We start from the raw sequence: 42,776 nt of genomic DNA on the forward strand, positions 1-42,776 counted from the left end.
CCGCAATCGCGGAAATAGCTCAGTTGGTAGAGCATAACCTTGCCAAGGTTAGGGTCGCGAGTTCGAGTCTCGTTTTCCGCTCAGAGTTAAAGAGAGTATTTCGGATAAAACCGGGATACTCTCTTTTTTTTGTTTATTTTTCTTTACCCCCCCCGAATCGGCATGTACCTTCTTTGTTAATTGAGTAATTGTTCTGTGTATATAAGCCTAAACTTTAATAAAACTTAAAAATAACACTTCTGTTTTAACCTTGTTATCTTTATAAACTCTAATCTGTAAACGGCGGAACTATTTAACAATAACATCTAATACAAGTCCATTGAATATAAGTAGGTATATAGGTTGCTTTCAGGTTCTTTCAATTTTTTGTGTATTACAACTGGCATGCACAACAATGAAGATTAAGGCACAGTCCGGTAAAGTGGTGTTTACCGGACGTGTTCTTGACGAAGAGACCCGCGAACCGGTACCTTATGCTGCTGTTCAGATCTATGTATTGCCCGATAGTACGTTTATTACCGGAGGAGCTACTGGAGCTGACGGTCGTTTCTCTCTTTCTGCTACTGCCCGGAAAGCAGTAAAAATATCCATTCATGTATCTTATGTAGGTTATACGGCAATAGACCGTACACTGAATTATAATGACAGGAAGATCGGTGACATATGTCTGGCTCCCGATGGGTTTATGCTCGAAGAAACTGTTATTACGGGCAAGGCTCCGATGGCAGTTACAGAGAATGATACGACAGTATATAACTCTTCTGCTTTTCGTACACCTGAAGGTTCTATGCTCGAGGAACTTGTGAAGCAGTTGCCGGGAGGAGAGATTACTGCCGATGGTAAGCTGATGATCCAGGGAAAGGAAGTGAAAAAGATATTGGTGGATGGTAAGGAATTCTTTTCGGATGATCCACAAGCAGCATTGAAGAATCTTCCGGTGGAAATGGTGGAGAAGTTGAAAGCATACGAGCGGAAGTCTGATCTGGCACGTCTTACAGGAATTGATGACGGTGAAGAAGAGATGATTCTCGATCTCTCTGTGAAGAAGGATATGAAGAAGGGCTGGATGGATAATTTTCTTGGTGGCATGGGAAGCAAAAAACGTTATGAAGTGGCGAACACAATGAACCGTATTCGTGAGAACTCCCAGCTCACAGTGATTGCTAATTGGAACAATACAAATAATCAGGGCTTTTCGGAACTTCAGCAACAGTCATCCAATGCTACAGGAAATACCCGTGGCAGGGCAGGAATGGGGACTTCCCGTTCATTGGGATTTAACTTCAGTAAAGATTGGGGGAATGTTAAATTCAGATCAAATGTACAGTATTCCGGAATGGATCGTGAGGAGGAGAGTAAGACGCTGACCGATAATTTTATGAAAGCGGAAAAGTCTATAACCAACAGTACGAGCAGTAGCCGAAACAGAAATGACGGAGTAACGGGAAATGCTTATCTGGAATGGAAGATAGATACGGTAACCAATCTTATATTCCGTCCTACGTTTCGCTATTCAACGGCCGACCGTAGAGGAGCCAGTTATCAGAAGAGTTGGTCGGGAGAGGAAGAACTGAACGAAAAAGAGTCCTCCAACTGGTCGGAGAGTTCGCAATACAGTCTGGCATTGATGTTGCAGGTGAACCGTAAACTGAATACCAGAGGGCGTAATGTTGCTTTGAAACTGGATTATGGTACAAATGCTTCTACATCAGACCGCTTGAATTATGCCACCACCCGTTATTTTAAAACCGGTACGGAGAAAATATTGAATCAGAAGATTGATAATAAGACGGATGGGGATAATTATCGTATTCAATTGGTATATGTAGAACCGTTACCTTGGGCACACTTCCTGCAACTTCGTTATAGTTATCAGCATCGTACATCGAACTCTGATCGTAAGGCTTATAACTGGAATAAGGAGTTGGAGGATTTTACAGAAGATCCGGATACGCTGAATAGTAACTGTTTTGAGAATCAATATTCCAATCATCTCGTTAATCTTTCGGTCCGCACTACACAGAAAATGTATAATTATAACGTAGGGGTTGATCTTGAACCACAAAAGTCCGTTAGTGATAGTTATGTATTGGATGTATTGAAATACAGCCTTCCCCGAAGTGTACTCAATTTCTCACCGACCGTTAGTTTCCGGTATAAGTTTTCCAAACGTACGCGTTTGCAAATAACGTATCGTGGAAAGAGTCGCCAACCCTCTGTCCGTGATTTGCAACCTATTTCTGACCAAACCAATCCGTTGAATATCCGCATGGGTAATCCTTCGTTGAAACCTTCGTATACCAATACCTTCAATCTTAATTATAATTCTTATAATGTGAAGTATCAACGCAATATGGTGTTGCAACTTACCGCTGAGAATACGCTGAACAGCGTCACTAATCAGGTTACTTATGATAGTGAAACCGGTGGACGTACTACTATACCAGTCAACATGAACGGCAATTGGGAAGCACAGGGCTCTTTTTCACTGAGTACTCCTTTCAAGAACAAGAATTGGTTGGTACGTACGTATTCCCAACTTCGGTTTAGTAATAAAAACGGATATACTACACTTAATAAAGAAGAGCCGCAAAAGAGTTCTGTCCGCCATCTGACAGCACGGGAGAGACTCAATCTCACTTATCGAACCAAACAGATTGAAATTGGTGCCCGGGGTTCTGTTGTCTACAATAACTCATACAATAATGTGAAAAGTATTCGTACAGAAACCTTCAACTATCAGGCGGGAATGAATGTACAATGCTATCTTCCCTGGGGTTTTGAAGTGTATAGTGATGCTGTGTGGAATCTGCGTTCGGGATACGGGCAAAACGAGGGCAATGATTATCTGATGTGGAACGCACAACTCTCCAAATCTTTTTTCAAACGGAAACAATTGTTGCTGCGATTCAAGATTTATGATATTCTGCAACAAGAGAACGCACTGACACGTACTATCACAGCAACTTCCATACGGGACACTGAGTCCAACGTATTGGGGAGTTACTTTATATTCCATGTTATCGTGAGAATAAATAAGATGGGCGGTAAAGTGAAGCGTAAGTAACTCAGTCCTTTATTTTTCCGTTTCAGTCTCCAATATTCCGTTTCGGTAAATCTTTTCCTTTCTTTCAGAAAACTAACTCGTACGTTTACTCCCAAAATGTGTAATCAATGAATATGAAGGAGTTAATGTATCTCTTCCTCACTGTCACCTTTCTGGCTTCGTGTAGCACAGAGCAGAAAAGTAAAAAAGAGGAAGCTATGCCAGTGAGAGTATTTTGTGCCGAACGGGCAGTTAGTGAACCGGACAGAGAATTTACTTTCCTGTCTCAACCGTTTAAGTCTACCGAGCTTTCTTTTCGTGTAGGTGGTCCTGTATTGAATTTTGATGTCAGGTCTGGTCAGCTTTTCCGTAAAGGAGAGGTGATAGCTTCTATTGACGACCGCGATTTTAAAGTACGTAAAGAGAAAGCGGAAGCTGTGTATCAACAGGCAGAAGCAGAATATAAGCGAATCGCTGCATTGTATGAGAAGGAAAATATCTCAGCCAGTACTTATGAGAAAGCAAAAGCAGATTGTGTCATAGCCCGTGCCGTATACCAAACGGCAGCTAATGAATGGGAGGACACCCGTCTGTATGCCCCTTTTGACGGATATATCCAGACGGTGAATATAGAGCGATATCAGGAGGTACGTGCTTCGCAACCTGTGGTTAGTTTCATAGATCTTTCACGTCTGAAAATAGAGGCTTATATCCCTGAAAATATGGCTGTTATTCTGCAAAAACAACTTGCTGTCTCCTCGGGTAGCGGGTTAAAGTTCCGCTTTGATGCATTGAAAGATAAAGTTTATACTACTACGGATGTAGAAGTGTCTAAAAGTACTACCTCCAATAATCTTTCTTTTCTGTTAACAGCTGTTCTCGATAATCGGAATAATGAATTATTGGGTGGTATGAGTGGTACGCTAACAATCACACTTCCTGGTGATTCAACAGTAGAAAAGGAATCCGTTTTTATTCCTCAATTGGCAGTGTGTCATCGCCCTACGACAGGAACTTTTGTATGGAAACTGACAGAAGATAACCGGGTACAGACTGTTCCTGTGAATATAGGGGATTTAAAGAACGATAACAAAATAGAGGTTGTATCAGGGCTTTCTGCGGGTGATGTAGTTGTACTAAGCGGGCTTGGATTTCTTTCGGAAGGCCGGGAAGTAAACGTTATCAAATAAACAAAGAGGTATGAAAAAAATTGTTGCATTCTTTTTGAAGAATCGTGCTTTTGCAATGCTGATTTTGTTTCTGGTATTAGCGGGAGGACTCTATTCGTATTTTAAAATGGGTAAACTGGAGGATGCGCCTTTTACCATTAAGCAGGCACTTGTGACTACTGCTTATCCGGGTGCATCACCTCATGAGGTACAGATACAGGTCACTGATGTGCTTGAAGAGGCTATTCAGTCGTTGGGCGAATTATACTATCTGAAAACGGATAACCGTGCCGGATTATCAAAAATTACTGTATATGTCAAGAAAGAAATTCGTGCAGATGAAATGCAACAGTTGTGGGATAAACTTCGTCGTAAAGTGAATGATGCACAATCCAAGCTTCCTGCGGGTGCTGCCACCTCGGTAGTGAACGATGACTTTGGGGATGTCCTTGGAGTATTCTATGGCTTATATGGTGAAAAGTATTCGTATCGAGAATTGGAAGATCAGGCCAAAAGCATAAAAAATGAACTGCTTAAAATTAAAAATGTAGCTAAAGTAGAAGTTTTTGGTATTCAAAATCCTGTAATCGAGGTGTTGGTACAACCTTCATTAATGGCTCAGACGGGCATAACGACAGCGGATATAGTCCGTGCATTCGATAAACAAAACAAGGTTGTGGATGCAGGAGCTGTTGAGAATGGGAATAATCGCCTTCGTATTGAAGCACGTGGTAGTTTCACTAATCTGGAAGAGATTGAAAATATGACAATTATCTCCGGAACCGGAGAATACTTTCGGCTGAAGGAGGTGGCAAACCTCAGTGAGGAGTATATGCGTCCGGCGCGTAATCTGATGAAGATTAATAATACGCCTGCCCTGGGTATTGCTATTTCTACCGTGGCGGATGGAAATGTAGTCGATATGGCTGCTCTTGTAAAGGAGACAGTGGAACGTATCAGCACAGAGATGCCTGACGGATATAAACTGACCCCAATCTATGATCAGGGATATGAATCAGCGGTTGCTAATGATGGTTTTATTCTGAATCTGATTATTTCTGTTATTACGGTGGTGGCAGTGTTGCTTTTCTTTATTGGTTTCAAGAATGGTGTACTGATAGGGAGCGGACTGGTGTTTTCTATTTTGGCAACTCTTATTTATATGCATGCCAACGGTATCGCTCTGCAACGTATGTCTTTGGCAGCTATTATCATTGCTATGGGGATGCTTGTAGACAATGCCATTGTAGTATTTGATTCGGCATTGATGAATATGGAACGGGGAATGCGGAAACGTAATGCTATCATGAAAGCAATATCCGATACAGCCATACCTTTGCTTGCTGCTACGGTGATTGCCATTCTGACATTTATGCCGGTTTATCTTTCTCCTGATATTACGGGAGAACTGCTTTCGTCTCTTTTCATTGTAATAGCAGTATCATTGTTGTTTAGTTGGGTATTTGCCATTACGCAAAACGCTCTTTTTATCGAACTGTTTGTGAGACGTCCTCGTCCCGAAGAATTGAAAAGCGAACTTTATCAGGGGAAAGTATACAATTGGTTCCGGAAGATGTTGGAATATACCATTCGGCGGAAGTATCTTCTGTTGGGAGTAATGGTCGGTTTGTTATTCTTTTCGGGATGGGGATTTCATTTTATTCCGAAACGATTTACACCACAACTTAATAAGCAATATTTCACGATTGATATGTGGATGCCCGAAGGGACGAAAATAGAGCAGATGGAAGCTGCTACTAAAGATATATCCGACTTCTTGGAAAGCTTTGAAACAACCCGGCAGGTATCTACATTTATCGGTCAAACTCCTCCGCGTTTTTATTTGGCTAATACGTCTTTTGGTCCTCAGCCCAATTATGCACAGTGTATTGTTGAAGCACGTTCGCCGGAAGAAGCACGTGAGTTACAGGCAGTACTTCGTGATACGGTAGGCAGACAATTCCCGGATGTCTTTATGAGAGTAAACCGTTTTGAGTTGAGTACAGTGCCACAGGCATTGATAGAAGCCCGTTTCTGTGGTCCGGACGAAGCAATACTGGATTCATTGACAGAGTTGGCGCTTGGTGTGATGCGTCGCAATCCGAAAGTTGCGAATGCCCGTAATGAATGGGGAAATATGGCCATGATAGTGCAGACGGATTATGAATCGGTACAAGCGGGGCAGTTGAATATCGGTAAAGATAATATGATGGAAGCGACAAAAGCGATTGGGGATGGAGTGTCGGTTGGTATTTATCGTGACAATGAGAAAAAAGTACCGGTTTTGCTGAAGTCGGACATGTCCCGTGAAATGAACCTTGATCAATTGGGAGATCTTGCTGTATGGAACGGAATCCACTCGGCTCCATTGGCACAGGTAACCAAAGACATCCGTATCGGCTGGGAATATCCTTTGATACGTACCTACAACCGGCAACTATCTATGGCGGCCATGTGTGACGTGCAACCGGGACATACCATGGCGGAAGTGCATGCTGAAATAAAAGACGAGATAGAGAAGATACAGCTTCCGGAAGGGTACACTTTCTTTTGGGATGCACAATACAAAACGCAGAAAGAAGGAATGGCTGCATTAACGAAGTTCTTTCCACTGGCATTATTGTTATTGATTCTTATTTTGGTAGCCCTGTTCCGCAACTATCGTCAGCCATTGATCACTTTCCTGATTTTGCCACTTTCAGTAATAGGAGTTGTATTTGGTCAGCTGGTGACAGGGACGGAATTTGGCTTTTTCAGCATAGCAGGATGGTTGGGATTGTTGGGTATGATTATTAAAAATGTGATTGTATTGCTGGATGAGGTAAATATTCAGCTTCGTACCGGAGTAAAACCATATACAGCTATTATTGAGTCTACCGTGTCACGTGTACGCCCGGTATTGATGGCAGCGGTAACGACCATACTGGGTATGGTACCACTTCTTTTTGATGTAGTATTTGCAGGTATGGCTGCAGCTATTGTGTTCGGACTGACATTTGCTACATTACTTACTTTGTTTATTACTCCAGCGTTGTATGCTGTATTTTATAATGTAAAAAAGGAATTATGAATATAGAAAAGAAAGTGTTTCAGTTAATAATATCGGCAATGTTTTTTGTTGTTCCCGTTTATGGGCAGCATAGCGAGTTACTGAGTCAATATCGTAACCGTGCTTTGCAATATAATCAGGACATGAAAGCTGCCGAAAAGAATATTGCTTTAAGTAAAGAGTTGGAGAAATCTGCCAAAACAGAATATAAGCCAAAGCTTTCTGCCGGAGCAAATTTCAATTATACGGGTAATCCGATAGAACTTTCATTAGATTTACCTTCTTTGGATAATCCACTCCAATTTGAAGGGCGACACATGAAATATGGAGCTTCCGTTTCACTGACTCAGCCGTTGTACACCGGAGGACGTATCCGCGAAGGAGTGAAAAAAGCAGAGGCAGAAAGTCGTCTGGCTCTTAATCAATCGGAGATGATAAAGTCTGATATCTGTTACGAAGCAGATTTACGCTATTGGAGTACGGTGGCACGTAATGAGATGGTAAAGGTTACCCGCCGGTTTACCGGATCGGTAGAAGAATTAACCAAGGTGGTACGTGAGCGGGTAGAAGTACAACTGATAGACCGTAATGATCTGCTGATGGCAGAAGTCAAATTGAATGATGCCCGTTATCAGTTGATGCAGGCAGAGAATAACTACGAGGTGGCACGTATGTCACTTAACTCTTTTATAGGAGTTGATTATAATTTAATGATACCGATTGACACATTGGTATCTCCGATCCATGAGGTTGGTAGTCTGCCTGCCTATATGAATCAGGCAGGTAATAATCGGCCGGAATTGCGTATGGCACAAGATAAGATTTCAATACAGGAATCGGCACATAAGCTCAATCAGTCGCAGTTCCTGCCACAGTTCTATGTGGGGGTAGATGGTAGTTATAGTTCTCCGGGATATAATTTTAAAGCAGATCTTGATCCTAATTACGCTGTATATGCTAAAGTCAGTATTCCTTTATTTGAATGGGGAAAACGTCGTAATGAGAAACGAGCGGGAGAGTATCGGGTAGCTATCGCAAGAGAAAATTTCAGTAAGGTCAAAGATGTGGTGAGCCTTGAAGTGCAATCGGCTTACTACAATTATGTGCAGGCTGTGGAGCGAGTGACACTAACAGAGAACTCTCTGATGAAAGCTCGGGAGAACGAAGATATGGCTCTGGAACGTTATCGTGAAGGCAAGATGTCCGTTGATGGTGTATTGGATGCACAAATGTTTCATCTGACGGCACAAATGAATTTTGTACAGTCGCGTCTGACGGCTCAGATCAGTTATTCGGCATTTGTACGGGCATTGGGACTGTTATCAATATAAATGTTTATCTTTGTACTTATATAATTATTCCTGTGTTTTATGAGAACTTTTCATCCCCGATATGTCCGGTTATTGAATGTCCTGCTTTTCTCCGGGTTAGGATGTTTCTCGTATTTGCTGCTGGCACTTTATTCGGATTTACCTAAACGTGACGATCTGGATTTTACTTCATTGGGCTTTATCATTGGCGTAATGCTGGCTTTCAATGCAATGGGCTTCTGTATTATTCTGGTAGACTCATGGTTAAAGCGCGGATTTCTTTTCTTTGTTGAAAAGCGTAGAAGAGTATTACTGTATTATGTCGGATTGGGGATATTATTATTTCTTTTGAACTATCTGTTGTTCGTAGGTCTGAAGTGGATGGCGGATGTCGATCGCCTGTTTTATATTCGCTGGTCCGGTATACGGTTACTTTTACTTGTTTGGTTGGTAGAGATGGTGATTATCGGATTGACGGCAACTAATAATTTCTATCGGCATACCATTGTACTTTATAAGCGGAACAGAAGTTTGGAAGAAAGTTCTATCGAAGCACAGTATCAGGCTTTGCAAAGCCAGCTCAATCCACATTTTCTATTTAATAGCCTCAACACATTGATTTCTGAAATAGAGTATAATCCTCAAAATGCCGTACAGTTTACACAACACCTGTCCGATGTGTATCGTTATATTCTTCAATGCCAGCAGCAGCGCCTCACAACGTTGAGTGATGAGTTGGAGTTTCTTAATTCGTATATTTTTCTGCATCGTGTCCGTTTGGGCGATTGTATCTGTGTAGATTGTCGGTTGGATGAATCATTGTTGGAAAGTAAATTGCCTCCACTGACACTTCAACTACTTGCCGAGAATGTAATAAAGCATAATATGATTTCTATTCGTAATCCTATGGTTATTTCTATTACTTATTCAGAGGCAGAAGACCGGTTGGTGGTGAGCAATAGCCTTCGTCCTAAAAAGTCTGTACAGTCCTCGGGCATAGGATTGAGAAATTTATCTTCTCGTTATCGTCTTATATGTGGAAGAGAGATAACTATTGAACATACATCCGATTTATTTTTTGTTAAAATACCATTGTTGCATGAATAACCCTATTGTCCGGGCAGCTATAATTGAAGATGAAATACCTGCTGCCCGTTTACTGAACAGAATGCTGGCAGAACTTCGTCCGGAATGGGAGATACTCTTGTTGCCTGGCAATATTGAAGAGGCTGTGGAGTGGTTTGGTGAGAATCCACATCCCGATATTCTTTTTTTGGACATTCAGTTGATGGATGGTAACTCTTTTCTCTTTATTGAGAGGGCTTCTCCTCAAAGTATGATTGTGTTTACAACGGCTTTTGATACTTATGCCGTTCGTGCTTTCACTGTCAATAGCATCGATTATTTATTAAAGCCGATTCACCGGGAACGTTTAGCCGATACTTTGGATAAATTTGATACTTTACACAGCCGGTATCCTGAGAATGAATTTAGTCATCAGAATGAAATGCTGGAAGTGTTACGTACTCTTTCAAGTCCGGTGAAACGCTATCGTACCCGTTTTCTTATTTCAGTGGGCGAAAGACTGATAACACTTCCGGTGAGTGATGTGGCCTATTTCTATTCGGAGAACCGGGTGACATTTGCCGTTACCCGGCAAGGGAGGGAATATATTGTAGATTTCTCATTGGATAAATTGGGAGAACAATTGGATCCGGATAACTTTTTTCGTACTAACCGGCAGACGCTTGTAGAAATAAATGCTATCCGTAAAATAGAGCCTTATTTTCAAAACAAAGTAGTGGTAGAGGTCGTTCCCCCATTCAAAGACAAAATATTGGTAAGTAAGGAGAAGATAGCTTCATTTAAGGTTTGGCTCAATTATTGACTCTTGTTTCTACATTTATGATATAAAATTGAAAGCCTTTGCGACAACACTGCAAAGGCTTTTTTCTTTTTTCCGTTAGCTTTGCCGCTGTGATAAAGTTAATTGAGAATTAAAACTATTTTAGAGGATTGAATGATGAATTCTATTACACGAAAAACACCTGTGCTTTGGTTTGCTTTATGTTGTCTGGGAATGAGTGCACAGGCAGCTTCCGGGCTTACTCCCTGGGTCTTGAAAGCAGATTCTTTATTATTATCTTCCGGAACGACGTACCGATATACAGTAGATACTCCCGAGGGGGAGGGACTGGTTTCTACTTTACCTTCCGTTACTGAATTAGTAGAACTTTTTTCCGAATCGGAAAAAGCTGTTTGCCGGGTGACGGATATGCATGGTAATATCAAGGTAGATAGAATGCCCCAGGAAGGTGATCGTATGGAATTAGTTTCTCCACAGGGAAAAGTCACTAGACGATGGATGATTGGAATAAGAAATGCTGCTCTTCCGGCACAGTTGTTATTGCACCGGGAACAGGCTACAGTAAATGCGCCGGGTAACATTGTTCTTGATTTCCGGGCCGGACAGCGCAGTCCGATGGTGAAGGTAGAGATACGTGTCCCGGCAGGTATCGTTGTGACACTTGATAATACAACCGTGAACGTGATAGGACGTGGTGAAGTGTTATTGCGTGATCTGCCTAAACAATCGATAGGGCGTACCGGAACTCACTATTCATATAATAAAGTGGGGAATGTGATCCTGCGGGATGAAGGTGACCGGGGAACGGTGATTGTGTTTAGTGGCCTTGATTTTCGGCCTTCAAACGGTCCGGATCTGCGGATCTGCTTTCGTGGAGTAGCTCCGGTGCATAAAGGAATAAATCGCTTTGAAGCTATCTATACAACTTCGAAGCCGGAAGCGTTACAGAGTCCTGTTGCTGTAGCAGACCTGGAAGGCATAACCACTGTTGCTGATCTTGTACGTACTCCGTTACGTGATTTTGCGTATCGTCCCGGACAGGAATATACGTATGCCTCTTTTTCTTGGACTCCGCCTCACAATGCTTCTTCTGTAGAACTGCTTCAATCGGCAGATGGTGGGAATACATGGACAACAGCCCGGGCAGAAGTAACTCCTGATAGTCGTGAAACAGCTGCGAATGGATTGGAACCGAATCGCCTGTATGCTTTCAAACTTCGTGTAACAGGAGGACAGAATAAAGGAGAATCCAACATTGTATGGTTTTATACCGGACGAAAAGATATCAGAGATTATCGTGTAAAAGGAGATGGAGTAACCGATGATACGGAAGCTATCAATGAGGCAATTATCAATATGAACCGTCTGGGAGGTGGCATACTTCGGTTTACTAAAGGAACCTATAATGTACGTACTATCCATTTGCAAAGTAATGTGTGGCTGCATCTGGATAGTGATGCTACGATACAAGCATTACCTGGTGCCGATGCTCCCGAGACTACCTGGTTTAGTGATCGTGCTTATCGTTCAGGGCTCTCGCCCACAGATCCGCGTCCTTATGCCGACCCGGAAAATTATCTTACGAAACAAGATGTAGGACATACTTTCTTTCGCAATTGTATGTTCTTTGGAGAACGAATTGACAATGTAAAAATTGTAGGTACGGGGCGTATTACCGGTAATGGTAATATTGTAACTTCAGATAAGGTGATGAATAATTCTCCGGAGAAACGTAGTGATAAAATGTTTTCTTTAAAGTTATGTACGAATGTAGAGATTGGCGGATGGGATATAAAGAAGGATATGTGGTATGATCCGGAAAAAGATAGACCTTATTATATAGAGGGAGATAACAGGCTATATAGTGACAGTACAATGCTGCATATTGATCAGGGAGGGCATTTTGTGTTGTTGGCTACAGGTACAGATGGTATTCATGTACATGATACTTACTTTGCAAAACATAGCACAAAGAATGCTCGCGATATTTATGATTTTATGGCATGCAATGATGTGACAGTAACGAATATCTACTCTAAAGTAAGTTCGGATGATATTGTAAAACCCGGTTCGGATTGTTCATTGGGCTTTACCCGTCCGGCACGCCATTACATGGTGAGGAATATTGTAGGAGATACTAACTGTAATCTCTTTCAGATAGGATCAGAAACGGCAGATGATATTCAGGATCTGTATGTAGATAATATATATGTGTTGGGTGCTAATAAGGCGGGTTTTTCTATTTCTACCAATGATGGTGGCCATGTGAAGAATGTTTATCTGAATAGCGGTAAAACAGGTTCTATACATTCCCGTTCGGTAATGCGTCGTACAAGAGCACCCTTCTTTATCTCTATTTCCAATCGTGGGCGCGTACTGGGAGCTGATGTTGCTCCGTTTACTTTCACTGAAAATGGGGTGGTGCGTAAGGAGTTGCTTGTAACCAATTCTAACATTGGTCAGGTAGAGAATATTGTTATCTGTGGGGTGGATATTGAAGAGGTCTATGGTGGTAGTTCATTTCGTGGTGACCGTTGGAAAGCTTATGACGGCTCACAAAGTAAAGCGACTCCTATCATTGCAGGGTTTAAACTGCCTGATTCGGACGTAGTGGAAGGTGGGTTGACATTCCGTCTGCCGGATGGGAACCATACAGGATATATCAATAATGTGCAATTTCACGATGTAAGTTTAAAAGTAAAGGGAGGACACCCTTCGGAAGATGCAAAAGCATATCCACCGGAGATAGGAGTAGGTCGCTATAATGTAGGGGACCTGAAGATACAGCCGGCGTTTGGGTTCTGGGCACGCCACGTCAAAGGTTTCTTATTGAAAAATTGTCATATTACTTCCGAACAACCGGATGGACGCTATGCTGTAGTGATGGATGATGTGATAGGAGGTGAGATAGAAAACTTGCAGGTGGATAAAGGAATATCGGATAAAGATGAAGTGAAATTGATAAATTGTGAAGACATAAGACAGTGATTTTCTTCTCATCAGAGCGGACCCTTCCTAACAGTATATGTAACGAGGTATAACGATATATGTAATGGAGCATAACAATATATGTAACGAAGCACTAAGTATTATTACTTAAGTAATACTTCAAATTTAATTCATACTATGATAGCGTTTTATTAAAACGCAAATGATCGCAGATTATCGTAAATGAGATAGCTTGCTGTACTTGAGAGACGATATTCTTTGCGTGAATTTGTGATAATCTGCGTTTCAATGATACGATCATTTAATTAGGATACAGTACTTATTATAATTAATAGTTAAAGAAATGATAAAGAAGATATATCTCTATTTCAGGCAGAAAGCTGAGAGTTGTAGCAGAGCCAGGTGGTATCACATTTTCCTCTTTTGGGGGTTGGGTATCTCTTCTACAGTTTGGTTTCTGGTTCGTGTGGTTCCTAAGCCTTCGCGGGCTACCTATCCTTGTATGCAGGCAGCTGCTCCTGTGATGTCTGCTTTTGTTGTCTATCTGTTGTCTTTTACAGGTGCATGGTTCAGTTACCGGAAGATGAAGCAGGCATTGCATGCACGTCATTATCTTTATACAACGTTGTTTTTCTTTTTATTGATATTCTTCGGAGGTATGATGGCGATAGAGAACAGTGGAGAGATGCTGGCACAAATCGTTCTTCCTGTTAGTGAACCGAAGATGGCATGGGGAAAGAATAACCCGGTGGGTACGGCAAAAGGAATTTATCCCGGTCGTGTTGTCTGGTCACATGCTCCCGGGGCTGCAACATGGGAGAAAGGTACTGGTTTCTGGTATGAAGACCATTACACTAACCAGTCGGATGCAAATTGGTTAGTGGTACAGTCTCTTCTTTCTTTGACAGGTGAGAAAAGTGAGGAGAAAGCATGGAATGCTCTGTTTTCCTACTTTAATCGTGAACATGGCAAAGGTAGTAAGGGATATCGGAAAGGAGAAAAGATTGCCATTAAGATCAATCAGAACAATACGTTTTCGCATGATGACTCCGAAGAACTGAATGCTTCTCCGCATCTTGTACTTTCCTTATTGCGTAGCCTGATATACGAAGGGGGGATTCCTCAACAACAGATAACGGTGTTTGATGCGAGTCGCTTTATCACTCATACTTTATTTAAAAAATGTCATGCAGAGTTTCCTGATGTAGCTTATCTGGATAATGAAGGGGGTAACGGACGGGTGAAATCAACCTATATCTCCGATGCTATACCTTACTCGGTTGATAATGGAAAACTGGCTCGCGGTTTGGCTCGTTGTGCTGTTGAGGCCGATTATCTTATCAATATGGCTTTATTGAAAGGACATGGAGGACAAGGTGTTACGCTTTGTGCAAAAAACTGGTATGGCGTTACTGATATTGATCGTAATTTCCGTAAGAATCAGCATAATAACTTTAATCAGGATCGTGGCGGACGTCCGCGATATATGACGTTTACTGATTATATCGCTCACAAAGATTTGGGGCAGAAGACCATGCTTTATCTTATTGACGGGCTTTATGGATCAGAAAAGGTGAATGGTGCTCCTTCCGGGAAATGGAAGATGGAACCCTTTGGTGGCAATTGGCCCTGTTCTTTGTTTGCTTCGCAAGACCCTGTAGCAATTGATGCTGTAGGTATTGATTTTCTTTGTGCGGAATTTCCACGGATGGCAGATGTGAATTACTGTGATATGTATCTTGTGGAAGCAGCATTGGCAGATAATCCGCTATCCGGCACTTTCTATGATCCCGAACAGGACGGAACAGGTGTACGAAGCCTTGGTGTATTGGAACATTGGAATAATCCTGTGGATAAACAGTACAGTCGCAATTTAGGACAAGTGGGCGGAATAGAACTGGTATATAAGAAGAAATAAGTGTTTTTATTGATGTATGAGACGATTTCTATAGTATTTGAATGAATACTTAAAATCGTCTCTTTTTTATATAACTACTTTTGTGACGTAATAAAGTGAGAACTTAATGTATCTGATAATATGAAAAAGATAAAGAATTGGTTTTTCAAAACCTGTCCCCGAAGTGGACGAATTGTGGGTATTAATAAAAAGAATGTGGTTCTTAAAATCTGCTTCCCATTAATGGGGTTAACGGCACTAATCTGGTTTCTCATTCGAGTAGTACCTAAACCTTCACGCATTGCTTATCCCTGTCAGCAAGTGGCAGCGCCACTGGCTTTTTCTTTTCTGGCTTTTTTCAGTAGTACATTATTAGGGTGGGGGGCCTGGAAGAAATTTCTTCAACTCCGGAATTCACGACATTTCTATAAGGGGCTTGCTGTACTTTTTGCCGGTGTTTTACTTTCGGGTACATTATATATAATGTCGGTAGATAATTCTTTGTTCGGACAGGCGATTGGTAAGCAGATAGATAATGGTTCGGATATGGGTACTTTTACTCCGACAGATAAACCCAATACACCGATGGGAGTGGCGCGGGGGATTCATCCGGGACGTGTAGCTTGGGCACACGATCCGCAGGCAGCGGTCTGGGATGGTGAACACGGACTTTATTCTGATGCGGATAATAACAGTCAGACCCGTGTATGTGACATGATGGAGGGAGTCATCATTTCGCTGACCCACCAAAAAACAATAGACCGTGCCTGGGATGAACTGTTCCGTACCTTTAATAAGAAAAAAGGTAAAGGGGCTACAGGATATAAAGAAGGAGAAAAAATAGCTATAAAAGTAAATTTGAATGATAATGGCGGAAGCAATATAATAGATGCTACTCCACAATCTGTTTATGCACTTCTGCATCAGTTGGTCGATATAATGAACGTACCTCAGCACTGCATTACGGTATATGATGCACAGCGCCGTGGTATCTCTGCCATCTATACTTACCTGCAACCGGTTTATCCCGATGTGGTTTATCAGAATTGGGGAGGTTTTGTACCCGATATCATTCACTATTCAAGTGAAATAACCGATCCGGGTGCAATGAGTTTGGCGCGTGCTGCCTATGAGGCGGATTATATGATTAATATGGCATTGATGAAGCGGCATTCCCGTCCTACTGACAATTGGAAGGACAGTGCAGGGCAGACCGGAATAACGGCTACCGGTAAAAATCAATTCGGCTCCATTGGCAATGTTTCTCCTTTGCATCTGTCCATCCGCGACTGGTCTAAGTTTCGGGGGATGGGAACATATAATAGCATTGTTGATTTGATGGCACATGAACGTTTGGGAGGAAACACGCTTGTATACATTGTAGATGCTATGTATGTGAATCCTATTCATAATGGGCGTGCTGTTCGTTTCAAACGCGCTCCCTTTAATGACGGATGGACATCAAGTTTTTTGGCTTCCAATGACCAGGTAGCTATAGAGTCGGTGGTACTGGATTTTATACGTTCGGAGATGCCTGTTGCTGCCAATGCAGACAACTTTATGCATGAAGCGGCGAATATAGGAAATCCTCCTTCAGGAATCAGATATGAAGGACGGGCACAGAAGAGCCTGGGGGTACATGAACACTGGAACAACCCGGATGACCGTATGTACTCGCGTAATCTGAAGACAGGTAAGGGGATTGAACTTTATCGTGTTCCTCTGGATGCAGGGCGTCCCGCTATTGAATATTTTTATTCCGACTGTATTTCCCAAATAGAAGATCAACCCGTCACTTTGTATTGGAAAACATCAAATGGAGAAGAGGTCTTATTGAACGGAGAGACTGTGGCTGCCAACGGTTCTTGTGTAGTGAAACCGGAGACATCATTAATGTATGAACTGGTTGTGAAGAAAGGTGGAATGGTGCAAGCTGCACAGAAACTGGTTGTCAGGAGTTTTACAGATACACGTTGTTATGATGTAAAAGAAGCACAAACCGAAGGTTCTGCCGTTGTTGAAGCCGGAGGCTTTGCAGAGTTTCGGGGTGAAAAAGGGAGTTCTAAAGGAGCGCTGACATGGCAGATTGACGTACCTGTAACAGGAGAATATTATTTGTTGTTTTCTTATTCGGGTGGTAGTCCGGTACCTTCTTACCTATACCTTAACGATCAGTTGGTAAGTGAGAATATTGGTTATTTGGCTACGTCGGGTAGTAAAAAAGGAGAGTTTGCTTTTCCGGTGACATTGACTGCCGGAAAGAATTCTATGAAGTTGGAACATTTGGGAAAACGTAGCAATCGCATTTATTCGGTAACGGTAGCGAGAGAGAAGAAACTAAAAAACTTATAAACTAAAAACTCACAACTTATGACGACAAAAAGACTCTGTATTTTTCTATTCACGATGCTGTTCCTGATTACAGGTGCATCTGCAGAAACTTTTAATGTGAAGAAATACGGTGCCCGTGGTAATGGGAAGAAGCTGGATTCTCCTGCTATTCAAAAGGCAATCGATGCCTGCCATAAGGCTGGAGGTGGCACGGTACTCGTTCCGGCTGGTACCTATCTTTCGGCTACGATTGTACTGAAAGATAATGTGACCTTGCATTTAGAAAAGGATGCTTTGATTTTGGGTACTACGGATTATAAAGCCTATGATAATCTCGATCCTTTTATGGAAGGCTTGGGCATTGATGTCGGTTGGGCATTGTTGGTGGCTGTTGACGCAAAGAATGTCACTCTTGAAGGAGAAGGCAGTATCGACGGTCAGGGCTCTGCACTAAAAGAAAGACACATCAAAGTGGATACACGCCCCGAGGGTGAGCGTTGGGGACTTCGTCCCTTTTTGCTTCGCCTGGTACGTTGCGAAGGGGTAACTGTACGTGATGTTACCTTGAAGTATGCCGGTGCTTGGACTTCCCACTACTTTCAGTGTCACAATGTGAAGATAGACAATGTAACGATTCGTAGTTTCGGGGTTGCACACAATGACGGAATTAATATCGACGGTTGTCAGCATGTGCGTATCAGCAATTGTGATATAATCAGTGGTGATGATGCACTTTGCTTCAAGACAACTTCCAGTAAAATGGGATGTGATGATATCGTTGTAGAGAATATGAAGCTCAAAAGTAATCAGGCTGGTATTAAGATGGGTACGGAATCCATGGCTGGTTTCGAGAATATTCGTATCAGTAACTGTCACATTTATGATACAAAGAATGGAGGGATCAAGCTTTTCTCGGTAGACGGAGCTCACCTGCGTAATGTAGAAATCTCAGATATCACGATGGAAGAAGTACGCACTCCGATGCTTTTCCGTCTCGGTGCCCGTTTGAGTGTATTTCGTAAAGGACAGGATACACAACAACCGGTGGGGGTATTTGAAAATGTCATGATCCGGAATGTAAAAGCTGTAGCTGCTGATAAAGCACAGCTCACTCCTCCCTCCGGTATTCTTATTACTGGTATTCCAGGACATTACATCACTAATCTGACACTTGAAAATATACAGATTCGTCTGCTCGGTACGGGAACTTCCGAAGATGCTCTCTCTAAAGTGCCGGAGGCAATAGATCAGTATCCGGAAGTAAAAACCTTTGGCCCGAAGATTCCGGCTTATGGTGTTTGGGCACGTCACGTACGCGGATTGAAACTAAAGAACGTAACCTTTGAACTAAAGAATCCCGATGCACGTCCTGAGATTATTTGTGAGGATGGTGATATGGAAATATACAAATAAAGACAAAATATTATGAAAGCAATCTTTTATTCGTTAATTCTCTTTTGTTGTCTGGGATGCCGGGCTGAGAAAGAGTGGACGTTGGCTTCACCCGATGGTGCAGTACGCTTTGTTGCAACACAGGTACCGGAAGGTGAAGGGACAACTATACTTCAATATTCCGTTTATTGTGGTGACTCATTAGTAATCAATCCTTCCCGTCTCGGGCTTGTGATGGATGGGATAGAATATGGGAAAGATGCGTGCCCCGTTGGAAAAGCAGTAGTGAAAACAATTAATGAACCTTATGAGCTGAAGGCAGGCAAACAACTCCGGACTGTTAATGCTTGTCGGGAGATGACGATTCCTTTTGACAATTTTCAGTTGATTGTACGGGCATACGATGATGGTATTGCCTTCCGTTACGCCTTTACACAAGAGGATGATGGGAAACAACATACGATAACAGATGAGTTAACAGAATTTTCAGTACCTGCCAACGGCAAAGCATGGATTCATCCGTATGACTGGAATGAACGTCACAAACCAAGTTACGAGCAGTATTCAAAGAACGGAATTGCTATCAACACCGAAGCTTCCCACGGTCGTGGCTGGGCTTTTCCGATGCTTTTTAATACCAATGACTGCTGGATGATGATTACTGAGGCTTATTTGGACGGTTCTTATCCAGCTACACATATTGATAACTCGGGGAAAAACAAAGCATATAAGATACGTTTTCCTGAGATAGAAGAACCTGTTGTTCCAGATGCGGTAGAGCCTGTTTCTACATTCCCTTGGTATACGCCTTGGCGTGCTATTATCGTGGGTAAGGAACTGAATACGGTTTTCCGTACACAGATGGTTGCTCATTTGAATCCGCCGTCAGTGATAGGTGATGATTCCTGGGTACTTCCGGGACGTGCTTCCTGGAGTTGGTGGTATGCCGGTGGAACAACCCGTGATTATAAGACGCAGATAAAGTATGTGGACTTTAATCATGCGATGGGCTGGGAGTATGTATTGATTGATGCCGGATGGCAGCGAATGGGTAATGGAGGTACGATGGAAGATGTGGTGAAGTATGCCGGAGAAAAAGGAGTAGGCGTTTGGCTATGGTATCATTCCGGTGCAGGAAGGGAGACAGATAGCATTCCAACACATCGTCTGATGTCCGATCCTGTATTGCGTCGGGCAGAAATGGAACGTATCAGCAGGTTGGGAGTAAGAGGTATAAAGGTAGATTTCTTCGATACGGATAAACAACGTATCATTCAGCTTTATCCGGCTATATTAAAAGATGCTGCTGAATTCTATTTGCTTGTTGATTTACATGGAGCAACTTTGCCCCGTGGATTTGAACGGACCTATCCTAATCTGATGACTACAGAAGCCATACGCGGAGCAGAGACATTAGGACGTCAGGAGCGTTGTGACCGGGCAGCAGAACACAATGCTACTGTACCTTTCACGCGGAATGTAGTGGGTTCAATGGATTATACACCCGTTACTTTTTCCGATAAGGTACGGCAGGGGATACCGGCTATCCGCCAGACAACGGTAGCACATCAACTGGCACTTGCCGTGGTCTTTGAATCCGGTTTTCAGTGTTATGCAGATAGAATAGAGGCATATGAAGAATTGCCGCGTATGCCCAAACTCTTCTTGAAAGATGTGCCTGCTGTTTGGGACGAAAGCCAATTGTTGGCAGGTTATCCGTCAGATTTTGCAGTGGTAGCACGTCGTAAAGGAAAAGTTTGGTATGTGGGTGGTATCAACGGAAAAAATGAAGATCGCGAGTTAGAATTCTCTTTACCGGAGGCTTGCAAGGAGTTGTCTTCTACGTGGATTACTGATGGGAAAGATAAAGATTCTTTCGGAAACGAAGTAATCTCTGTAGTAGATGGAAAAGTAAAAGTGAAGTTATTGGCAAACGGTGGGTTTGCGGGAACGATTAGATAATAGTTGACAGTTGATAATTGACAGTTGACAGTTGGCTGCGCTGTCACGCTGCACAGTAACTGTCAACTGTCAATTGTTCACTGTCAATTGAATTAAATAATTATAAAAATGAAAAGATACATTGTAACCTTTGTCCTGTCCATATGGACAGTCGCGCAGCTTGCTGCACAAATAAGCTGGGAACAGGTGGCTCCCGGTGTCTGGAAAGGAGTTGTAGGAACTCCCGAGAGTTATTCATTGTTGCAAGTGGCAGGTACTACTCCTAAAATGGAAGGTTTCAGCCGTTTACCGGAGGTGACGTTACCTGCTTTTGCTTCTGAAATAAAAGGTGATATTCAAGATGGTCAGACAGCTTTGCGTATTCCCTTACAGAGAAAAGAGCAACTGTATGGTTTTGGACTTAACTTCCAAACTGTACATCAACGTGGTAAAATCCTGAATCTGCATGTAGACCATTACGGTGGTAAGGACAATGGACGTACGCATGCTCCGGTTCCTTTTTATGTTTCCAGCCAGGGCTATGGTGTATTTATTAATTCGGCACGTTATATTACCGTATATGCCGGAAGTGGTGCACTGAAAGACAGTCCCAATGCTCCGGTAGCGAAAGATCGTAATACGGATAAATCCTGGTCGTCACGCCCTTATTCGGATGCGGTTTCTATTCTTGTACCTGCACCGGGGACAGAGATATATCTTTTTGCCGGTCCTACTCCAATGGATGTAGTACGTCGTTACAACCTTTTCTGTGGTGGCGGTACGTTACCTCCACGTTGGGGACTCGGTTTTACACAACGTACGCAAAAGCTATACACTGCCGAACAAGTAAAACAAGAGGCTGATGAATTTGAACGTCAGGGATATCCATTGGACTTTATTGGTCTGGAGCCGGGATGGCAAAGCAAAGCATACCCTTGCACCTTTGAATGGGATGCTACGCGTTATCCCGATCCTTCGGGTTTTGTAAAGGACATGCTCGACAAAGGCGTGCGTATCAATCTGTGGACAAACCCGTATGTGTCTCCTGATTCAAAGCTATATAAGGATATGTATCCTGTAAGTGGTTCACATACGGTGTGGTGCGGTATTGTTCCCGATTTGGCTGGTGAGAAAGCACGCTCTTTATGGAAAAATAAACTGAATAAAGAGCATGTAGGTATAGGTGTAAGTGGTTATAAGGTAGACGAAGTAGACGGATATGATTACTATCTCTGGCCGGATGTGGCTACTTTTCCTTCGGGAGTATCTGCCGAACAGATGAGGCAGACTTATGGGCTTTGGGTACAGCGCACAACAGCTGAGCTTTACAAGGCACGCAATCAACGTACATTCGGTTTGGTGCGTGCATCAAATGCCGGAGCATCTTCTATGCCTTATGTTATTTATAATGATTATTATAGTCACCCGGACTTTATTACAGCATTGATCAACTCCGGATATTGTGGGGTATTGTGGACTCCGGAGGTACGTAGCTCCAAGTCTGCGGAAGATTGGTTACGCCGTTTCCAGTCAGTTGTTTTTTCTCCGATGGCAATGATTAATGCGTGGAGTAGTGGTACGAAACCCTGGACATTTCCGGAGGTTGCCGAACAAGTGAAAGAGTATGCGTTGCTTCGTATGCAGATGATGCCTTACTGGTATACGGAATTTGCGCGTTATCATTTTGATGGTATTCCTCCTTTCCGTGGTATGAGTTTGGAAGCCGGATTCAATCCGGATGCGGCGGTAACAACAGAACTGAAGGAGAAGAGTTTGGAAGATAATCCCTATCTGGAAGCCGTGACTAAAGAAATAAAAGACCAATATATGGCAGGTGAATATTTACTGGTAGCACCTATGTTTAAGGGGCAGACGGAGCGTAAAGTCGTACTGCCACAGGGTGATTGGTATGATTTTTATACCGGTGCATATGTTGGTAATGGAGAGACAATAACAGCAACTCCGGGACTGGATCGTATTCCTGTATATGTGAAAGACGGAGCTATCATTCCGATGATGGAGCCGATGCTTCATGCACCGAAACCGGGAGTAAAAGTGAACCTGGAAATTCGTCACTATGGGAAAGCAAATGGCTCTTATCGTCTGTATGATGATGATGGTGAAACATTTGATTATGAGAAGGGAGTATACGCATGGAGAGATATTAATGTGGTACGTGAAAAGAACGGTAAACTGAAGGGTACTATTTCGAAAGCTGAAAAAGGAAAACCGGACTCAGTAGGAAAGGTGACTTGGCGATTTATGACAATTGACAATTGATAGTTGACAATTGACAGTTGCTATGTAGATGATAGTGCAGCACATCCCCCTCTGAGAGGGGGGCCGAAGGGCGGAGGAGGTGTATCGGTACAGCGCAGCTCATTTTCAACTTTCAATTTTCAACTGAATAAACTTTTAATTTTCAACTAAAATGAAGAAATACATCTATCTCTTTTTCTTTTTATCTGTATGCCCTCTGTTAGTTTGGGCAGCAGATGACAATCCTGTAGCGAAACAATTATTTAATGTTACTTCTGGTGACCTGAAACTATCTTTTATGGTTGGTACTGACGGTCGCCTTTATCAGCTTGCTTTTGGTGATGTAACTAAAGAGGTAACAGTTCCCGTTAAAATGCCTTCGCGTGAGTGGGAGTTTCTTCCGCCTTACGGTAATGGTGTACTAACTGAACCAGCTTTGCAGGCTACTCATGTAGACGGTAATACCTCTACGGAATTGCTCTATACGAATCATAAGACGGAGCAATTGGGTGACGGCATTACGCAAACCGTTATTTCTCTGAAAGATCCTGCTTATCCTTTCTCTGTAGATATTTACATCAAGTGTTATGAATCTACCAGTATGATGGAGATATGGAACACAATCACACACAACGAAAAAGGCAAGGTGATACTTTATCGCTATGCTTCTGCATCTCCTGTACTGAAAGCAAAGAATTACCGGCTTACTCAATTCATAGGTAATTATAAACGTGAAGCGACTCTTGCCGAGGAAGAGCTTACTACGGGTATTAAAGTTCTTGATTCCAAGCTTGGCATACGTGCCAATCAGATGCGTATTCCTTCTTTCCTTCTTTCTCTTAATGGTGAAGCAGATGAGAATAAGGGCGAAGTGCTTGCCGGTTCTCTGAAATGGGCGGGTAGTTTTCAGCTTGCCTTTGAGGTTGACTGGAATAATAATCTTCGCGTGTTGACAGGTATCAATCCGGTCGGTTCGCAGTATCATCTGGAACGTGGTGATACCTTCATTACACCTGCTATTCTTTATGCTTACAGTAAACAGGGGAAAGGTGATATTAGTCGTAAATTTCATCGTTGGGCACGTGCTTACGGTATCCGTGATGCGGAAAAAGACCGTCCTGTATTACTCAATAACTGGGAAGCAACTCACTGTACATTTGATGAAGAACGTCTGAAAGGACTTTTTGATGGTGCACGCCAAATTGGTGCCGAACTCTTTTTATTGGATGATGGCTGGTTTGGTAACGGATCCTATTCTCGTGATGACGATAAACATGGCCTGGGTGATTGGGAAGTATCTACAAAAAAACTTCCACGCGGACTCTCTTATATAGCCAAAGAAGCTTTGAAACGTAAAGTTGGTTTTGGTATCTGGTTGGAGCCGGAGATGGTAAACCCGCAAAGTGAACTCTATAATAAACATCCTGAATGGATTATTACCCAGCAGAAGCGTGAACCGATTCTGGGGCGTCATCAGGAGATACTCGACCTGACACGTCCTGAAGTGCAACAGTATGAATGGGAGGTGATAGACAAAACACTACGTCCCAATCCGGATATTTCGTATGTGAAGTGGGATTGCAACCGCTATGTGACGCAGCCGGGTTCTACCTATTTGCAGCCGGACAAGCAAAGTCATCTGTTGATAGATTACAACTGGGCACTTTACCGGTTGATGGATCGCTTTGCAAAAGGTTTTCCGGATGTGATGGCAATGCTTTGTGCCGGAGGTTCGGGGCGTGTGGATTATGGTTCAATGCAATACTTTCATAGTTTCTGGCCGAGTGATAATACTGATCCGTTGGGACGTATCAAGATTCAGTGGGGCTTTTCTCACTTTTTTCCGGCAAGTACTATCTCGGCACATGTGACGCGTATGGGTAAACGTCATCTGAAGATGGCGATTGACGTGGCATTAAGTGGCTCTTTCGGTATCGATCTGGCACTGGATAAAGCTACTCCCGAAGAGCGTGAACAACTGGCTGCTGCTGTGAAACTTTATAAAGAAAGTATCCGTCCGTTGGTAATGCAGGGTGATCTGTACCGTTTGGTTTCTCCGTATGAACAGCCGGTAGCATCATTGAGTTATGTTTCTGAAAATAAAGAATGTGCGGTTGTTTATATTTATCAGACGGAAGATGGTAACGTTCCTGCCATTCTATTAAATGGGCTGGATGCCAATAAACGTTATCGTATTACAGAAGTGAGCCTTCCGAAAGGACAGACTTCCCGTTTTGCAGGCAATGGTAAGATTTTCACTGGAGCAGAGTTGATGACAGCTGGTATCGCAAATCCGCTCAGCAATCAGTTTGAGAGTGCAGTGATTCTGTTGACAGTGGACAATTGACAATTGACAGTGGGCCGCGCTGTGTTGTTACATCTTCCCCGGAAAGAGGAAGGCTCAAAAGGGCGGGGGAAGGTACGTCGGCACAAAGCAGTTTGATTGTTACATTATTTATCTTCGACGGAACGCAATTCTTACAAATTTATTTGCGTAATTTGCACAATTGATGTTCCGTTTACATCTTGTAAAGTCTGTTTGTAGTTAACCCCTTACCTGCATGAACCTACGCCTATATTGCATGCATGCAAGGCGTAGACTGTAAACAGGCAAAGTGGAGACTGGCAGATTGCCTGTTGAATGATATTTATAACCCATTAAATAATAATTATGATGAACAAAAAACTAATTTCTCTATCTCTTTTCTTTGTCCTTGCCGGATTAACCCTTTCGGCACAGAATAAAGACCGTTGGGATATCACTCCCGAAGGCTCTATTCGTTGGCAAATCAAAGAAGACATTCCCCATTATGATCATCTTGAAATGAGTGGACAGCGTCTTTCCGTTGTTCTTCGTTACGGAGTAGATGCCGACCGGGCTTTTCACCTCAATCGCAGCCTTGTGTTCCCAATGCTTCGTATGCAACCCAATAAAACACAAAACAATCTCAAGCAGCGTTTTGAAGTCAATATCCCAGCCATGGTCACTATTGACGATCAGACTTTGTTAAATGAACGCGTCAGCGATATTACCTTCAATGGTATCATGACCGTTCATAGTTCTTTTGGTTACATCCGTAGCCGGAAAGAAGTAGAGAATGCTATTCAACTGACCCGGACCCTGTATCCTTCACCCAATAATGACTATTATTGTGAGGAATATTCTTTTACCAATGCTGGAGAACACCCTGTCACAATGCGTGTTCCTGAGTGGAAAGTGACGTACAATACTCCCGAGGAAGCCGGAGTTTATGGTGCTTATACCATTGAGGCCTCTCTTTCGAAAAACGGAACTTTTAAGGTGGAACCAGGTGGTAAACTCGAGTTCTATGCCATCTTCTCCGGTCGTAAAGCAGGTGATGCAGCATTGGCCCGCATTAATATTGAATCAGAACGTGCCGGACGTCAGGCACTGATCAATCAATGGTGGAACAATCTTGTCCTTGATACTCCCGATCCTGTATTAAATCGTATGTTCGCTTTTGCCAAGCTGCGTGGAGCCGAAAGTATCTATCGTACAAAAGGAGGTCTGATGCATGGTCCCGGTGGTGAAGCATACTATGCAGCCATCTGGGCCAATGACCAGGCTGAGTATATCAATCCTTTCTTTCCTTATCTGGGATATGAAATAGGTAATGAGTCTGCTTTGAACTCTTTCCGGCATTTTGCCCGTTTTATGAATGACGAATACCGTCCTATTCCCAGTTCTATTATCTCCGAAGGAGTAGGAACCTGGCATGGAGCCAAAGACCGGGGAGATGGTGCTATGATTGCTTACGGTGCTGCCCGGTATGCTCTTGCCCGTGGTAATAAAGAAGAAGCCCGGGAGTTATGGCCTCTGATCGAATGGTGTCTGGAATACTGTCATCGTAAGTTGACACCGGCCGGTGTAGTAGCTTCTAACTCTGATGAACTTGAAAATCGTTTTCCTGCGGGAGATGCCAATCTTTGTACTTCCTCACTCTATTATGACGCGTTACGTTCTGCTGCTCTTTTGGGACGTGAACTGGGCATTTCTTCTGCACAAATCAAAACCTATACCCGTCAGGCTGATGATTTGGAACAGGCCATTGAATCACACTTTGGCTATGACATAGAAGGTTTTCCCAGTTATCGATACTATGAAGGAAATGATATTCTTCGTTCCTGGATCTGTATGCCGCTTACTGTGGGTATTTATACTCGTGCGGCAGGTACTATTGATGCTCTTTTCTCACCTCGCCTCTGGACAGACGACGGACTGTTAACTCAGGCTGGTACGGAAACTTTCTGGGATCGTTCTACTCTCTATGCACTTCGTGGTACAATTGCTGCAGGAGAAGTAGGTCGTGGTATGGCATTTCTCAAGAAGTATTCTCATCGCCGTTTGTTGGGTAATCATGTGCCGTATGCTATTGAGGCGTGGCCCGAAGGTAACCAGCGTCATCTCTCAGCTGAGAGTGGTCTTTATTGCCGCATCTATACAGAAGGGCTTTTTGGAATTCGCCCCACAGGTCTGCGTAGTTTTGAAATGACTCCGCGTCTTCCGCAAGAGTGGGAGTATGCCAATTTGAATCATGTGCGTGCCTTTGGTGCTGATTTTGATATACAGGTGAAACGTGCTGGTAGTAAATTGGCGGTTACAATTATCAATGGAAAGAAAACTATAAAGAAAACCATTAGTGAAGGACAAACTATGACGGTGAAACTATAAAACTTTGATCATTCACTTTTCCTTTATCCCGGTAAGATGTACTTTCTTTACCGGGATATTTTTGTTTTCCGGTACTTCTTTTAAATAGGAACGATGGTTTTGTCTCTTTTTTCGGAAACAGAGTTATAGTTTCTGTCTCTTTTTCTATAACTATCGTCTCATTTCATTTCTCTTTTTGAATATATGTAAAAGGAGAGTTTTGCTATTTATAGGTTTTTATTACATTTGCTATGTATTAATCTATCGAAACTATAACTATGCTAAGAAAAACACTATTGTTGATGTACCTGTTGTTGACAGGTGTGTCTTATACCCTGGCACAGGATATCCGGAACTCTTTTTATTATAGTCCGCATATAAATGAGGGACTTTCTCAACTCTCTGTCAGGGTCATTCATCAGGACTCTAGAGGTTATATATGGTTGGGGACTAAGAATGGATTAAATCGCTACAATGGAAAAGAGTATACTGTCTATCAGGAGAATCCGTCTGACTCATTGAGTCTTACTAATAGCGATATTCTCTCTTTGGCAGAAGAACCTGGTCGTGCACTTTGGATAGGAACCAGTTATGGACTGAATCGTCTTTGCCAGCACACGAATCGTATTCGTCGTTATTTGGACGATAAAGGTATGTTGAGAGATGCAATCCAATCTGTTCTCGTTGACCACTCCGGACGTGTGTGGGTGGGGAATCGTAAGGGGATTTTTCTATATCATCCGGATGAAGATCGTTTTTATCCGGTTGAAATTGCAGATAAAGATGGATTGATCAGTGTTTCTGTCATATTTGAAGACTCATCGGGTAAATTTTGGATAGGTACCCATGATGATGGGGTTTATGTCTGCGACCAACAAATGCAAGTCATCAGTCATTATTCGCAACAGACTAATCTGGCGTTGTCTGATAATGCCGTTTCAAGTATCTATGAAGATCATCTGAAGCAGATATGGGTAGGCTGTCACCTCTATGGCTTGAATTGCGTTGACTTGCGCAATAACCGTATAACTCATTATACAAGTAAAAACAGTGGTTTGAAAAATGATTTTGTCCGTTGTCTTGTGGAGTGGGACGGACAGTTGCTTATCGGTACTTATGATGGTGTTTTTGCACTTAACCTTACTACCCGCAATATAGAGAAGGTGGCTGATTACAGTAGAGACAGGCATTCATTGGGACATTTTTCAGTTTATGCCTTTTGTCTTTCGAGTGCTAAAATACTGTGGATTGGTACATATTCCGGGGGCATTACAATGCTTTCAAAGCTGATGAACCGTTTTGTACGTCATGATCCCGGATACAGGCTGAATATACAAACCGGTATTTATAGTACGGCTTGTGCCGACAAGGATGGTAGTTTGTGGCTTGCCACAGAAGGACATGGGTTGTTGAATTACAATCCGGAAACTCTGTATACAGAGTTTTATTTGCTTGATCGTACCGGTCCTTCCCTTCATAATTCGAATATAATAAAGACTGTATTGCCGGAAGATGATTACATTTGGTGCGGGACAGCCTTTGGCGAAATTTATCGCTTTGATCTTCGTTCTCGTAAATTTTCGTTATTCTATAAATATCCTGAATCGGCAGTGATTTACTCGTTGCTTCGTGATAGCAAGGGTAATCTCTGGGCATCTACTATCCGGCGTGAATCCGCATTGACTTGTTTTACACCAGATGGAAAGGTATTAGATACTTTTAAAGATGCACAGGGGCGGAAAATAAGTATGTCCGGTATTCGTTGCCTTTTTGAGGAGCGTGAAGGGGTCATGCTGATCGGTACCCGTTCTACCGGAATCTATCGTTATGATATGAATACCGGAGTGGTGGATAACTACCGGAAAGATACTTTACCCTCTGACAAAGGATTCATACCGGGCAATTATATTTCCAGTATAGATCGCACTAAGTCGGGGGATATCTGGATTTCTACTTATGGCAGTGGTATTTTCCGTTTTAATCCGGAACATGGTGCTGATCTTTGTGTGACGAAACATGAAGGTTTGCTGGATAATAATGTCTGTAAACTCATTATCGGGAGGGATGGTAATTTATGGATGAGTACGTCACTGGGAGTGGCTGTTTATAATCCTAAGACTGGTAAAGTGCACAATTACGAGAGAGGGAATGGTGTCGATGTTCGTGAATTTACGCTACACGGAGGAACATCTATGCCCGATGGCACAATCTGCTTTACGGCAAACAATGGTTTTATTACTTTTCAGCCTTTGAGGATGCAGGTCAACAGTTATATTCCGCCTATCGTACTGGAACAGTTAAGTGTTAACAATCAACCTGTTTCTCCGGGGGATGCTTCCGGTATACTCTCTGGTGTGTTGGATGATATGTCCGAAATACACCTTTCTTATAATGAGAATAATATATCTATTGATTATTGGGCACTGAACTTTGTATTTAACAATATGAATCGATACGCCTATCGTCTGGAAGGATATGATACAGACTGGAATGAAGCAGGAGGGCGTACTTCGGCTTATTATACTAATCTGCGTCCGGGTGAATATACGTTTCATGTTCGCGCGTCCAACAATGACGGACTGTGGAATAACGAAGGTCGATCGTTACACATCGTTGTTCATCCGCCTATATGGGCTACATGGTATGCATATGTATTTTACTTATTATTACTTTCTTGCGTGATATATATTATTTTGTTCTATATGAATGCCCGCCGTCGTTTGCGTGAGAACCTTCGTGTAGAGCAGTTTGAAAAACAGCAGCAGGAAGAATTGCATCAGGCCAAACTCCGCCTGTTTACTAATTTCTCACATGAACTTCGTACGCCATTGTTGCTTATTATCACTCCGTTTGAAGAGATGGTAAAACAAGTGGGGTTACCCAGTGAACTGCGTGAACGTCTGGGGATTATTTATAAGAATGCCCGGAAGTTATTATTACTCGTCAATCAGATGATGGATTTACAGAAGAATCAGACAGGTAATATGCAACTACGTGCCAGTAAAGGGAATGTCTGTGAGTTTATAAAGGAGATCTATTATGCTTTCAGTCAGGTAGCACAAACGAATGAGATAGATTTCCGTCTTGATTGCCAACCGGAGGAGATAGATGCCTGGTATGATAAATCTTTATTGGAAAAACTCGTATTCAACTTACTTTCCAATGCCTTTAAATATACTCCTGCCGGTAAGGAAATAAAGATGCTGGTACGTAGTTACTCTTATGAAGAGTTGAACGAGCGTTACCGGAGTGAGGTTTGTCATAAAGCTGATTGTAACGAAATGCGTTATTTAATGTTACGAATAGAGGACTCCGGTAAGGGAATTTCTAAAGAAGAGCGCGATAAAGTATTTATTCCTTTCTATCAGGTTCCGGAGTCTACAGTTGCTAATGTCCCCGGTACAGGTATCGGGCTGAGCCTGGTGTATTCGATTGTAAAGTTATGCCGTGGAGGTATTTTTATTGAAGATATGGATCATCCGGGAGCTTGTTTTGTCGTGGTATTACCCATCAGCCCTATGGCTTTTAAAGAAGAAGAAATAGATACTTCTACAGGTGAAGAGGGTATCATGGATTCTCAGTCTGACTCATTGGATATGACTAATGGTGGAACGGAAATGTCAGAATCAGTAACGGTGGCACCTGCTGCTCCTCCTGTATCTGCTCCCGGTGTTTCTGCTCCGGAAGATTTTGCACGGCAGAAGTATAAAATATTGTTGGTGGAAGATGATAAAGACGTTCGTGAGTACCTTCATAAGTCCCTTGAGAATGATTATGATATCATAGAAGCTTCCAATGGAGTAAGGGGATATGAGAAAGCAGTGAGTCATTTTCCCGATTTGGTATTGAGTGATATCATGATGCCTAAACGCAATGGGCTCGAACTGTGTGCTATGATAAAGAATGATGTGCGCATCGGTCATATTCCTGTGATCTTGATGACGGCGCGCTCTATGGTGATGCATATCAAAGAAGGTTTCTCTGCCGGAGCGGATGATTATATTATCAAGCCTTTCAATATGGATGTGTTGCGATTGCGTATTCGTAGCTTATTGGAGAGTAGGGCAAAGCTGAAGAAGTTGTATGGTAAGCGTTTCTCTCCTGATGAAATGGGGATAGAAGTTGTTTCTGCCGATGAACGCTTCTCACAGAAACTGTTTGAAGTGATTGAAAAGAATATCTCAGATCAGAATCTGGGAGTAGAAATGCTTTGCCAGGAAATTGGTATCAGCCGGGCCAATCTGTACCGTAAATTGAAGTCTATTACTGAACTCTCACCTACCGAACTGATTCGTAACAAACGTCTTGAAATAGCTGCGAAGATGTTGAAAGAATCGGATATGAGTGTGTCCGAAGTTGCAGCATTACTTGGATTCAACAGTCATTCGTATTTCTCTAACTCTTTCAAAAGCTTTTACGGATACACTCCAACGGAGTTTATTCAGAAGAAGCAGGCGGGAATTTGAATTGAAGGGAGAGTTGAAAAGAAGGGAGAGGGGAGAAGTGCTATGCAGCGGATAGCGTAGCCTATCTCCCTCTGAGAGGGGATACGCTTCGGGGCGGGGAAGAGGTATGCGCAGTCTACTGTTCACTGTTTTACATGTACATCTAACACTGCTTTACATGTACATGTAAAACAACTCTGTATATCGGCCGTGGATATCTTTCTCCCCGACTTAGCCAATGAATGCCACCGTGTAATAGTAAGGAGGTCACTATTAAGTTTTGCCTTCTCCCCTCTCAATTCTCCCTTCTTCTTTCTCCTGTCACTATTGTCTCATTTCGTTGTCACTATTGTCTCACTCCCGTATATGATATGTTTCTGATAGTATCTGAAATAATAGTTATCCTAAGTTCGCATTAAATCGGTTTTCTTTGTACACAAACCAATGTAATCCTGTTGTATGAAAAACAAGGTAATTATTCTTATATCCTTTTTATTAATAAACCTGCCAGCTGTACTGTATGCTGAAAATATAGATGTTCAACAGTCTGTATGGAATGGGCATGTCCGATATGATTTTACATTTGATGGAAGACATGCTACCATTGTGTGTCCCGATTCTGCAATAAACGGGAAACCATGGATATGGCGTCCTGCTTTTTTTGATGCTTTCCCGTCAGTAGACAAAGCTTTGTTGAAGAAAGGTTTTCATGTGGTATTTTATGATATGACTCACCGTTATGGTAGTCCTCAGGCAGTGGAGCAGGGAAGAAAGTTCTATGACTATCTGCTTGCTGCCTGGCATCTTTCTCCCAAAGTAACTCTTGAAGGCTTTAGTCGTGGCGGATATTATGCCTTGAACTGGGCAATAGCTAATCCGGACAAAGTAGCTTGTCTCTATCTTGACAATCCGGTTTGTGATATGTTCAGCTGGCCGGGTGAGAAGAGTAAACTCTGGAATGATTTTCTTAAAGAATGGGGAATGACTTCTGTGGACAGAGACACTTTCAAAGGAAATCCTCTTGATAATCTGGCTCCTTTGGCTGCTCAGCGGGTTCCTGTCATTGCCGTTTGCGGTGATAGTGATCGTGTGGTGCCTTTCAAGGATAATATGAAGTTGATACGTGACCGCTATCAACAGTTGGGTGCTCCTGTAGAGTTGATTATTAAACCGGGAGCAGATCATCATCCCCATAGTCTGGAAAATCCCGGACCTGTGGTTGATTTTATCTGCCGTAATCAACCCGATTATCAAGAAAAACAATATCTGAATGAGCGGGGAACATTGAAAAACTCCTTCATCCGCTTTGAGAAAGAACGCAAAGGGCGGGTTGCTTTTCTGGGTGGTTCTATTACTGAGATGCATGGTTGGCGAGAGTTGACCAAAGAGTATCTCCGGCAGCGTTTCCCTTTCACCGAGTTTGAGTTTATAGATGCCGGCATATCTTCTACAGGAACGACTCCGCATTCTTATAGATTCGAGCAAGATGTGCTCCGGCAGGGCGATATTGATCTTTTGTTTGTAGAAGCGGCTGTGAATGACCATACCAATTATTTTTGTGCCATTGATCAGGTGCGCGGTATGGAAGGGATAGTACGTCATGCTTTACTGGCAAATCCAGCTACGGATATTGTTATGCTCCACTTTATCCATACTCATTTTCTGGAAATGTACCCGCAAGGACGTACACCGGATGTAATTCTGAATCATGAACGCGTGGCTAATTATTATCTGATTCCTTCTGTTCATCTGGCACATGAAGTGTCCGATCGTATTGCTGCCGGTGAATTCGATTGGGAACAGTTTGGTGGCATCCATCCGGCAGAACCGGGACATAAGATTTACGCAGCCTCTCTGGCACATCTGTTAGATAAAATGTGGAGCCGTGTGTCTGCCTCTGATGTAGTGGAAGCACATTCTATACCCGAACCTCCATTGGATGTGAACAGCTATTATAATGCTTCATTTGCTGATATCAGTCAGGCACAACTTTCCAAAGGATGGAAATACGTTGCTTTATGGAAACCGGATAATGAGGCCCGTACCCGTAAGGGATTTGTCAATGTACCAATGCTTTACTCAAATACCATAAATTCTACTTTTAGTTTTTTATTTAAGGGCAGGGCCGTAGGTCTGTTTTGTGTCTGCGGTCCTTTTTCAGGAATATTGGAGTACAGTGTGGACAATGCTCCTTACAAGAAACTCGACACATATACCGAGTGGAGTAAGAACCTTTACCTTCCTTGGGCATATGTGTTGGAAGCGGAGTTAGATCCGGACCGGGAACATAAGCTGACGGTTCGTATCTCTAAAGAGAAGAATGAAAATAGTAAAGGACACGAATGTGTCATCCGGAATATACTAATTAATCAATAAACAATAAGAACTATGAAAACATTGAAGTTATTTGTTTGTGCTACCCTGCTACTGTTGTCCGCCTGTGTGGATTTTGAAGAGGAAGGCCCTGATGTGTCCGGTATAGATACCGGTGCTTATCTTACTGCTGTGAAAATGACTGATGCCAAAGGAAATGATGTGGTTGTCAGTACGAATATACCAACTCTTATAACCGATGCTAATAAGCAAGAGCAGCTTAAAGATCCTTCGAATACGGAGATCCTGATTACAGTAAAACCGGAAGCAGATGTGACCAATTTGAAATTAGTCGGTACGCTTTCCAACACCTCTTCGGCAGCAAGTATCAGTCCGAAGATGGGAGTATTGGCTGATTTCAGTAGTCCGCGTACCTACACAGTCACCTCTTATAATAAAAAGAATATAGTAGCTTATTCAGTTCGTGTTATTAAAGGACAGTAACCATGAAACGGAGTCTCTTTATCCTTATCATTGCACTAACAGCAATATGCGGAGATACGGCAGCACAGGATTTGAAGGAGAAGGTAAGCAATTACTTTCAGTTGCATACAGCCTATCCGCAGGAGAAGTTGTATTTACATCTTGATAAGCCTTATTATGCTGCCGGTGAGAGAATTTACTGGAAGGGTTATTTGGTAGATGCGGTATCTCATATTCCGTATACGAAGAGCAACTTTATATATGTAGAATTAATAGACCGGGATGACAAAGTTATCAGTAAGTATAAGGTAAGAAGAGAACAAGGAGGCTTTCATGGCAGTATTCTGCTACCGGCAGATATTCCGGCAGGAGAATACTACATGAGAGCATTTACGCAGTGGATGCTGAATGCCGGTGAGGAGTACTTTTATTACCGCCGTTTGCGTATTGGCAATGCGCTCGACAGAAGCATTCAGTCGTCCGTTCGTTATGAAGATTCTTCGAGAGAGGGGTATTGTACGGCAGTTATCCGTTTCACGGATGAGACGAACAAACCTTTGTCTGGCATTCAGGTACAAAGCTGGCTTACTGTGATGCGTAAAAAGTCCGAACGCTATTCGCGTCGCACCAATGCACAGGGCGAAATAAGTTTTGACATACCGCTTGCCGAAAAGCAGGACCGTGAACGGGCTATTGAGATTACTTTTAAGGATGATCTTTACAATTATGATAAGACATTTTATGTACCCTTGTTGGGAGACAGGAAGAAAGAATTTGCGCTGAGTTTCTTTCCCGAAGGAGGTGACCTGTTGGACGGAAGTCGCCAACGGGTAGCTTTTAAAGCTCAGCAAAAAGACGGTCATAGTTGTGAAATACACGGCTTCTTATTGGATGAAGCCGGAGATACGATTACCCGTATCCGGACGGAACATGACGGGATGGGTGTTTTTACCCTTCTTCCGGTTGCCGGACAGAAATATCGTGTAAAAGCTTCATTGGATAGCGTAATGTATCGTGAGTTTACGTTGCCGGAAGTGAAAACAAAAGGACGTCAGTTAAGTGTGATTCACCGGAAAGGGATTATACAGTATAATATTTTGAAGGCATCGCAGGAACAATGGAACGATACGCTTTATCTGGTAGGGCATACCCGCGGACATTTAACCATTTTTCTTCCTTTGACCTCTGATCGTGCTTCCGGTCGTTTCCGTGAAACGGAACTGTCCGAAGGCCTGACAGAGTTGCTGCTGACAAATAGCAGCGGTACTGTATTGAGTCGGCGTCTTGTTTTTGTGGTGCCCGAAGATCTGGTGAATCTTGATATGAATCCGTTCCCTGAACTCCCGGAACGACGTAAGTTAGTAGAGATTCCGCTTCGTTTCACAGATCTGCAAGGAACGCCGGTTCAAGGTGTTTTCTCTGTTAGCCTGACAGATAAAAGTCTGGTCATTCCGGATACATTATCCGGTAATATTCGTTCCGATATTTTGTTAACTTCTGATCTGAAAGGATATATAGAAAATCCTGGTTACTATTTTCTAAAGAGAGATGCCCGTACGGAATACAATACCGACTTATTAATGCTTACCCATGGTTGGACTCGTTTCCGTCATGATAATATAGCAGAGCTGCCTACTATTCAGATTGATTACTTTATGGAGGGAGGGCAAACCGTCACCGGAAAGGCGACTACCATGTTCGGTGGAAAGGCCAAGGGATGCCCTGTTGCACTGATGGCTCCTTCGCAGGGAATTTCTGCTACTACCTATACTGACGAGGAGGGAAACTTTGTATTTGACGGAATTGAATATCGTGACACGGTTACGTTCGTAGCACAAGCACGAAGCCAGGCCGGACTTTCTACTGTGTTTCTGCGCGTAGATTCGCTTCCTTATTTCTCACCTCATAACCCATTTCCGGTAATTGCTGAGGAGGACCATAAATTTCAGGAATACGATAATATGGTTCGTAATGCTTATCTGAGTGAAGGAGGCATGCAGGTAGTGCGCTTGAACGAGGTTACTATCACTGCTTCAAAGCGCGATGCAAATGCTTTTTCCAGCGTATATGGCGGATTGGCAGATTATCGGGCTACGGGTGAAGAACTAAGACGTTTTGGCGGTTCCACCGGATACGATATATTGATGCGTGTCCCCGGTGTAAGAGTATCAGGTGATCTTATTACGCTATCCGGACAAACCCGTGCACCCCTGTTCCTGATAGACGAAATGCGCTTTGAAGGGGAGGATGCAGTAGAATCACTTAGAGGACTGGATGCTAATGATATCAAATCTATTGAAATTGTAAAAAGTGTTTCTGCCGGTTTTTTAGGTCCTGAAGCTTCTGCCGGTGCTATTCTTATTATGTTGAACACGGGTGCTGAGGTAAAAGCAAAAGCTTCACCGGGTCTGACCGTGTTTACCACACAAGGATACAACAAAGCTGTTGAATTTTATCATCCGGTGTATGAAACCCTTGAACAGATAAGTAATCAAAAGTCGGATGTTCGAAGTACTATTTATTGGAATCCGGCACTAAATACAGATTCTGACGGGAAAGCGGTTATCCGTTTTTATACTCCTGATAATCTGGTAAAACCACACCTGATAATGGAAGGAATTACAGCCGGTGGGTATCTGATGAGATTTGAAAGATAGACTTAAAATAATATTGTTTCACTAAAAAAATAACATTATGAAAAAGATTACATTATTGGCAAGTATTTTATTTATGGGATTTGCGTCCGTTCAGGCACAAGATGAAGAACCGTTGACAAATTTGGCTTTGAATAAAACAGCTACGGCAAGTTCCCAGTACCGGGATAATTTAGGGGCAAGCTATGCTTTTGACGGAAATGCAACCAAAAGTTCGCGTTGGAGTGCAGCAAATCATACAGATGCTACTCCTACAGGTGAAAATTCCTGGTTGCAGGTTGATTTGGGAGAATCTCTTCAGTTTAATAAAATTATAATTACAGAATTTAGTAATAAAGTCACAAAATATCGCATTGAAGTTACTGATAATGCTGAAGACGAATTAAGTTGGGAACCTATTGTAGCAGATACAGAACAAACTTTTGAAGGAATTTCTAATAATGCTAGTAGATGGCCTGATATAACTTTCCCTAGTATAACAAAACGTTATGTACGTCTTTGGATAATTGAGTCTTGGGATAAAAGTAAAAAAGTGTTGGATGAACCGAGTATTTGTGAAATGGAGATTTATGATGATCCTAGCCTTGACACAGGTATTATGTCTACCGATGCCGATAAACTTCTTTCGTTGAATGTAGATGGCGAGCAACTTCAGATTAAAACTGCACAAGCTGTGAATTCTGTAAAAGTAATCGATTTGAGCGGACGTACCGTTATCGAGCAACCTTTCAATTCAACAATTTCTGTAGCTAATCTTTCATCAGGAGTTTATTTGGTTCAGTTAGAAACATCAGAAGGAACTCTTATTACCCGTAAAATCGTGAAAAAGTAATTTGATGGTCAGCTTACCGTCCGTATAATCGGGCTCTTTTGTCTATCGGGAGCATTTAACAGACGGTAAGCTGGCCTTTTCTTTTTTTAATTTAATATCTACTATCATGAGAAAACCTTTACTATTATCGTTGATATTCTTTGTATTATCGGTTACAACCTATGCTCAGAGCAATGTGATCAATCTGGCGCTCAATAAACCATCCGAAGCAAGTACAATATATGACAGCCGTTTTCCGGCATCCAAAGCTTTTGACGGAGACAACACAGACAACTCCCGTTGGTCCGCAGCAAAGAATGCTGTCACCGATCAATGGTTACAGGTAGATTTACAGGAAGCTACTTTGTTTGATCGTATTCTTGTGACGGAATATAAAAATGAAAAACGTATCAGTTCTTTTAAAGTACAGGTTTCTGATGATACAGTGCTATGGACGGATGTGGCTGTGGTGAATAGTTCAATTCCCGACGGTGGAATTATTTCTTTTGAACCGGTAACCAGTCGTTATGTCCGTCTTTTTATTGTTTTGGCCACAAGAGAACCTACTATTAATGAAATGGGAGTTTATTATCAAAAGACTCCCTTGCCAGACCTGGGCGTAACTATGAAATTTGAAGATATGAGAGGACCACTTACTGATGTGGAACTAACTTATTATAAAGCTTACCTGAAAGGGCTTTCACCTGCCACTAATAATATTGGAAATACGCTGGTGTATGGTCGTATCGGACTGGCTGCTGAAGGTATGGCATTTATGTATGCTGCTACAAGAGACCGGGAAATTCTTGATATTCTGATTCGCCATTGTGATTATATGTTGTATTGCCGCAATGACCAACCTGGTGGAGATAAGCGTACTATTTGGACCGGAATCGTTGAGAAATGCTGGCCTAATAAGGCTATGGGGGAACTTGATCAACCCTATTCCGGATCGGAAAACGGAGATATTCTAGGGCATATCTACTTCTGTGCATACCTTATTTTATTAAGTCCCGAACTGCACGCTCTTGAAGCTCCGGCAAGTGATAAACTGTCAGATTGGGGTACTACTTATCTGGACAGAGCAAAGAAGTTTATTGCCATGTGCGATGAAGGAATGGAGTTTGTTGAAAAACTTATTGCAAAAGATGGTAGAATGTACTATCCCAATACTCCTGCGTGGAGAGCTATGGGAACTTTCTATGCAGATCGCAATGGACGTGGTATTCCGGTGAATCAGCAGATGATGCTTTTAAATGGATTCCAGAAAGCTGTGGAATGTTATGAAGTGCTTGGCATCAATCCGGAGAAGAAGGAAGAATATATGAAAGTGATACAGAATTCTATTGATTGGCAACACGAAACACTGGAAACGCGAAGGATTACTGTGAATGGAGTTTCACAGGAATATTGCCGGTGGTATTACCATATGGCAGGCAACACTGTAGAAGATTACGGACATGCTGCATTCACAATGCAAACTTATTATAAACTATTGGATAGCGGGTTGTTTACTAACTTAGATACCGCGAAGCTTATTCGCTTTTCAAATACTTTTAAGTATGTGATGTATGATAAAGCTACGCATACGGTATCTCATAAAGTAGATGGAACTACACCCAGTTCGGAAAGCCGCTCTTCTGCAGCAAAAGCAGGTTGGGTACTTCTTTCTATTGTAGATCCCGAATTATATGACTATTTACTCACTATGCCCGGAAAGACAGCAACCGACCCGGGATTGATGGCTCATTTTCTATATGCTAAAAGTAAAATGTTTGGTGTAAAAGGATTTACGGCTTCTCCAATAGATTTATCCAATTATGGTAAAGGTACTGGAATAGAATCTGCTAACACAGCTTCAGAGAATATCTACATATCCGGCTTGGTGAAGGAACGGTTGTTCATAGAGACCGGATTACCATTGAAATCCGTGAAGGTTATTGCTATGGATGGCCAGGTATTGATTAATCAATCTTTTGAGTCGGAAGTGTCGGTAGCTCATTTATCATCCGGTATTTATCTGGTGCGGCTTGAGGCGATGGATGGTAGTGTTATTATTAAAAAGATTATCAAACAATAATTGAAGATAAAATAAACAGTATGAAACGATTTGCAATTTCATTTATTTTCCTTTTAGGATTGACAATTTTTGTAGTACAAGGGCAGGCGGTGAATCTTGCTTTAAATAAAACATATTCAGCAAGTTCGATCTGGGGTAGTACATATACGGCCAAGAATGCTTTTGACGGAAATGCTGCGTCGCGTTGGTCGGCAGAGAAAGGTTCCATAAATAATCAGTGGGTACAAGTAGATTTCGGAACTTCTGTAGAATTTGACCGGGTAGTAATAAAAGAGTATGGTACTCGTGTGTCCAGCTACCAGATCCGGGTTTCCGATAACGGTGAAAAGTGGCTTATTGCTGCTCAGGGAACAATTATTGAGTCGGATGAAGTGTTAGAGTTATTGGCTCCCCAAAACAAACGCTATTTGCGACTTTATATTATTTCAGCCTTTTCAGAACCCAGTATTTATGAAATAGGTGTATTTAATAAGGTGGCAGAAGTATCTAAACCTATTTTAGGAGAGGGCATGTATTTTGAAGATCCCAGAGGGCCACTGACCAAATCAGAGGTGGATTATTTTAAGGCTTATGTTGCTAAAACAAACAAATTTCCATTACCGACTTCAAATATTGGAAATCAATTGGTTTATGGTAAACAAGGGATTGGTGCGGAAGGACTTGCTTGGATGTACAAGACAACAGGTGACAAAGAAATTTTGGATGTTTTCATAAGGCATTGCGATTATATGCTTAATTGTCGTAATGATCAGCAAGGAGGCGAAAAGCGTGTTCTTTGGACCGGGCGTGTAGAAAAGTGTTGGCCTAATAAAGACAAAACAGAGGGAGAGCAATTGGAGAAGTATTCTGCTTCTGAAAATGGAGATATCTTAGGACATATTTACTTCTGTGCCTATTTGATTTTACTTAGTCCGGATTTACTGGATCAGCAAGCACCGGTAAGTGATAAGAAGAATTACATTGATTTTGGTACTACCTATCGGGATCGTGCCATGAAATATATTCAAATGTGTGATGAGGTGATGGATGAGTTTTACGTACCTCGTTTTGTCACTGATACCTATACGCTCAACTGGCCCAATTGTCCGGAATGGAACTGGTTAGGACAAGCCATTGGATATAGATTTCCTGTCAACCAGCAAGCGATGGCACTGAATGCTTTCCATAAAGCATTGGAATGTTATGCTGTGTTAGGTATCAATCCCGAGAAACAAGCTCTTTATAAGAAGGTGGTGCAGGTTTCTATAGATGGACAGGCTGAAACCTTAAAGCCTGTAAAGGTGACGGTAAACGGAGAGACCAAGAACTGTTATCTTTGGTATTATCATATGAATGGAGGAACTAAAGTAGAAGATTTCGATCATTCTTCCTATGCTATGTTGCAATATTATAAAGCTTACGAAAGTGATTTATTTGAAAATGTAACGCTTGACAAAATGCAGACATTTATTAATACGGTGAAATATATCATGTGGGATGAAACCACTCGTACGGTTTCCGATCACGTGAATGGTCAAGAGACAGCACTTAAAGATAGGAGAGACAATACTCTACCGGGATGGATACAGATGTCATACTTCGATCCGGAATTTTGGGAATATAACTTGAAAATGAGAGGAAACGTGACAGGCGAAGTAGGTCGTATGGGGCATTTTCTATATATGAAGAGCCGTCTTTTCGGCTATGCAGATGATTTGGATGCTCACCCCATCAATATTACCCGTTATGGAGGATATGACCCCACAGCCATTACACCATCAACTACTGTAGGAAAGGATAATATTCTTATTTCCGGTCCTGTTAAAGATGTACTGAACATCGTAGCAGAACGGGAACTTAAAACTGTACGGATTGCTGATCTTAGTGGACGCATCATGTTAAATCAACCTTATGAGGAAAATATTTCCGTGTCTCATTTACCTGCCGGTATCTATGTTGTACTGATGGAGACGATAGATGGTCAAGGTTGTGTGGTGAAGATAGTAAAAGAATAATAACATTTTATCAATTTAGAGCCTGTTTAAATTTTCTTCAAATAGGATTTTTCAGCTTCTTTTGAGTTTATTTCCGGTCTATTTTTCCGTTTTTAGTCGTCACATAGCCCGCTA

21 protein-coding genes and 1 tRNA gene are annotated in these 42,776 nt (G+C 42.3%); all 22 read left to right on the plus strand.

All coding sequences use genetic code 11. The annotated features are described in order from the left end of the window. Positions 1 to 8 precede the first annotated feature (8 nt). The 22 genes from QX565_RS15615 (at position 9) to QX565_RS15720 (ending at position 42,662) form a co-directional block, all read left to right on the plus strand. Positions 9 to 81, plus strand: a tRNA-Gly gene (locus tag QX565_RS15615). A gap of 313 nt (positions 82 to 394) precedes the next feature. Beyond that, positions 395 to 3,067 carry an outer membrane beta-barrel protein gene (locus tag QX565_RS15620; RefSeq protein WP_321029029.1) on the plus strand — a complete coding sequence of 891 codons (2,673 nt, stop codon included), beginning with the start codon at positions 395 to 397 and terminating at the stop codon, positions 3,065 to 3,067. Between the two features lie 107 nt (positions 3,068 to 3,174). After that, positions 3,175 to 4,236 carry an efflux RND transporter periplasmic adaptor subunit gene (locus QX565_RS15625; protein WP_221650190.1) on the plus strand — a complete coding sequence of 354 codons (1,062 nt, stop codon included), beginning with the start codon at positions 3,175 to 3,177 and terminating at the stop codon, positions 4,234 to 4,236. A gap of 10 nt (positions 4,237 to 4,246) precedes the next feature. Next, positions 4,247 to 7,285: an efflux RND transporter permease subunit gene (locus QX565_RS15630; RefSeq protein ID WP_289293424.1), complete on the plus strand. Its 3,039-nt coding sequence runs from the start codon at positions 4,247 to 4,249 to the stop codon at positions 7,283 to 7,285. Then, on the plus strand, positions 7,282 to 8,595 hold the full coding sequence (locus QX565_RS15635) for a TolC family protein (protein WP_289293425.1): 1,314 nt from the start codon (positions 7,282 to 7,284) through the stop codon (positions 8,593 to 8,595). The genes QX565_RS15630 and QX565_RS15635 overlap by 4 nt, the downstream gene beginning before the upstream one ends. Positions 8,596 to 8,634: 39 nt before the next feature. Further along, on the plus strand, positions 8,635 to 9,681 hold the full coding sequence (locus tag QX565_RS15640; RefSeq protein WP_221650193.1) for a sensor histidine kinase: 1,047 nt from the start codon (positions 8,635 to 8,637) through the stop codon (positions 9,679 to 9,681). Continuing rightward, a complete protein-coding gene (locus tag QX565_RS15645; protein ID WP_002559950.1) occupies positions 9,674 to 10,462 on the plus strand; it encodes a LytR/AlgR family response regulator transcription factor in 789 nt (262 codons plus the stop codon). Before QX565_RS15640 ends, QX565_RS15645 begins: the two co-directional genes overlap by 8 nt. A 132-nt stretch (positions 10,463 to 10,594) precedes the next feature. After that, on the plus strand, positions 10,595 to 13,429 hold the full coding sequence (locus tag QX565_RS15650) for a glycosyl hydrolase family 28-related protein (protein ID WP_289293427.1): 2,835 nt from the start codon (positions 10,595 to 10,597) through the stop codon (positions 13,427 to 13,429). Positions 13,430 to 13,733: 304 nt separating this feature from the next. Further along, entirely contained in the window at positions 13,734 to 15,308 is a 1,575-nt protein-coding gene (locus QX565_RS15655; protein WP_289293429.1) for a DUF362 domain-containing protein, read from the plus strand. Between the two features lie 120 nt (positions 15,309 to 15,428). Further along, positions 15,429 to 17,639, plus strand: a complete 2,211-nt coding sequence (locus QX565_RS15660) for a DUF362 domain-containing protein (RefSeq protein WP_289293430.1) — start codon at positions 15,429 to 15,431, stop codon at positions 17,637 to 17,639. 18 nt (positions 17,640 to 17,657) lie between these two features. Next, on the plus strand, positions 17,658 to 19,031 hold the full coding sequence (locus QX565_RS15665; protein WP_289293431.1) for a glycoside hydrolase family 28 protein: 1,374 nt from the start codon (positions 17,658 to 17,660) through the stop codon (positions 19,029 to 19,031). Between the two features lie 12 nt (positions 19,032 to 19,043). Further along, a complete protein-coding gene (locus QX565_RS15670) occupies positions 19,044 to 20,972 on the plus strand; it encodes a glycoside hydrolase family 97 protein (protein WP_289293432.1) in 1,929 nt (642 codons plus the stop codon). A gap of 108 nt (positions 20,973 to 21,080) precedes the next feature. Then, positions 21,081 to 23,231: a glycoside hydrolase family 31 protein gene (locus QX565_RS15675; protein WP_221650198.1), complete on the plus strand. Its 2,151-nt coding sequence runs from the start codon at positions 21,081 to 21,083 to the stop codon at positions 23,229 to 23,231. Between the two features lie 151 nt (positions 23,232 to 23,382). Further along, entirely contained in the window at positions 23,383 to 25,557 is a 2,175-nt protein-coding gene (locus QX565_RS15680) for an alpha-galactosidase (protein ID WP_289293434.1), read from the plus strand. Between the two features lie 327 nt (positions 25,558 to 25,884). After that, positions 25,885 to 27,903, plus strand: a complete 2,019-nt coding sequence (locus tag QX565_RS15685) for a glucosidase family protein (RefSeq protein ID WP_221650215.1) — start codon at positions 25,885 to 25,887, stop codon at positions 27,901 to 27,903. 257 nt (positions 27,904 to 28,160) lie between these two features. Then, positions 28,161 to 32,348, plus strand: coding sequence for a two-component regulator propeller domain-containing protein (locus QX565_RS15690; protein WP_221650200.1), 4,188 nt, complete (start codon positions 28,161 to 28,163; stop codon positions 32,346 to 32,348). Between the two features lie 438 nt (positions 32,349 to 32,786). Further along, entirely contained in the window at positions 32,787 to 34,703 is a 1,917-nt protein-coding gene (locus QX565_RS15695; RefSeq protein ID WP_221650201.1) for an SGNH/GDSL hydrolase family protein, read from the plus strand. Between the two features lie 12 nt (positions 34,704 to 34,715). Continuing rightward, positions 34,716 to 35,144: an SGBP N-terminal domain-containing protein gene (locus QX565_RS15700; RefSeq protein WP_289293435.1), complete on the plus strand. Its 429-nt coding sequence runs from the start codon at positions 34,716 to 34,718 to the stop codon at positions 35,142 to 35,144. 2 nt (positions 35,145 to 35,146) lie between these two features. Beyond that, positions 35,147 to 37,780 carry a TonB-dependent receptor plug domain-containing protein gene (locus QX565_RS15705; RefSeq protein ID WP_221650203.1) on the plus strand — a complete coding sequence of 878 codons (2,634 nt, stop codon included), beginning with the start codon at positions 35,147 to 35,149 and terminating at the stop codon, positions 37,778 to 37,780. A 37-nt stretch (positions 37,781 to 37,817) separates the two neighbouring features. Further along, positions 37,818 to 38,609, plus strand: coding sequence for a discoidin domain-containing protein (locus QX565_RS15710; protein ID WP_221650204.1), 792 nt, complete (start codon positions 37,818 to 37,820; stop codon positions 38,607 to 38,609). Between the two features lie 106 nt (positions 38,610 to 38,715). Then, positions 38,716 to 40,668, plus strand: coding sequence for a discoidin domain-containing protein (locus tag QX565_RS15715; RefSeq protein WP_221650205.1), 1,953 nt, complete (start codon positions 38,716 to 38,718; stop codon positions 40,666 to 40,668). 20 nt (positions 40,669 to 40,688) lie between these two features. Further along, positions 40,689 to 42,662, plus strand: a complete 1,974-nt coding sequence (locus QX565_RS15720) for a discoidin domain-containing protein (protein WP_289293437.1) — start codon at positions 40,689 to 40,691, stop codon at positions 42,660 to 42,662. The last annotated feature ends 114 nt before the right edge of the window (positions 42,663 to 42,776 follow it).

Source organism: Bacteroides sp. 41_26 (genome assembly GCF_949740115.1).
GTDB classification, from domain to species: Bacteria; Bacteroidota; Bacteroidia; order Bacteroidales; family Bacteroidaceae; genus Bacteroides; species Bacteroides nordii.

Coding starts and splice junctions, on each gene's coding strand:
- QX565_RS15690 (WP_221650200.1), top strand. CDS start 28,161: ATGCTAAGAAAAACACTATTGTTGATGTACCTGTTGTTGACAGGTGTG.
- QX565_RS15685 (WP_221650215.1), top strand. CDS start 25,885: ATGAACAAAAAACTAATTTCTCTATCTCTTTTCTTTGTCCTTGCCGGA.
- QX565_RS15625 (WP_221650190.1), top strand. CDS start 3,175: ATGAATATGAAGGAGTTAATGTATCTCTTCCTCACTGTCACCTTTCTG.
- QX565_RS15620 (WP_321029029.1), top strand. CDS start 395: ATGAAGATTAAGGCACAGTCCGGTAAAGTGGTGTTTACCGGACGTGTT.
- QX565_RS15650 (WP_289293427.1), top strand. CDS start 10,595: ATGATGAATTCTATTACACGAAAAACACCTGTGCTTTGGTTTGCTTTA.
- QX565_RS15635 (WP_289293425.1), top strand. CDS start 7,282: ATGAATATAGAAAAGAAAGTGTTTCAGTTAATAATATCGGCAATGTTT.
- QX565_RS15670 (WP_289293432.1), top strand. CDS start 19,044: ATGAAAGCAATCTTTTATTCGTTAATTCTCTTTTGTTGTCTGGGATGC.
- QX565_RS15655 (WP_289293429.1), top strand. CDS start 13,734: ATGATAAAGAAGATATATCTCTATTTCAGGCAGAAAGCTGAGAGTTGT.
- QX565_RS15630 (WP_289293424.1), top strand. CDS start 4,247: ATGAAAAAAATTGTTGCATTCTTTTTGAAGAATCGTGCTTTTGCAATG.
- QX565_RS15640 (WP_221650193.1), top strand. CDS start 8,635: ATGAGAACTTTTCATCCCCGATATGTCCGGTTATTGAATGTCCTGCTT.
- QX565_RS15720 (WP_289293437.1), top strand. CDS start 40,689: ATGAAACGATTTGCAATTTCATTTATTTTCCTTTTAGGATTGACAATT.
- QX565_RS15645 (WP_002559950.1), top strand. CDS start 9,674: ATGAATAACCCTATTGTCCGGGCAGCTATAATTGAAGATGAAATACCT.
- QX565_RS15705 (WP_221650203.1), top strand. CDS start 35,147: ATGAAACGGAGTCTCTTTATCCTTATCATTGCACTAACAGCAATATGC.
- QX565_RS15700 (WP_289293435.1), top strand. CDS start 34,716: ATGAAAACATTGAAGTTATTTGTTTGTGCTACCCTGCTACTGTTGTCC.
- QX565_RS15665 (WP_289293431.1), top strand. CDS start 17,658: ATGACGACAAAAAGACTCTGTATTTTTCTATTCACGATGCTGTTCCTG.
- QX565_RS15715 (WP_221650205.1), top strand. CDS start 38,716: ATGAGAAAACCTTTACTATTATCGTTGATATTCTTTGTATTATCGGTT.
- QX565_RS15675 (WP_221650198.1), top strand. CDS start 21,081: ATGAAAAGATACATTGTAACCTTTGTCCTGTCCATATGGACAGTCGCG.
- QX565_RS15680 (WP_289293434.1), top strand. CDS start 23,383: ATGAAGAAATACATCTATCTCTTTTTCTTTTTATCTGTATGCCCTCTG.
- QX565_RS15660 (WP_289293430.1), top strand. CDS start 15,429: ATGAAAAAGATAAAGAATTGGTTTTTCAAAACCTGTCCCCGAAGTGGA.
- QX565_RS15695 (WP_221650201.1), top strand. CDS start 32,787: ATGAAAAACAAGGTAATTATTCTTATATCCTTTTTATTAATAAACCTG.
- QX565_RS15710 (WP_221650204.1), top strand. CDS start 37,818: ATGAAAAAGATTACATTATTGGCAAGTATTTTATTTATGGGATTTGCG.